Annotated in this window: 55 protein-coding genes, 2 tRNA genes, 3 pseudogenes and 1 riboswitch (2 of these 61 only partly in view); of the genes and pseudogenes, 36 read left to right on the forward strand and 24 right to left on the reverse strand. The window is 44.4% G+C overall.

The window, feature by feature from the left end; translation table 11 throughout:
- Positions 1-147 carry the 5' portion of a LysM peptidoglycan-binding domain-containing protein gene (locus MKY22_RS02785; protein WP_341086480.1) on the reverse strand. 849 nt of this gene lie to the left of the window's left edge, so the window shows 147 of its 996 coding nt (coding positions 1-147); its start codon is at positions 145-147; the stop codon falls past the left edge of the window.
- Between the two features lie 192 nt (positions 148-339).
- On the opposite strand from MKY22_RS02785, the gene MKY22_RS02790 reads away from it, so the two are divergent.
- Together MKY22_RS02790 and MKY22_RS02795 are read left to right on the forward strand one after the other, a co-directional pair.
- A complete protein-coding gene (locus MKY22_RS02790) occupies positions 340-1,467 on the forward strand; it encodes an ABC transporter ATP-binding protein (RefSeq protein ID WP_029340778.1) in 1,128 nt (375 codons plus the stop codon).
- Positions 1,464-3,047: an ABC transporter permease/substrate-binding protein gene (locus tag MKY22_RS02795; protein ID WP_195865862.1), complete on the forward strand. Its 1,584-nt coding sequence runs from the start codon at positions 1,464-1,466 to the stop codon at positions 3,045-3,047. Before MKY22_RS02790 ends, MKY22_RS02795 begins: the two co-directional genes overlap by 4 nt.
- 145 nt (positions 3,048-3,192) lie before the next feature.
- Here the strand turns inward: MKY22_RS02795 and MKY22_RS02800 are convergent, their stop codons facing one another.
- Positions 3,193-3,378 (reverse strand): hypothetical protein, encoded by a 186-nt coding sequence (locus MKY22_RS02800; RefSeq protein WP_050678068.1) that lies wholly within the window; start codon positions 3,376-3,378, stop codon positions 3,193-3,195.
- A 111-nt stretch (positions 3,379-3,489) separates the two neighbouring features.
- Positions 3,490-4,029 (reverse strand): gamma carbonic anhydrase family protein, encoded by a 540-nt coding sequence (locus MKY22_RS02805; RefSeq protein WP_195865863.1) that lies wholly within the window; start codon positions 4,027-4,029, stop codon positions 3,490-3,492.
- A 124-nt stretch (positions 4,030-4,153) separates the two neighbouring features.
- Between MKY22_RS02805 and ade the strand changes: the two genes are divergently transcribed.
- Positions 4,154-5,887: an adenine deaminase gene (gene ade, locus MKY22_RS02810; RefSeq protein ID WP_341086494.1), complete on the forward strand. Its 1,734-nt coding sequence runs from the start codon at positions 4,154-4,156 to the stop codon at positions 5,885-5,887.
- Positions 5,888-6,149: 262 nt separating this feature from the next.
- Positions 6,150-6,407, forward strand: a complete 258-nt coding sequence (locus MKY22_RS02815; protein ID WP_023467133.1) for a hypothetical protein — start codon at positions 6,150-6,152, stop codon at positions 6,405-6,407.
- Between the two features lie 116 nt (positions 6,408-6,523).
- Here the strand turns inward: MKY22_RS02815 and MKY22_RS02820 are convergent.
- Together MKY22_RS02820 and MKY22_RS02825 are read right to left on the reverse strand one after the other, a co-directional pair.
- Positions 6,524-8,159 (reverse strand): annotated as a pseudogene (locus MKY22_RS02820) (peptide ABC transporter substrate-binding protein).
- A gap of 109 nt (positions 8,160-8,268) precedes the next feature.
- On the reverse strand, positions 8,269-8,952 hold the full coding sequence (locus MKY22_RS02825; protein WP_149426816.1) for an MgtC/SapB family protein: 684 nt from the start codon (positions 8,950-8,952) through the stop codon (positions 8,269-8,271).
- 110 nt (positions 8,953-9,062) lie between these two features.
- On the opposite strand from MKY22_RS02825, the gene MKY22_RS02830 reads away from it, so the two are divergent.
- Positions 9,063-10,460 (forward strand): basic amino acid/polyamine antiporter, encoded by a 1,398-nt coding sequence (locus MKY22_RS02830; protein WP_290780435.1) that lies wholly within the window; start codon positions 9,063-9,065, stop codon positions 10,458-10,460.
- Positions 10,461-10,518: 58 nt separating this feature from the next.
- Here MKY22_RS02830 and MKY22_RS02835 read toward each other — a convergent pair whose 3' ends face one another.
- Entirely contained in the window at positions 10,519-12,546 is a 2,028-nt protein-coding gene (locus tag MKY22_RS02835; protein WP_341086501.1) for an EAL domain-containing protein, read from the reverse strand.
- A gap of 186 nt (positions 12,547-12,732) precedes the next feature.
- Between MKY22_RS02835 and MKY22_RS02840 the strand changes: the two genes are divergently transcribed.
- The 3 genes from MKY22_RS02840 to nagE all read left to right on the forward strand — a co-directional run bounded on the left by MKY22_RS02840 (position 12,733) and on the right by nagE (position 16,008).
- Positions 12,733-13,935, forward strand: a complete 1,203-nt coding sequence (locus MKY22_RS02840; protein ID WP_341086503.1) for an ornithine--oxo-acid transaminase — start codon at positions 12,733-12,735, stop codon at positions 13,933-13,935.
- Positions 13,936-14,089: 154 nt separating this feature from the next.
- Positions 14,090-14,287 (forward strand): CsbD family protein, encoded by a 198-nt coding sequence (locus MKY22_RS02845; RefSeq protein ID WP_149426819.1) that lies wholly within the window; start codon positions 14,090-14,092, stop codon positions 14,285-14,287.
- 212 nt (positions 14,288-14,499) lie between these two features.
- The gene (nagE, locus tag MKY22_RS02850; protein ID WP_341086505.1) at positions 14,500-16,008 is read left to right on the forward strand and encodes an N-acetylglucosamine-specific PTS transporter subunit IIBC; all 1,509 of its coding nucleotides are present in this window, start codon (positions 14,500-14,502) and stop codon (positions 16,006-16,008) included.
- Between the two features lie 21 nt (positions 16,009-16,029).
- Here the strand turns inward: nagE and MKY22_RS02855 are convergent, their stop codons facing one another.
- From MKY22_RS02855 to yhfH, 4 genes are all read right to left on the reverse strand, one after another.
- Positions 16,030-16,932: an EamA family transporter gene (locus MKY22_RS02855; protein WP_341086507.1), complete on the reverse strand. Its 903-nt coding sequence runs from the start codon at positions 16,930-16,932 to the stop codon at positions 16,030-16,032.
- A 100-nt stretch (positions 16,933-17,032) separates the two neighbouring features.
- Positions 17,033-17,674, reverse strand: a complete 642-nt coding sequence (locus tag MKY22_RS02860) for a YkyA family protein (RefSeq protein ID WP_341086508.1) — start codon at positions 17,672-17,674, stop codon at positions 17,033-17,035.
- 15 nt (positions 17,675-17,689) lie between these two features.
- On the reverse strand, positions 17,690-18,535 hold the full coding sequence (locus tag MKY22_RS02865; protein WP_341086509.1) for a polysaccharide deacetylase family protein: 846 nt from the start codon (positions 18,533-18,535) through the stop codon (positions 17,690-17,692).
- A 192-nt stretch (positions 18,536-18,727) separates the two neighbouring features.
- Positions 18,728-18,874: a protein YhfH gene (yhfH, locus tag MKY22_RS02870; RefSeq protein WP_064505459.1), complete on the reverse strand. Its 147-nt coding sequence runs from the start codon at positions 18,872-18,874 to the stop codon at positions 18,728-18,730.
- Positions 18,875-19,059: 185 nt separating this feature from the next.
- Here yhfH and MKY22_RS02875 point away from each other — a divergent pair, with 185 nt between their 5' ends.
- Both MKY22_RS02875 and MKY22_RS02880 read left to right on the forward strand, forming a co-directional pair.
- Positions 19,060-19,686, forward strand: a complete 627-nt coding sequence (locus tag MKY22_RS02875) for a nitroreductase family protein (protein WP_290780295.1) — start codon at positions 19,060-19,062, stop codon at positions 19,684-19,686.
- Positions 19,687-19,823: 137 nt separating this feature from the next.
- A tRNA-Val gene (locus MKY22_RS02880) sits at positions 19,824-19,896 on the forward strand.
- 47 nt (positions 19,897-19,943) lie between these two features.
- On the opposite strand, the gene MKY22_RS02885 is transcribed toward MKY22_RS02880, so the two are convergent.
- A complete protein-coding gene (locus MKY22_RS02885; RefSeq protein WP_290780298.1) occupies positions 19,944-20,498 on the reverse strand; it encodes a YdhK family protein in 555 nt (184 codons plus the stop codon).
- 146 nt (positions 20,499-20,644) lie between these two features.
- Between MKY22_RS02885 and MKY22_RS02890 the strand changes: the two genes are divergently transcribed.
- The 3 genes from MKY22_RS02890 to MKY22_RS02900 are packed head-to-tail and all read left to right on the forward strand — an operon-like array spanning position 20,645 to position 23,235.
- Entirely contained in the window at positions 20,645-21,994 is a 1,350-nt protein-coding gene (locus MKY22_RS02890) for a HAMP domain-containing sensor histidine kinase (RefSeq protein WP_290780301.1), read from the forward strand.
- 1 nt (position 21,995) lies between these two features.
- Positions 21,996-22,646, forward strand: a complete 651-nt coding sequence (locus MKY22_RS02895; protein WP_290754109.1) for a response regulator transcription factor — start codon at positions 21,996-21,998, stop codon at positions 22,644-22,646.
- 16 nt (positions 22,647-22,662) lie between these two features.
- Positions 22,663-23,235: a histidine phosphatase family protein gene (locus MKY22_RS02900; protein WP_341086518.1), complete on the forward strand. Its 573-nt coding sequence runs from the start codon at positions 22,663-22,665 to the stop codon at positions 23,233-23,235.
- Between the two features lie 58 nt (positions 23,236-23,293).
- Here the strand turns inward: MKY22_RS02900 and MKY22_RS02905 are convergent, their stop codons facing one another.
- Together MKY22_RS02905 and MKY22_RS02910 are read right to left on the reverse strand one after the other, a co-directional pair.
- Entirely contained in the window at positions 23,294-24,781 is a 1,488-nt protein-coding gene (locus MKY22_RS02905; protein ID WP_341086521.1) for a phytoene desaturase family protein, read from the reverse strand.
- Between the two features lie 16 nt (positions 24,782-24,797).
- The gene (locus MKY22_RS02910; protein WP_290780312.1) at positions 24,798-25,343 is read right to left on the reverse strand and encodes a methyltransferase family protein; all 546 of its coding nucleotides are present in this window, start codon (positions 25,341-25,343) and stop codon (positions 24,798-24,800) included.
- A gap of 217 nt (positions 25,344-25,560) precedes the next feature.
- On the opposite strand from MKY22_RS02910, the gene MKY22_RS02915 reads away from it, so the two are divergent.
- Positions 25,561-26,388, forward strand: a complete 828-nt coding sequence (locus MKY22_RS02915; protein ID WP_341086525.1) for a M15 family metallopeptidase — start codon at positions 25,561-25,563, stop codon at positions 26,386-26,388.
- A 95-nt stretch (positions 26,389-26,483) separates the two neighbouring features.
- Positions 26,484-26,930, forward strand: coding sequence for a hypothetical protein (locus MKY22_RS02920; protein ID WP_341086527.1), 447 nt, complete (start codon positions 26,484-26,486; stop codon positions 26,928-26,930).
- A 61-nt stretch (positions 26,931-26,991) separates the two neighbouring features.
- Here MKY22_RS02920 and MKY22_RS02925 read toward each other — a convergent pair whose 3' ends face one another.
- A complete protein-coding gene (locus MKY22_RS02925) occupies positions 26,992-30,132 on the reverse strand; it encodes an efflux RND transporter permease subunit (RefSeq protein ID WP_341086529.1) in 3,141 nt (1,046 codons plus the stop codon).
- A gap of 185 nt (positions 30,133-30,317) precedes the next feature.
- On the opposite strand from MKY22_RS02925, the gene MKY22_RS02930 reads away from it, so the two are divergent.
- Positions 30,318-30,390: transfer RNA gene (locus MKY22_RS02930), tRNA-Val, on the forward strand.
- A 150-nt stretch (positions 30,391-30,540) separates the two neighbouring features.
- On the forward strand, positions 30,541-31,479 hold the full coding sequence (locus MKY22_RS02935) for an IS30 family transposase (protein WP_341086530.1): 939 nt from the start codon (positions 30,541-30,543) through the stop codon (positions 31,477-31,479).
- Between the two features lie 67 nt (positions 31,480-31,546).
- On the opposite strand, the gene MKY22_RS02940 is transcribed toward MKY22_RS02935, so the two are convergent.
- The gene (locus MKY22_RS02940; RefSeq protein ID WP_029340800.1) at positions 31,547-32,569 is read right to left on the reverse strand and encodes a PTS transporter subunit IIC; all 1,023 of its coding nucleotides are present in this window, start codon (positions 32,567-32,569) and stop codon (positions 31,547-31,549) included.
- Positions 32,570-32,928: 359 nt separating this feature from the next.
- Here MKY22_RS02940 and MKY22_RS02945 point away from each other — a divergent pair, with 359 nt between their 5' ends.
- Positions 32,929-33,663, forward strand: coding sequence for a metallophosphoesterase family protein (locus tag MKY22_RS02945; RefSeq protein ID WP_290780323.1), 735 nt, complete (start codon positions 32,929-32,931; stop codon positions 33,661-33,663).
- A 35-nt stretch (positions 33,664-33,698) separates the two neighbouring features.
- On the opposite strand, the gene MKY22_RS02950 is transcribed toward MKY22_RS02945, so the two are convergent.
- Positions 33,699-33,977 carry a hypothetical protein gene (locus MKY22_RS02950; RefSeq protein WP_195865882.1) on the reverse strand — a complete coding sequence of 93 codons (279 nt, stop codon included), beginning with the start codon at positions 33,975-33,977 and terminating at the stop codon, positions 33,699-33,701.
- A 127-nt stretch (positions 33,978-34,104) separates the two neighbouring features.
- Here MKY22_RS02950 and MKY22_RS02955 point away from each other — a divergent pair.
- Both MKY22_RS02955 and MKY22_RS02960 read left to right on the forward strand, forming a co-directional pair.
- A pseudogene (locus MKY22_RS02955) lies at positions 34,105-34,745 on the forward strand (sterol desaturase family protein).
- A 78-nt stretch (positions 34,746-34,823) separates the two neighbouring features.
- Positions 34,824-35,986 (forward strand): IS3 family transposase gene (locus MKY22_RS02960; RefSeq protein WP_341085934.1). Its coding sequence is split into 2 segments (ribosomal slippage): positions 34,824-35,100 and positions 35,100-35,986, totalling 1,164 coding nucleotides; the frame shifts between segments, so codons are not numbered across the junction.
- 63 nt (positions 35,987-36,049) lie between these two features.
- Here the strand turns inward: MKY22_RS02960 and MKY22_RS02965 are convergent.
- From MKY22_RS02965 to MKY22_RS02975, 3 genes and pseudogenes are all read right to left on the reverse strand, one after another.
- On the reverse strand, positions 36,050-36,604 hold the full coding sequence (locus MKY22_RS02965) for a TetR/AcrR family transcriptional regulator (RefSeq protein ID WP_290780326.1): 555 nt from the start codon (positions 36,602-36,604) through the stop codon (positions 36,050-36,052).
- On the reverse strand, positions 36,591-38,909 hold the full coding sequence (locus MKY22_RS02970) for a YhgE/Pip domain-containing protein (protein WP_341086534.1): 2,319 nt from the start codon (positions 38,907-38,909) through the stop codon (positions 36,591-36,593). Before MKY22_RS02970 ends, MKY22_RS02965 begins: the two co-directional genes overlap by 14 nt.
- A 149-nt stretch (positions 38,910-39,058) precedes the next feature.
- Positions 39,059-40,023: pseudogene (locus tag MKY22_RS02975) on the reverse strand (quinone oxidoreductase family protein).
- Positions 40,024-40,127: 104 nt separating this feature from the next.
- Between MKY22_RS02975 and yidD the strand changes: the two are divergent.
- Positions 40,128-40,412: a membrane protein insertion efficiency factor YidD gene (gene yidD / locus MKY22_RS02980; protein ID WP_290780332.1), complete on the forward strand. Its 285-nt coding sequence runs from the start codon at positions 40,128-40,130 to the stop codon at positions 40,410-40,412.
- A 107-nt stretch (positions 40,413-40,519) separates the two neighbouring features.
- Here the strand turns inward: yidD and MKY22_RS02985 are convergent, their stop codons facing one another.
- Both MKY22_RS02985 and MKY22_RS02990 read right to left on the reverse strand, forming a co-directional pair.
- The gene (locus tag MKY22_RS02985; RefSeq protein ID WP_029340806.1) at positions 40,520-40,909 is read right to left on the reverse strand and encodes a tautomerase family protein; all 390 of its coding nucleotides are present in this window, start codon (positions 40,907-40,909) and stop codon (positions 40,520-40,522) included.
- Positions 40,910-40,965: 56 nt separating this feature from the next.
- Complete coding sequence (locus MKY22_RS02990) at positions 40,966-42,450, reverse strand: aldehyde dehydrogenase family protein (RefSeq protein WP_341086535.1); 1,485 nt, start codon at positions 42,448-42,450, stop codon at positions 40,966-40,968.
- Between the two features lie 181 nt (positions 42,451-42,631).
- Between MKY22_RS02990 and MKY22_RS02995 the strand changes: the two genes are divergently transcribed.
- The 6 genes from MKY22_RS02995 to MKY22_RS03020 all read left to right on the forward strand — a co-directional run bounded on the left by MKY22_RS02995 (position 42,632) and on the right by MKY22_RS03020 (position 47,267).
- Positions 42,632-43,861, forward strand: coding sequence for a DUF2254 domain-containing protein (locus tag MKY22_RS02995; protein WP_290780335.1), 1,230 nt, complete (start codon positions 42,632-42,634; stop codon positions 43,859-43,861).
- A 37-nt stretch (positions 43,862-43,898) separates the two neighbouring features.
- Positions 43,899-44,381 (forward strand): DUF456 domain-containing protein, encoded by a 483-nt coding sequence (locus MKY22_RS03000; protein ID WP_214806245.1) that lies wholly within the window; start codon positions 43,899-43,901, stop codon positions 44,379-44,381.
- 192 nt (positions 44,382-44,573) lie between these two features.
- The gene (locus tag MKY22_RS03005) at positions 44,574-45,911 is read left to right on the forward strand and encodes a hemolysin family protein (protein ID WP_023467176.1); all 1,338 of its coding nucleotides are present in this window, start codon (positions 44,574-44,576) and stop codon (positions 45,909-45,911) included.
- A gap of 176 nt (positions 45,912-46,087) precedes the next feature.
- On the forward strand, positions 46,088-46,522 hold the full coding sequence (locus tag MKY22_RS03010; RefSeq protein ID WP_035412467.1) for an organic hydroperoxide resistance protein: 435 nt from the start codon (positions 46,088-46,090) through the stop codon (positions 46,520-46,522).
- A gap of 32 nt (positions 46,523-46,554) precedes the next feature.
- Positions 46,555-46,728, forward strand: coding sequence for a hypothetical protein (locus MKY22_RS03015; RefSeq protein WP_341086539.1), 174 nt, complete (start codon positions 46,555-46,557; stop codon positions 46,726-46,728).
- 26 nt (positions 46,729-46,754) lie between these two features.
- Positions 46,755-47,267 carry a type 1 glutamine amidotransferase domain-containing protein gene (locus MKY22_RS03020; protein WP_087682126.1) on the forward strand — a complete coding sequence of 171 codons (513 nt, stop codon included), beginning with the start codon at positions 46,755-46,757 and terminating at the stop codon, positions 47,265-47,267.
- A 47-nt stretch (positions 47,268-47,314) separates the two neighbouring features.
- On the opposite strand, the gene MKY22_RS03025 is transcribed toward MKY22_RS03020, so the two are convergent.
- A complete protein-coding gene (locus tag MKY22_RS03025; protein ID WP_290780343.1) occupies positions 47,315-47,725 on the reverse strand; it encodes a VOC family protein in 411 nt (136 codons plus the stop codon).
- A gap of 263 nt (positions 47,726-47,988) precedes the next feature.
- Between MKY22_RS03025 and MKY22_RS03030 the strand changes: the two genes are divergently transcribed.
- The 7 genes from MKY22_RS03030 to MKY22_RS03060 all read left to right on the forward strand — a co-directional run bounded on the left by MKY22_RS03030 (position 47,989) and on the right by MKY22_RS03060 (position 54,263).
- Positions 47,989-49,434 (forward strand): murein hydrolase activator EnvC family protein, encoded by a 1,446-nt coding sequence (locus tag MKY22_RS03030; protein WP_341086542.1) that lies wholly within the window; start codon positions 47,989-47,991, stop codon positions 49,432-49,434.
- A gap of 202 nt (positions 49,435-49,636) precedes the next feature.
- The gene (locus MKY22_RS03035) at positions 49,637-50,914 is read left to right on the forward strand and encodes a murein hydrolase activator EnvC family protein (protein ID WP_341086544.1); all 1,278 of its coding nucleotides are present in this window, start codon (positions 49,637-49,639) and stop codon (positions 50,912-50,914) included.
- Between the two features lie 63 nt (positions 50,915-50,977).
- Positions 50,978-51,088, forward strand: a riboswitch (TPP riboswitch).
- Positions 51,089-51,204: 116 nt separating this feature from the next.
- Entirely contained in the window at positions 51,205-52,008 is an 804-nt protein-coding gene (gene thiD, locus MKY22_RS03040; protein ID WP_087682130.1) for a bifunctional hydroxymethylpyrimidine kinase/phosphomethylpyrimidine kinase, read from the forward strand.
- A complete protein-coding gene (gene thiM / locus MKY22_RS03045; protein WP_133208527.1) occupies positions 51,989-52,756 on the forward strand; it encodes a hydroxyethylthiazole kinase in 768 nt (255 codons plus the stop codon). The genes thiD and thiM overlap by 20 nt, the downstream gene beginning before the upstream one ends.
- On the forward strand, positions 52,746-53,384 hold the full coding sequence (gene thiE, locus MKY22_RS03050; protein ID WP_290780357.1) for a thiamine phosphate synthase: 639 nt from the start codon (positions 52,746-52,748) through the stop codon (positions 53,382-53,384). Before thiM ends, thiE begins: the two co-directional genes overlap by 11 nt.
- A gap of 11 nt (positions 53,385-53,395) precedes the next feature.
- A complete protein-coding gene (locus tag MKY22_RS03055) occupies positions 53,396-53,839 on the forward strand; it encodes a hypothetical protein (protein ID WP_235147619.1) in 444 nt (147 codons plus the stop codon).
- 55 nt (positions 53,840-53,894) lie between these two features.
- Positions 53,895-54,263: an ArsR/SmtB family transcription factor gene (locus MKY22_RS03060; RefSeq protein ID WP_050678101.1), complete on the forward strand. Its 369-nt coding sequence runs from the start codon at positions 53,895-53,897 to the stop codon at positions 54,261-54,263.
- Between the two features lie 45 nt (positions 54,264-54,308).
- On the opposite strand, the gene MKY22_RS03065 is transcribed toward MKY22_RS03060, so the two are convergent.
- Entirely contained in the window at positions 54,309-54,947 is a 639-nt protein-coding gene (locus MKY22_RS03065; protein WP_069940323.1) for a CHASE3 domain-containing protein, read from the reverse strand.
- A gap of 193 nt (positions 54,948-55,140) precedes the next feature.
- Positions 55,141-56,007 (reverse strand): YitT family protein, encoded by an 867-nt coding sequence (locus MKY22_RS03070; RefSeq protein ID WP_029340819.1) that lies wholly within the window; start codon positions 56,005-56,007, stop codon positions 55,141-55,143.
- 136 nt (positions 56,008-56,143) lie between these two features.
- Here MKY22_RS03070 and MKY22_RS03075 point away from each other — a divergent pair, with 136 nt between their 5' ends.
- Positions 56,144-56,746, forward strand: coding sequence for a hypothetical protein (locus MKY22_RS03075; RefSeq protein WP_290780369.1), 603 nt, complete (start codon positions 56,144-56,146; stop codon positions 56,744-56,746).
- 183 nt (positions 56,747-56,929) lie between these two features.
- On the forward strand, positions 56,930-57,671 hold the 5' portion of the coding sequence (locus MKY22_RS03080) for a formate/nitrite transporter family protein (RefSeq protein WP_023467197.1). The gene runs 95 nt beyond the window's last position; only the first 742 of its 837 coding nucleotides appear in the window; it begins with the start codon at positions 56,930-56,932; the stop codon falls past the right edge of the window.

Below are 57,671 nucleotides of genomic sequence, written 5' to 3' on the forward strand. Positions count from 1 at the left end.
GTCATCAAACGTCAATGCGACGACTTTTTGTGTCGTCGTTCCTTTCGTCACAAACGTAGAGCTCGCCGCATTAACCTGTGAAGGAATCGAAAGTGGACTAAGGAGAAGTAATCCGATCATCATGATGGTAGGTTTCTTGATGTTCATCGTCTAGTACCTCCTTCATCAAAAACATGCTTTACAAGTACTCTTTATTAAGGTATTCCCTTTATTTTAAAAAAAGAACTAAGAAATTCCCGTTTTGCAAAGAAATAAAACTAAATTACAGAAAATTTGTTTAAACCGTAATCTTTTTGGGAAACCATAATATATGGAAATAGTAAAAAGGAGTGAGAAGGAATGATCGAATTCAAAAACGTCGGTAAGCAGTTTAAGGACAATGTCGTCTTGAAAGGCTTATCGCTCGAGATTCAAAAGGGTGAACTCGTTGTTTTCATCGGACCAAGTGGCTGTGGGAAAACGACGTCACTTAAGATGATCAATCGACTGATCGAACCTTCTTCAGGCACGATTTTGGTCAACGGGAAGGACATCATGAAGACGGACACGATCGAATTAAGACGTCATATGGGATATGTCATTCAGCAAACCGGCTTGTTCCCTCACATGACGGTCCGGGAAAACATTCAATTGATTGCTGGGCTTGAGGGGAAGAACCACGATGAGATGGATCAACGGACAGAACAACTGTTGACGATGGTCGGGCTTGATCCAAAGCAATTCATCGATCGATATCCGAGCGAACTCAGTGGTGGGCAGCAACAGCGTGTTGGTTTCGCACGAGCTTTAATGAATGATCCTGATGTCATTTTGATGGATGAGCCGTTCAGTGCACTCGATCCCGTTACCCGTAACGATCTACAGGAAGAACTTTTTAACTTGCAGGAAGAAGTGAAAAAGACGATCGTTTTCGTCACCCATGATATGGATGAAGCGATCAAGTTAGCGGATCGGATATGTATCATGCGTGATGGGGAAATCGTCCAGTTCGATACTCCAGAAGAAATCTTGCGTCATCCAAAAGATGAATATGTCGAATCGTTCATCGGAAAAAATAAAATCTGGAGTAGTCCAGAATTCATCAAGGCAGAAGATATCATGATCGAGGACCCAGTTTCAATCAGTGGCAAACGGACGTTGCTGCAGGGAATTGAAATCATGCGTGGACGCAAAGTCGACAGCTTGTTGATTACCGATCGTGACCGCGTCTTACAAGGGCTGATTAAGTTGAAGAACATCCAGACGATTCCGGATAAGAGCCAACGGATCGAAGAAGTGATGGAGGGCGAAATCATCGCCGTTAATGAACATGATTCATTACTCGACGTTCTTGAAGTCATGAATCAGGAAGAGACTGGTTATCTACCAGTAACGGATGCAACAGGAAAACTCAGAGGGTTGATCACGCGTAGTAGCTTACTTTCCGTCTTGAGTGAGCAATTCATTCATGAGGAGGAAGTCCAATGAGCGGATTCTTTGATTATGTAAAAAATAATACCGATCAGATCGGTGATTTATTGCTAGAGCACTTACAGCTGACAGTCTTTGCCGTCGTCATCGCGGTCGTTCTCGGGATTCCGATCGGGATCCTGATTACCCGTTACCAAAAGTTTGCGAAGCCTGTCCTTGCGCTGACGAGCGTCGTGCAGGCCGTTCCGAGTCTTGCTTTACTCGGTTTCTTGATTCCGTTCATTGGTATCGGATCGACACCAGCGATCATCATGGTCGTGCTTTATTCACTCTTGCCAATCGTTAAAAATACGTACACGGGTCTGTCGAGCATTCCAGGGGACACGCTCGAAGCAGCTAAAGGGATCGGTTTAACGGATCGACAAATCCTTAGTAAGGTTCAGATTCCACTTGCCTTGCCGATCATGATGGCAGGGATTCGAATTTCAGCCGTTACAGCTGTTGGTTTGATGACAATCTCAGCATTCATCGGTGCCGGTGGTCTTGGTTATCTCGTCTTCTCGGGTATTCAAACGGTTGATAATAACCAGATTCTTGCCGGAGCAATTCCAGCCGGTATTTTAGCTCTTGTCATCGACTTCGTCGTCAGTCGGATTGAATACTCCGTGGCGCCAAATGGGATTCCACTTGCAGATGGTCGAATCAAGAATAAGGCACGGAAGCGTCGTAAGGCGATGCCAGCTGGACGTAAGATCGCGATCGCAAGTATCGTCTTCTTGTTAATTGGTGGAACGGTCGCGTACTCTTTCCTCAAGGAAGATAAGATTGTCATCGGATCGAAGAACTTTACGGAACAATTGATTCTCGGAAATATGTTAGCGGATTTAATCGAAGATAAAACGGATTTGGAAGTCGAACGTCAATTGAACCTCGGGGGGACGAAAGTCGCTTACGGTGCGCTTGAAAAAGGGGAAATTGACGCGTATGTCGAGTACACAGGTACTTTGTTGATCGACGTGCTCAAGCAAGACGTCGAGACGGATCCGGAAACGGTCTATGCAAAAGTCGGGAAGATGATTCCTGAGAAAAGTCAGGTCGACGTCCTGGACCCAATCGGTTTCAACAATACGTATGCCCTTGCCATGACGAAAGAAGATATCGAAAAATATGACTTGAAGACGGTGTCAGATATGTCAAAAGTCAGTGATCGTTTGATTCTCGGATCAACAATCGAATTTGCGAACCGGGAAGATGGTTATCTTGGGCTGAAGAAAAAGTACCCGGACATGAAATTCCAAGATGTACAACCCGTCGATGGAGGACTCCGTTATACAGCACTGACGAATGGTCGAACGAACGTCATCGATAGCTTCTCAACAGATGGTTTGTTACAAAAATTCGATTTAACAGTGCTAGAAGACGATAAAAAGTTCTTCCCACCATACTATGCGGTACCGCTTGTTCGTCAAGAAACACTTGAAGAACATCCGGAGCTGAAGAAAGTCCTCAACACGTTAAAAGATAAGATTACGGATGAGAAGATGCAAGAATTGAATTACAAAGCAGATGTCGAGAAACAGCGCCCTGAAAAAGTCGCACGTGATTTCTTGATCGAGGAAGGATTAATTTCAAAATAAACAGGTAGAGCCGAGGCGGGAATCCGCTTCGGCTCTTTTTGTATGCGCGCTGACGCGCTATATCGTTTTGGAAAATACGTAATCAAGTGATTAAATTATTTTTTGATGCGACTAGCGAGCCAAGCGCGAACAGTGCGTTGCTGAATCATACACGTTCTTCCTCTCGGTTTAATGTTCCAAGGCGGTGCTCGGCATCTTTAACGATACGTGCTTGGATCTCGACTGTCAACCAATCCGTTTCCGATTCGGGTAACGTCGGCAAACCGTAACTTGGGTTATTCGTAGATGAAAACAAATCAGACATGATGCGTTCTTCGTATACTGGAATCATATAAAATCCCCTCTCTGTGTCTTGATTCATCTCTTACACCTTTAGTGTACGAAAAAATTGTAAAGACGGAAGAGGGGAGGTGTTAAGAACCCGTGAACTTTGTAAACGTTCTCACAAACTTGTCAAATCCTCTGTAATGGCTTCACAACTGTCAGCATACTGCTGCCCTCGTTTCACGTATTTTCGGACTGTTCGTTCCATGATGAATCGATCATGGTCACTGATATCCCGGACGATTTTTGCAGGAACACCCATGACCATCGCGCCGGCAGGTACCTTCATTTTTGGCGGCACAAGACTTCCCGCAGCAACGAATGCCCCTTCTCCGATTTCGGCTTCATCGAGGATCGTCGCCGACATTCCGATTAACGCTCCTTTTCGAATGATTCCGCCGTGAATCATCGCCATATGACCAATCGTCACTTCATCTTCAATGATGGTCGGATACCCTTCATACTGATGAATCATTGAACCATCTTGGATGTTGACGCGTTCCCCGATGTGAATCGGACCTTCGTCTCCCCGGATGACCGTATTGAACCAGACAGATGAGTCTTTTCCGATCGTGACCTCTCCGATGACTTTAGATCCGTCCGCTAAATAAACGGATGGATCGATGTTTGGAACAAGTGAACCGACACGATATTTCATGCGTTTTTCCCCCTCAGGCATTAAATCGATACTCTTTCATCTTGACGTTACAAAAAATAAATTGCAACAGCTTCCAAACTAATTGTAAGATGGTAAAAATACGCTTACAACAGGAGGAGACAGGATGGAACAAACAGTGCGTAAACGATTGATCGCGATTGCTGCAAAAAAAGAGAAAGCAGTCGTCGTCTATCAGAATATTTCAGTCATTGATGTCATGACACGTGAGACATATACAGCAGATGTAGCGATTGATTCAGGTTATATTGCTGCTGTCGGAGAGGGGTATGAGGGAATCGAGAATCGTCCGGGAGAAGGACTTTTCATCGCACCAAGTTTCGTTGATGCCCACGTCCATATTGAATCATCGATGGTGCCGCCGAGTGAATATGAGCAAGCGATTCTACCGTTAGGTGTCACGACGATCATTGCCGATCCGCATGAGATCGCGAATGTCAAAGGAGCAGAAGGTTTATCCTTCATGCTAGACGATGCTGAAGGTCTCGCGCTTGATGTCCGGATGATGTTACCGAGCTGCGTACCGGCGACTTCGTTTGAACACGCGGGAGCATCACTTGATGCGGCGGCACTTGCACCGTTCGTCAATCATCCTAGTGTCCATGGTTTAGGAGAAGTCATGGATTATCCAGCGGTCGAACGAGCCGATCGCGATATGCTCCAAAAAATTAAACAGATCGAAGACGCAGGAAAACTGGTCGATGGTCATGCTGCGGGACTTGGACCACGCGAAATTAACATTTATGGTGTCGCCGGAATTCGAACGGATCATGAATCTGTCAGTAAGGAAGATGCGATCGCCCGAGCGCGTCGTGGTTTGTATGTCGAAGTGCGGGAAGGATCAGCTGCCCGAAACTTGAAGGATGTACTCGATGCTGTGACAGAGAGCAACGCGAGCCGTTTCCTCTTCTGTACGGACGATAAGCATTTGGATGACACGTTACGAGAGGGAACGATCGACTATAATATCCGCTATGCGATTCGTCATGGAATTAAACGCGAAACAGCGTATGCGATGGCATCGTTGCATGCGACGAACGCGTATCGTTTAGACGATCGGGGAGCCATCGTACCAGGACGCCGGGCGGACTTCGTCTTGTTATCCGATGCCGATAACGTCGTGATTGACGAGGTGTATATTCAAGGTGATTGTGTTGCGCGAGCTGGGAAAACGATTCGACCTATTCGACGTGCTCATGTGCCGGAGTCATTACGTGGAACCTTGAATACAAAACCGATTACACCAGAAGTATTTGCCCTTCCACTTGAATCAGCACGGGCGCATGTCATCGGAGTCATTCCAAAAAGCATCGTCACCGAGCACTTGATTCTCGACGTTCCACTTCAAGACGGGCATTTCGTGCCCGTGCCGGAGCAGGATCTCTTAAAGATCGCTGTCATTGAACGGCATCACGGCACATCCTTCTCGGCAGTCGGGATTGTCAAAGGTTTCAAGATGAAACGCGGAGCGATTGCAGCGACTGTTGCCCATGATTCGCACAACCTCGTCATCGTTGGCGCGTCGGATGAGGAAATGCAACTGGCTGCGGAACGTCTCGTCCAAGCGGGTGGAGGAGTCATTGCTGTCAATGGGCAAGAGGTACTTGCTGAGTTACCGCTTGAAATCGCTGGACTGATGACGAATCGTCCCTTCCAAGAAGTTGGAGATACACTCGAAGCATTGAATGATGCCCTCGATGTGTTAGAGGCGGATCGTTCCTTTAATCCCTATTTGACGATGTCATTCCTTTGCTTACCGGTCATTCCGGAGTTGAAGCTGACCGACAGTGGATTATTCGACGTAAAACACTTTCAGCATATTTCAGTACAAGCAGACTGATGTCCGTCGCGAGTCTGAGTCTCATTCCCGGACTCAGACCGTTTTTCTATCAATCGAGTTACGATAAAATCAAAAAAAGCCACTTTACAAAACGGCTAAAATTCCTTAATGAAACTTAATAGTTTGGATGTTGAATCATTTTGGAAAGCTTGTTATAGTAAGTTCTATATCGTTTGTGAGAAATCTCACTTTCTATGAAACTTTTATCTAAAAGGATCGTAGAAAACAGTAGGACAACAAGGTTAGAAAGGAGATCATCATTATGGATAAGACCTATTTCGAAGGACATGAAGCCTTGATTGCGGATGTCTACCGTTCATTCACGCGTCAATTTCATGCCCTACCGACACATCGACGAACGAAACGTCAGTTGCGAAATCTTGCATTCTCCGTCATTCGTCAAGCTCGACCGACATATGAGGAACGCACCGTTCTTTATGCATACTTCGCTGAATTCTTCCGAGCAGTTGAGGAAGGACAGGATGAAGAGATTGCTTTTTACAAACAAATTGCACAGTAAAGACCCCCGATGGCTCCGTCAGAAGGGGTCTTTGTTGTTTTTTGAGAATGTCGTCTGGAAATAAAAAAACAAGTAGGGAACGAGGTCCGCTACTTGTTCATCAATGTTTTAAAGGGTTATTTTACTTCCATCCATTTAAAGCTCATATCGGCACCGAATGGGTGACGGTACAATTTATCAATGTTTGTCCGTTGTAAGTAAGCTTCCCCTTTTTGGTAGATTGGTGCGATGGCGTAGTCTTCTGTCAACAGCATTTTTTCAGCTTCTTGCATGTCCGACCAACGTTTCGCTTCATCTGCTTGTTGTTTTGCTCCCTTAATGAGATCATCGAACTTTTTGTTCGAGTATTCCATCCGATTGAAGCTTCCATCCGTTAACCACATATCGAGGAACGTCATTGGATCCTGGTAGTCAGGTCCCCAACCAGCCGCAGAGATATCGTAATCTCCCTTCGATTCGAGTTCGAGGAAGTTTTTGAATGGTTGTTGTTTGATTTTGATCGTCAAACCAGGCAGGTGCTTCTCAAGATCTCCTTTTAAGTACTCAGAAACCTTCTTAAAGGCATCTTCATCTCGTGAGAGCATGCTGAGTTCAACTGTTTTCACACCAAGTTCCTTCAAGCCAGCATCCCAAGCTTTTTTCGCGGCGTCAGCATCGTAGCTTTGAAGATCTGGATATTTCGCGCGGAAGTCTTCCCCATCTGGTGTAAACGTGAAGTCTTTCGCGACGATGAAGTTTGCTGGTTTTGATCCATCGTTTAGGATGACATCTGTAATCCCTTGCTTCTCAAAACCAAGCGCGAGCGCTTTTCGGATGTTCTTATTTTTCAAAGCTTTATTCTTTTGGTTAAAGCGAAGGAAGTTGATCCGAGCATCTGGACGTGTCTTGTAATCATCTGATTTTTCATACTGCGAAACGAACTCAGACGTAATCGGTGCGAAGTCGACTTCTTTCGCTTCGAACAGGTTGACGCCAGTTGAGATTTCTTTGACGACCTTGACATCGATTTTATCCATCTTGACATTCGCTTTATCCCAGTAATCTGGATTTTTCTTGTATGTCCAGCCAGCATTTGCTTGCCACTTATCGAGGACGAAAGGTCCGTTGAAGACCATTGTATCAACACTTGTCGCGAACTTATCGCCTTTATCTTCGACGAATGATTGTTTTAATGGTAAGTAAGTTGGGAAACTTGTCAAACCAAGGAAGTAAGGTGCTGGAGCTTCAAGTTGGACTTCAAGTGTCTGCTCGTCGACTTTCTTGACACCGAGCTCATCAAGTTCAGCGTCGCCAGACATGATTTTGTTGGCGTTCTTTAAATCTTGTAAAATGTACGCGTATTCTGCTGCTGTCTTCGGATCAAGTGCGCGTTTCCAAGCATAGATGAAATCATCTGCTGTGACGGCTGATCCATCTGACCACTTCGCATCTTTACGCAGTTTGAATGTGTATGTTTTTTTTATCTTCCGACACTTCGACGCTTTCCGCGATTCCAGGTGTTGGTTTGTTATCTCCATCAAGACGATACAGCCCTTCAAAGACGTTGTTCGTGACGATGATGGAAGTCGAGTCCGTCGTTTTCGTCGGATCTAGCTGAGGTACATCCGTCGTCGAAACGAGTGTGACTTCCTTTTTTTTGTTTTTCGAATCTGATCCGCTTGTGTTTTCGTCATTTCCTTGCCCGCATGCAGCGACAGCAAGAAGCGCGATGCTGGAAAGTCCAGCAAAAGCGATTTTCGATGGTTTATTCATGGAACGATGACCCCCCGAGAGTTAGTGTTAAATATTTCAGAAAAATGTGAATATATTGTTAATTTAAGTGAAAGTGATTAAAAATGCAACATAAATTTTCAGATAATTCTCACTGATCAAGGTCTATATCCTCAATTCCAAGCGATTTCAAATAGTCATAAAGTAGGAATAAGGTCAGCTTATGCGGGGAATACATTCGTAACGTCAATCGAACGGGATTACCACGTAAACGCATATTCGTAATACGGACACCTTTACGCTCAAGAGCAAGAACGATGTCCGTCGGATCAAGTCCGGAAGGAAGTAAAAGATGCGCAACGAGGACATTTGCTTCGAACCGACTATTGTTGATACGTCCCATCATCCGAGTTAAACCTTCCAGTAAGAGGAAGAGAAAGAGAACGAGAAAAATCGACTCCCAGATGAAACCTGCACCGACAGCGATTCCAATCCCGCTTGCACTCCAAATAATAGCGGCAGTCGTTAATCCGCTGACGATATCATGCGGTCGACGTAAGATGACACCAGCGCCGATAAAACCGATTCCGGTAATGATTTGGGCGACGAGACGCATCGGATCCATCTGAACATTCGTCGCCATGTCATGGTAGAGTAAGACCGATTTGATGGAAACAATGGTTAACAAGCAACTGATCAGGGTAATTACGAGGCTAGTGCGTATACCAACCGGTTTATTTTTGATTTCACGCTCGAATCCGATGAAAATTCCAAGCGTAGCGGCTAACAGGAGTTTTAGAAGGTCTTCGAGCTGAAATACATGAATCCAGTTCATTTGTCTCAAATCCTTTCTTTACTTTAAAAGGTGATTTGTTATAATGACTTTTGTGTCTTTCGAATGAATATACGTAAGATGTAATAGATATACGAAAAAGGAAGTGTCTCATCATGAATCAACAAAAAATCGGATTCTTTGCGCTCGCTGCAATGGTCATCGGTTCCATGGTCGGTGGAGGAGCTTTTAACCTTCCTGGTGCAATGGCCCAAAGTGCAAGTGCAGGACCTATCCTCATCGGGTGGAGTATCACGGGGATTGGCATGATCATGCTCGCGCTAGTATTCCAACATCTCGCCAATAGTAAACCAGAGCTTGAAGGCGGTATCTATGCCTACGCGCGTGAAGGGTTCGGACGTTTCGTCGGTTTTAACAGCGCTTGGGGATACTGGGTATCGGCGTGGATCGGAACAGTTGCGAATATCACGCTCGTGTTCAATGCGATTAGTTATTTCTTCCCGATTTTCGCAGCGGAAAATCGAATATTCCTTCTTTTGATGAGTATAGTCGTCATCTGGGGATTGTTCTGGCTCGTCTCGAGCGGAATCAAGGAAGCGACGCTGGTCAATTTGATTACGACGATCGCAAAGCTCGTTCCAATCTTGATTTTCATTCTTCTAGTAGGAATTGCTTTTAATATCAAAACGTTTAATTTGGATATCTGGGAAGAGGGAACAGAACTCGGTTCGATTTTTGATCAAGTAAAAGGAACGATGCTCGTCACACTATGGGCTTTCGTCGGTATCGAAGGTGCTGTCGTCTTATCAAGCCGTGCCAAAAACCGAAGTGATGTCGGGAAGGCGACAGTAACAGGACTTGTTGGCGTGTTAGTCATCTATATCTTGATTTCCGTTTTATCACTCGGAGTGCTCAGTCAAGAACAACTAGCTGGATTAAAAGAACCGACGATGGCGTATGTATTAGAGGCAGCGATCGGACCGGTCGGTGCGACGATCATCATGATTGGTTTGATTATCTCACTATCCGGCGCACTTCTCGGATGGACGATTCTCGCATCGGAGATTTCGTATCTCGTTGCAAAAGACGGCGCATTTCCGAAAGCATTCGCAAAAACGAACCGGAAAGGTGCTCCAGTCGGTGCGCTGTTGATTACACAAATCGCGACACAGGTCGTCGCTGGAATCGCGCTCTTCTCAGCACAAACCTATCTTGTCCTGTCGAGTATCGCTGGGATTTGTGCGTTATTACCGTATTTGTTATCAGCGTTGTATAGCATTCGGACATCGCGAGAAGAGCGCAATCAGAAAATGTTACTTTTCTCTGTCATCGCATCAGCGTATTCGATTTGGCTCGTCTATGCGTCGGGTATCTGGTACATCGTCATCGCGGCATTAGTCTATGCGCCAGGTATTCTCGCGTACGCTTTAGCAGAGCGAGAACAGCAACGGACGGGCATGTCACGTTATGAGTGGATTGCCAGTATGGTTCTTGTTGTCTTGGCAGGAGTAGCTGTTTACGGAATGGTCGTAGGAGAGATTCAATTGTAAGAAACGCTATGCAAAAGAAGTCACGGTGATTTTCATCCACCGTGACTTCTTTTTTTGATTAAGGTGTTAAGAATCTTTTTTCGACATCCTGTACAGATAGAGGTTCAGAGAAAATGAACCCTTGCATATGTTGACACGATGTCGTTTTTAGATAATCTAGCGCGTGTTCTGTCTCAACACCTTCAGCGACAAGATTCAACTCTAGATTGCGACCGAGTTGAATGATGGAATCGAGCAAGGCGTGGTCATTTGTCGCCAGACCATCAATGAATACTTTATCGATTTTTAATTCGTCGATTGGAAAAGCACTGAGATACTGCAAAGAAGAATAACCGGTACCGAAATCATCGATCGATAAACGGAAGCCGAGCGACTTGATGAGGTGCATGCGTTCGACCGTCCGTTGCGTCTGGAGAATCGCGATGTTTTCCGTCATCTCCAAAGTAATCGAAGATGGAGATACCAGTCGTTCTGTTACGATGTGTTGTAATGTACGAATGAAGGAGTCGCTTTGGAACTGATGTGGTGAGATATTGATTGCCATCGTCAGTTCAGGATCAATCGTCTGTTGCCATTTTGCGAGCTGTTCACATGCTTCGATGATGACCCAGTTGTTGATTGGTGTGATCAGTGAAGCTTCTTCAGCGAGTGGAATGAATTCATCTGGTGGAATGCTCCCGAGTGCCGTGTGATTCCAGCGTAATAACGCTTCGAAGCCTTTGACGGCTTGTGTCTGAAGTTCAATGATTGGTTGATAAGCAAGATAAAGGGATTGATCTTCGAGTGCTGTGAAAAGGGAGCGCTCGAGTTGGATTTTCCGTGTGAACTGTGTATCCATCTCGTGTGTTAAATACTGGATCGTTCCAGTACCAATCGATTTTCCTGCGTATAGAGCTGTTTCCGACCGGCGATATAAATCTTCCAATGTTTTGGCTTCGGACGGATAGACCGTGATCCCGAACGTACAAGAAACGATCAATGAATGACCGTTGATATAATAAGGGCGCTGCAGTGCTTGTTGTAATTTTCGAGCATATTGGAAAAGCAGATTGCTCGGCGGTGCAGGTAACAAGACACCGAATAGATCACTCGTCGGATGAAAAGCGAGTATGCCTGTCGTGTGTTGCAAAAGGCGTGTTGCCATCGCTTGAAGTAGTTGATCACCGACGTGTGTTCCAAACGAATCATTGATTACTTTAAAACGGTCGATATCGAACAAGATTAGCGCGATCGGATCATGCGACGCGGCAGAACGGAATAATGCCTCGCCTTCGCGTAAAAATCCTCGTTTATTTAATAAGTGCGTCATCTCATGATGATGCACTAAAAAATCGAGTTCTTCTTCAAGCACCGCTGTTTCCGTGATGTCGTTGCCGATGAACAGGTGCTGAAAACGAACACCGTTTGCATCATAGATCGGAATGAGCGTCGCTTGGAGATGTTTTCGTTCGCCAGTTTGCGAAGTAAGGCTAAGGCGACCAGACCATGCTTTTCGTTCACGAAGTTGATCACGAATCCCCGAAACGACGGGACTGGATGGATCTAGGATGAGTGACCAAGGCTGGTTGAGAAGCATCTCAGAGCAATATCCTGTCACATCGATGAGTTGATCATTCACGTACTTGATCGTTCCTCGTGCGTCGAAGACGGCGACAGAAGCAATCTGATCGAATGCATGACGCAAATCCATCAATCCTTGGAAGAGTGGTTTCATATTCGTTTGTTGCTCAGCTGAAGGGATACAGCAAGCAAAAGCGGCAATGACAGTTCCTGTATCATCAAGTAAAGGAGACAAAAGGAGAGTTGACGTTACAGAAGTGCCCGTCTTATGCAACAAGGAGGCATTCGGTAATTGGACGGATTGACGGCGCTCCAAGAAGGCATGCCAAATCTGCTGGCTGAATGCCATGTCTTCCCGTTCAAGAAGTGGAACAGTCTGACCCACGACTTCTTGTTGTGTCCAGCCCCATTGCTGTGCGGCTAGCTCATTCCAAGAGCGGATGGTCAAGTCAGTATTCAATATGAAAGCGGGTAAAGGGAATTCTTGAATGACGACTTCACAGGAATCAATGGTCGAACGGTCCATTACGTGCGCACGCTCCTTTATATTGAAAAGAGATGACGGTTCACTTCTCTTGTCTTTTCCCAATATATTCAATTCTTACGCATTAGAATCCTTTCGCTCGGATACTTTTTAGATGAAGATTCTGTGAAAGAATCTGCTATAATAACATTGAAAACGTTTTCTAAAGAGTTATGAGGGGGAATTTCGATGAATCAAACAGAGAAAATCATTCAACAGACAGAACAGTTCGGAGCACATAACTACCATCCACTCCCAATCGTCATCTCAGAGGCTGAGGGTGTCTTCGTTACGGATCCTGAAGGACGTCGCTATATGGATATGCTGAGTGCCTATTCAGCCGTTAATCAAGGACATCGTCATCCAAAGATCATCGACGCCTTAAAACGTCAGGCAGACAAGATTACATTGACGTCACGTGCTTTCCACAATGATCAACTTGGCTTTTTCTATGAAAAAGTAGCACAATTGACGGATAAAGATATGGTGTTACCAATGAATACAGGTGCGGAAGCTGTCGAGACAGCAGTAAAAGCAGCACGACGCTGGGCATATGAAGTCAAACAAATTCCAGGTGATGCTGAAATCATCGTTTGTGAAGGAAACTTCCATGGTCGGACGATGACAGCCGTCTCGATGTCGACGGAAGCAGAATACCAACGGGGATTTGGACCGCTTCTTCCTGGAATCAAGACGATTCCATATGGCGATCTTGAGGCATTAAAACAGGCGATCACTGAAAATACAGCGGCATTCATCTTGGAACCGATTCAAGGCGAAGCGGGCATCTTAATTCCTTATGATGGTTTCTTAAAAGACGCACAAGAAGTTTGTCGTGCGCAGAATGTGTTGCTCGTATCGGATGAGATTCAGTCTGGACTCGGTCGTTCCGGTAAATGGTTTGCTTCTGATTGGGACGAGGTAACACCAGACATGTACATTCTTGGTAAAGCACTGGGTGGTGGTGTATTCCCAATCTCGTGTGTTGCCGCGAATAAAGATGTCCTTTCTGTCTTTAATCCAGGTTCACACGGCTCGACATTTGGTGGTAATCCACTTGCGTGTGCCGTCTCGATTGCTTCACTTGAAGTATTAGAAGACGAAAAGTTACCGGAACGTTCACTCGAACTCGGTACGTACTTCATGGAGAAACTAAAACAAATCAACAACCCGATGATCAAAGAAGTACGTGGTCGTGGATTATTCATTGGTGTTGAGTTGACAGAAGCAGCGCGACCATATTGTGAAGCGTTGAAAGAAAAAGGCTTGCTCTGTAAAGAAACACATGAGACAGTCATTCGATTTGCACCACCGCTCGTCATTACAAAAGAAGAGTTGGATTGGGCGTTCGAACGGATTGAACAAGTATTAGGCGTTTCCGTCGCCCAATAAAAAGAATAGCTTTAGATTAAACAACAGCGGACAAGATGTTCACTGTTGTTTTTGTTTAGGAAAGTGTCGATTTTGATTAAAGAAAAGTTTGAAAATCAGTGACAAGGGAACAGACAACTATCGCAAAAAAAACTTTTAAATGGGGGTAATGATTATGTCAAACAACAGTGGTCTCAATAAAAAAGCAGATGGTCTCGTCGATAAAGTAGCAGGTAAAGCGAAAGAAGCGCTCGGGAAAGCAACAGGCGATAAATCAACAGAACGTGAAGGTAAAAAAGATCAAGTAAAAGGCGAGGCGAAGAAAACAGTCGGTAACGTCCAACAAAATTTCGAAGATACAAATCGCCGCTAAGACCGTTGAAATTAAATAGAAAAACCGGACTGAGTAATCGCTCTAGTCCGGTTTTTAGTGTCTGCTATAATGAAATTTTATATCAACTAAAAAGATGAGAAATAATTTGTATAAAGGTCTAGTCATTTAGTTGTTTATGTGGAATAATAAACAACGTAAAAGCGTTTACATTGTTCTGTCATTATCGTTTTATTCAGGAAAGGGTGAAAGGTATGTTGCAGTTTCTACAACGAATTGGTAAAGCCTTGATGTTACCAATCGCAGTACTACCGGCTGCGGGAATCGTGCTCCGGTTAGGTTCGGCGGATATGCTTGATATTCCGTTGATGGTAGCAGCAGGAGGGGCTATTTTTGATAACCTGCCATTGATTTTTGCCATTGGTGTCGCGATTGGTCTATCGATCGATGCGAGTGGAGCAGCGGGTCTTGCTGGGGCCATCGGGTATCTTGTCTTAAAAAATGGCGTCGACTCGATGAACAAGGATTATTCCAGCGCACAGATTCAGGCGAAGTATGATGCGATCGCGGCGATCGTCAATGATTCCTCGACTAAGGTCGACGGAGCGACACTTGGTTCGATCGCGAATCAGGCGACACTCGGTTCGACCGTTAATATGGCGGTATTCGGTGGAATCATCGCGGGTATCGTCGCAGGACTTCTATACAATCGGTTCTATAACATTAAGTTACCGGATTGGTTGGCATTCTTCGGTGGCCGTCGTTTCGTTCCAATCATTACATCAGCGGTCATGCTCGTACTTGCTTTCGTCTTTGGTTATGTCTGGCCGTTCATCGAGCAAGGCATCAATGGTGCTGGTGAATGGATGGTTGGTCTCGGTGCAGGAGGCGCTGCTCTGTTTGGATTCTTTAACCGCCTCTTGATTCCTGTCGGCTTACACCACGTCTTAAATAATATTTTCTGGTTCGTCTTCGGTTCATATGAAAAAGCAGATGGTACGGTCGCGAACGGTGACATCGCGCGCTTCTTCGCTGGAGATCCGACAGCTGGGATTTATCAAGCAGGCTTCTTCCCAATCATGATGTTCGCCTTACCGGCTGCAGCTTTTGCGATCGTCATGGCTGCGCGTAAGGAAAATCGAAAAGCAGTTGCTGGAGCGATGATTGGTCTTGGATTGACGTCCTTCTTGACAGGTATCACGGAACCAATCGAGTTCTCGTTTATGTTCTTATCACCTGTTTTATATGTCATTCATGCGGTTTTAACAGGTCTATCGATGGCCATCGTTAACTTACTCGGTATTTTACATGGCTTCTCCTTCTCGGCTGGTTTTATTGATTATGCCTTGAACTTCGGGATTGCCACAAAACCATTACTTCTCATCCCGGTTGGTCTCGCGTTCGCGGTCGTCTACTACTTCCTGTTCTACTTCATGATCACAAAATTTGATCTGAAGACACCAGGTCGCGAAGATGAATCGCTCGTCACAGACACGGGAGTCGTTTTGACAGATTCAGACGATAAATATGAGCAACAAGCAGCTCAAATTTTTGCTGGATTGAAAGGAACAGAAAATGTCACGTCGATTGACAATTGTGCGACACGTTTACGTCTTCAAGTCAAAGATCCAAACATCATTGACGAAGCAGCGATTAAAGCGGCTGGAGCAAAAGGTGTCATGAAGATGGGGGCGACTAGCGTGCAAATCATCATCGGCACGGACGTCGAGTTCGTTGCGGATGCGATGAAACGACAGAAGTAAAGAAAACGACCTTTCCTGAGCTCAGGAAAGGTCGTTTTGCTGTACGTTCGCAACAGGCGCTGTTTTGCTTGAGCGATAGATTGGATAAAAGATTCCGATCAAGATAATGACGATCCCAATCCATTGAGAACTCATCAGATGTTCATCCAAAATTAAAACGGAACAGATGACAGCTGTCGGTAGTTCAGCCGCTCCAAGCAGAGAGACACTTGCTGGAGAAAGATGAGGCGCACCCGCAGCAAATAAGAGTGGTGGCAAAATCAACGCGAATAGACCGAGCGGAATCGCGTATAACAGAAGTCCATTTTCGAAGTTCGCAGACGACAAGAACGTTGTCGGTGGATACATGATCATGACAAAAGCAAGACCACCTGTCATCATATAGAAGCTTTTCTTGATGACAGGTAGATGATTGGCAACGCGTCCACTAGCGAGTAGGAAAATCGAGAAACTAACAGCAGCTCCAAGACCGAATAATGTTCCACGCAGGTCGAGTGGGCTCGAGTAAGCCGCACTCGCAAGAATGGCTCCGCCAATCAGTAGAATCGCGGACAGGAAATGCGCGCGAGTAGGTAAGCGTCTGAATGCGAGAGCATCAATGATGACACCAATCCAAGTGAATTGGAATAAGAGAATGATCGCAACGGATGCCGATACGGTCTGAAGACTTTGGTAATAGAGATAACCGGTTGTACCGCTTGAAATACCAATCAGCATGAGAAGACCAGCTGTTTTGAGATCGAGACGAAGGTTTTTCGTAAATAAGGCAAGTCCGAAAATCATGAGCCAGCCGAAGAAAAATTGACTACCTGAAACGGCTGCTGAGTTGAATCCGGCGGCATAAGCGAGTTTGACGATCGTTGAGAGGACACCATAACTGATAGCGCCGATGAGAACGAATAAAGTGGCTTTTGAGCGATGCATGAATAATTTCCCTCCATTTTTAGTAAAAACCACACAAAAAAGGTTGCAACGGGGCCTTGTCCAGGTTTTTTGGACAGGGTTTGGTTGCAACCTGTGTGATTTATTGAGTTGATGTGTCGAGCAAACGATACAGCCGGGTTTTCGTTTGATTATACTGAACGGTCAGTGCATTCCACTTCTTTAATGACGCGGTAGCTTTCCGTGTTAAACGATTTAAATCCGCTGTTGACTCATCAATCTTAACGAAATCCGGTTTTTTCGTCAAGCGTGAAAGCACTTTCTTTTCGGCGTCCATCGCTTGTCGATACGTTTTCGAGAACGTTTGAAACGTCTGCTGGCGTTCCTTGATGATTGCTACTAAGGCAGTTCCTTCTGTTTTTGCTTTACCATCAAGTTGGTTGACAGCATCCTGCAATTCTTCAAGATCAAGTGCAGCGTATGTTTCTTTACGTAACGTTTCTTCTTGTTTCAATAAAGCAAGCCGTTCGTCATTTAAGGCTTCTAATTCCTCTCGTTCATTTTGAGAGCGTTTGATTTCTTCAGCACCTGCATCAAGAACGGCTTGGTACGTATTAACTGAAATTTCGTCCTTACGAGCACGTTGATCAGCTAGCGTGAATGCTTTCTCTTCATCTTTGACTTGTTGCTCTAGCTGTTCATGAAGAGAGGTTGGTGAATCGTTGGAACAGGCAGCGAGTCCGAAGCTCGACAGGAACAGTATTGCTACGAATGTTTTTTTCATCTGGATAGTAACTCCTTATAAATTCGAGTGTTGCGCGAAGTTGTACGGAATATGGAAATCTTCATCATAAATCGCGAATTGATAGCCTTTTTTCTGAAGTCCGGCAACAATGGCTGGAAGTGCCTTGATGGCTTGTGGTTGTTCATGTAAGAGTATGATTTCAAACGGACGCTCTGCTCGCCGAATAACCGTATTCGCTACTTCTTTTGCACTATCTTTGTAATACCAGTCCATTGAATCGATTGACCAGTCCCACACACGGAAGTCTGCTGAATGAATGGCAGATGCCATTTTTTTCGTGATGCCGGGATCAGAGCCATAAGGTGGTCGTGTCAAATGTGGTGTTAGCTTCGTCAACTCATGGATTTTCTTCTGAACACTTTGCATCTCTGAGACATACTTTCCTTTTTCGTATAATGTATCGTAATCGTGTGTTTCCCCGTGTAATCCGATATAGTGTCCAGCTTTAGCAGTAGCTTTGACTTCTTGCGGAAAAGCATCTACTTGTGAGCCGAGATAAAAGAAAGTGGCACGAGTCTGAAGTTGATCCAATGTTCGAAGTAAGTCCGGTGTTAATGCGGATGGACCATCCTCGAATGTTAAATAAGCGACTTTTTTCGTCACACCATTCCATTTTTCCACGCGTGCTTTTTCCATATTGACGACAGGTACTTCAGTAATGGATTTACCTGTCGTAATGGATTGCTGTTCAGGAGTAAATACGTATCGATAAGCGACATATCCCCCAACTCCGAGAAAAACAAGTGTGAGAAGTAAGAAAAATCGAGGGAAAAACATTCTTTTTTTTGTACGCGGTCGTGGACCGAGTTCGCTAGCGTGGCTTGAGGTAAATGGATCCATCGTTGTCTGTCGCTCCTTTTGTCAAAAAATATCATATACAGATAATGTAACATTCTGACTGTTTCTTTTGTAACAAACAGATGACAAAAAGATGACGGAAAATCGATTTTTCTAAAAAATATCGATTTATTTAGAAAGAGTTTAAAAGAAATAAAAAAACAACCACTAAGTAAGTGATTGTTTCATGTGTTATTAGTGTTCTGTTACAGCACACTCATCGCATTCCGTTTGATAGGATTCACATTGTTCATCCATCTCTTTTCCGCAATGGGCACACGTCTTGACGGGAAGCTCACGATAGAATGCAGCAGATGCTTCTTGATAAAGGGGTTGTTCCATGTGTTTTTCCTCCTTCAAAGTAAACGCAATGATCTTTTTTCTTGATTTTATTGTATTAGTACAGAAGTTTAATGTCAACTATTGTTTTATAACAGTTAATTCATTTGAAGTACTGATAGAGGACAATGAAAAAGAGACATGCTACGATATCTAAGTAATCTGATAATGATAAGGGGGATTTACACATGACACAGGCAACACTTGATACAATCCGTGTCTTAACAGAAAGACGTTCCGTTCGTCATTACGACGAAACGTTCAAGCTTTCAAAACAGGAAGTAGAAGAACTATTAGAATGGACGACAGCCGCGCCGAGTGCTTGGAATTTGCAACACTGGCATTTCACGGTCTTTCATTCGGAAGAAGCGAAGCAGCAGCTTGCACCGATCGCATACAATCAGCCGGCTATCACTTCGGCTTCAGCAGTCATTGCGATCTTAGGTGATGTTCAAGCTAATCGAAACTACAATTCGGTGTACGGTCCAGCAGTAGAAGCAGGTGGCATGACAGAGGATCTGTTTGATTCGATCAAGGCACAGGTAGAAGGCGCTTATCAAAGTGAGGCGTATGGTCGCGACGCGGCTATGTCGAATGCGAGCCTTGCTGCGATGCAATTGATGCTTGCGGCAGAAGCGCGTGGATTATCAACACTCGCAATGGGGGGATTTGATCATCAACGTTTTGCAGAAACGTTCATCACCGAGTCACGGTATGTACCGGTCATGTTAATTGCTGTCGGAAAAGCGGTTGAAGATGCGAAAAAACGTCCGGCACTACGTTTACCGATTGATCGAGTATCAACCTTCCTGTAAGTCATTCAAAATGGGGGAAGCGGGGTTGATTTCCCCATTTAAATTTTTTTATTTTTTTCGGAAAAAGACTTGTCAACCTTTTAGTTTCTTGATATATTAATACATGTCCTAGCAAGTACATAACGTACTGCAAACATGATTCTGTAGCTCAGCTGGGAGAGCGCTACCTTGACAGGGTAGAGGTCGCTGGTTCGAGCCCAGTCAGAATCATACCGAAAGCCCGCTTCTCCTTTAAAGGAAAAGCGGGCTTTTTTTTATTATTTCTTTATCTCATCCTCTGTGACCCATTTATGATTTTTCACCATCTCTCCACTGTCCGTTGGTTCATAGTTCACCATATAAACAGTCGTTTCTTTTACTTCGTCAATCGTCGCTTTAGCTCCATCCATACCCTTCATATGATCCGCTTTGACAGTCGTTTCATCACCAACTTGTAGTGGCTTAGTTGGAACGGGATCGAGTTCTTCCTGAATGACCCATTTATGATTTTTCACCATTTTTCCACCATTGGTCGGTTTGTAACTAATCGCATAGACGACGGTATCATAAGCTCCCGCAATCGTTGCTTTAGCTCCGTTCATTCCATCCATATGATTCGTCGTCAACGTGACGTTGCTTCCTTTCGGATAAGTCGGATCACTGGCTTCCTTTAGACCAGACGGTATCTTTCCATCACTCGAATGCATCATATCTCCATGAGACATGTCGTGTGAGTCGCTATTGCTTCCTTCGTCATTTGAAGCGGATCCGCATGCACCGAGCCAAAGCGTAGAACTAAGAGCCAGTGCGGTTAACGTCAATGATTTTTTCATAATAAAACCCTCCTGAATTCACTAGTCTTTTTTATTATACCCAGCGTATGTGCAAATCGTGTGCAGATGAGGTGACAGTTTCGTTTGTCAGCGTCGATCGTGTTTTTTTCGCTATACTAATAGTGAAGAGAAAGGGAGGAAATGTCATGCGTCGTATTTCATACTCGGTCGGAGGAATCGTGCTTGCGGCATTTTTAATTTGTGGCAGTGTGTTGTTTGGGACGTTGTATTATCAGTTGTCTCAAACACGAACGCAGGAAGTAGTGGACGGTTTACTGAACCGAGGAAATACCCATCGTGATGTCCTTGTCGATTCCTATGACCAAACGACGATGCGCCATGTCAGCATGATGGAAGCAGATTCATCGTTTACTGTGGTGATCACTGATGCAGATGGAAAACGACTCGAAGCGTCACGACCTTTGTCGAATGAGATGAAAAGTGTGCTAGAGCATACGGATTTCGATTACCGTCAACAAGGAAAAATCGTGACGATGCGTGACTTTTTAATGACGGACAGTCCCATTACCATCGACGGGAAACATCGGGGTCATGTCTTCATGTTCGCTTCTAAAGCAATCGTGGATCACGTACTTGATCCGTTGAAACAGCAGTTTTTCCAAGTGGGTCTGCTCGCACTTTTATTAGCAGGTGCGGCAAGCATTTGGACGACCCGGCTCATCTCTCGTCCGCTGGTTCAAATGGAAAAAGCGACGGCACGTCTATTAGATGGGGAAGATGGAGCGTTGCCGATTGATCGACAAGACGAACTGGGACAATTGGCGCGTTCGATTCAGCAATTAAAACAAGATCTCGATTTTTTGAATCGGGAACGATCCGAATTTTTAGCAAGCGTATCTCATGAACTACGAACACCATTGACATATATAAAGGGATACGCGGACATTCTCGAACGTCAAACGTTGACGCCGGATGAGCAACAACGCTACATTACGATCATTCGAGAAGAAAGTCAGCAAATGAATGAATGGATTGAGCAATTATTTTGGTTAGCACGCATTGATGCCAATGCTTTTATGATGGAACGAAAACCTGTCGATGTCGAAGACTTGATTCATCAAGTGATACGATTGATGCGCCTGGACATCGAACAAGAAAATGTTTCGTTCGAGATAGAAGGTGAGCGAATAGAAGTGATGGGTGACGCTCAGCAGCTCCGTCAGATGATCGTGAATATCATTGAAAATGCACGGCGACATACGACGTCGGGAAAAATCACCGTTCGTTATGGTGTCAACGCAGTAGGAGTTTTCATTCAAATCGAAGATACAGGAGAAGGGATCGCTGCAGAATCTTTACCTCATGTAACGAAACGGCTCTACCGAACGGAAGCATCTCGTTCTCGAAAACATGGAGGAACTGGAATCGGACTCTCCATCGTTGAAGCAATTGCTCAGACACATGGAGCAGAATTGAACATCAAGAGTCAACTTGGACATGGAACACAAGTGACACTGCAGTGGAAGGAGAAATAAAATGCCGCATGTATTGATCGTAGATGATGAACCAAGAATGCTTGAACTGCTCAAACTGTATATTCAGCCGTATGGGTACACGTGTCAGCTTGTGGATTCTGCGCAACAAGCTCTTGATCTCTGCCGTCAGCGCGTATTCGACCTGATTTTACTAGATGTCATGATGCCGGATATGGATGGCTGGACATGTTGTCGTCTCATTCGAGAACACTCTAACATCCCGATCTTAATGGTTACGGCGCGGAATCAACGGGAAGACATCATTCGGACACGAGAAGTAGGAGCGAATGATTACATATCAAAACCGATTCAAGAAGGGGAACTGATCGGACGAATGGAAGTTTTATTACAGCAACAGTACGATGGTCTATCCTATGACCGGGAAAGCTATCGTTGTAGTTACCTCCAACAAAAGATTTCGTTAACGAAGACGGAGTTTGAGTTGTTAGGTGTATTTTTAGATTCTCCACGACGTGTTTGGACGCGCGATCAACTAACGACGATGTTATGGGGAGCGGAAGCGGCTGTAGACGAGCGGACGATCGACTCGCATATCAGACATTTAAGAGAAAAACTACGTGTTTGCGGTTTTCCGATTGAACAGCATCTGGAAACAGTTCGCGGAATCGGATACCGCTGGACACACCAATAAAGGGGAAATTCAAAACATGACGACACTCTATTTCGTACGGCACGCACATTCGACATACTCAACAGATGAGAGAGCACGTCCACTTTCCGATACAGGACAGGCAGATGCGATACGTTTACTTGAAACCTTTCAAGAAATTCCAATCGACAGATTCTACAGCAGCCCGTATCGACGGGAAATCGAGACGATTGCACCGCTCGCGGAGGCACGTCAACAACCAATCATTGAGGTAGAGGAACTACGAGAGCGATTGTTGGCACCGGGAGAGCTTGACGATTTTCAAGGAGCGGTCACATATGTATGGCAACATCCGAATGAAAATCCGTATGGAGGCGAAACGAACAACGAAGCGTCGCAACGCATTCGAATTCGACCATTCATCGACGAACTAGTGGAGAAGCATCCTGACGAAACAGTCGTTCTTGGAACACATGGAAATATCATGGTGCTACTCTTAGAAACATTTGATCCGACATTCGATTACGCATTTTGGAAGTCCTTATCGATGCCAGCCGTATGTCGAATGGATGTGAAATCAGGAGAAAAGGCGGACATTCACGTCGTACCACTTTTGACGAATACAAATTAAAAAAGAGACGGAACTGATGCGTGAATCAGTTTCCGTCTCTTTTGTAATTGGAGAAATCTTAAGGTGTAGGAACAGCACCTTCATGTTTTCGGATCAAGTCAGCCGTCAGTTGACCGGACAATGTGACCATCGGTACACCGCCGCCTGGGTGTGTCGAACCACCGACGAAATAAAGTCCTTCGTACAAGTCACTCTTCGATGGAATCTTGAATCCACCATTTTTCTTCCGATCGGCTGCGACACCATAAATCGATCCACCGTTTGGACCGTATAATTCCTTCAAATCTTCTGGGGTAAAGCGATATTCAAACTCGATCGATTCTCGAAGTCCATGAAGTCCCATCCGCTCCAGTTTATCGAGAACGACTTCACGGTACGCATCCCAGTTGACCTCACCTTTTTGAAGTGTTAGCGGTGGAACGTGTGTCAAGACGAATAAGTTATCCTTCCCTTCAGGAGCTTGGGAGGCGTCGGATTTTGACGAGACTCCGACGTAAATCGTCGGATCCTCAGGAGGGGTACCTTCTTTGAACATTTGGGCGAATTCACGCTCTGGATTTTCCGAGAAAAAGAAATTATGATGCGCTAGCCTGCGATACTCACGATTTACACCGAGCAGTAGGACAAGACCTGAAACGGAAGGGGCAAACGACGCTTGTAATTTTTTTGCCTGTTTCCGGGCTTTTTTCTCCGGTACGATCCGTTCGTAAGTCGGGATGACCTCAAGGTTTGAAACGACGATGTCGGCTGCATGAAACGTTCCGTTTGATAAGACGCCCACCGCTTTTTTATTTTCAAGGACGATTTGTTCAACGGGTGAGTTGAGATGAACCGTGACACGGAGCTCATCAAGCAACCGTTTCATGGCACGCGCGATTTGGTACATACCACCTTTGACATAATAGATGCCGAGTCCCATTTGAACGTAAATCATCTGATTGAAGACAGCAGGTGCCTGATACGGGTTGGAACCAACATACATGACCATATAGTTGAACAGCTGTTCGAGATACGGATCATTGAGATGTTTCTTTGTTCCGGTCGCGACCGTATTCATCGGGTCCATCTTTAATAAATCAGACATCGTATGGTATTTTTTTAAGTCCTTTAAATCTTCGAGACTGTATTTATAAAAACTGTCGAGGCACAAGTCGTACATTTGTTTGGAATACCGGAACAATTCAACGAAATCAGCCCGTGACGAGACGTGTTCGACTTCTTCAAGCATTCCAGGTAAGTCACCTTTGACATCGATTTTTGTTCCATCCTCAAAGAATGTACGCCATTGTGGTTCAATGCGCTCAATTTCTAAGTAATCATCCAAGTTACGATGAACGCTTGAGAAGAGTTGTTCGAGTACCCAAGGCATCGTTAAGATGGAAGGACCGGTATCGAAAGTAAATCCCTTTCCACTACGTTGATTCAGTTTCCCTCCGACGTTTGCATTCTTTTCAAGCATTGTGACTGCATAACCATCTCCAGCTAAACGAATGGCGGCAGACATACCAGCTAGACCTGCTCCAATGACAATTGCGCGTTTCTTCAAATGAATCACTTCTCCTTTAGTAGATGAATGGAATCAATCGTTTGCGTTTTGCAGCCCATACTGTATAGGCAGGTCCAAAACCTTTCGTTAACATCGCTTCCTCGATTCGAATCCGGTAGAGCAAGAAAATGAACATCAGAAGTCCAGAGAGAATGAAAAGTCCGAACTGACCGGTGAACAGGGGGAAGCTCATCGTAATCAACAACAATCCACTATATAACGGGTGACGTAAAAAGCGATAGGGACCGCTACTGACGAGCTGATCACCCGACGCCACGACGACATGACGAGTGAACTGTTGCTTTAAGTGGAGAATTCCCCATAGACGTAAGGAAACACCACACCATAATAAAATGCATGAAAAGATGCGCATGATAGAAGAAACGGTTTCATTCGCAAAGAGGAAAGCGCAGACGATCGTTCCGCTTAGGACAAGGAAAATCAAATAAAAACTCACTTGTTCTGCTGCCCCTGACTTAGACTCGGAGCGATTCCGAAAACGAACCATCTCACCAATCCAGCAGATGCTACCAATACTGAAAATCCATTCCCAAAGTGACACGTACGCTACTCCTTTCTACATCAGAATCATGTTTCGAAAACGCATACATCGTTATTTACCCATTGTAATTCGTCCTTAAGCTACATTTAGAAAACTTCAGAATTACTTCATTTTCATGACAAGCATTCCGAAAGAACCCTGTTTGAAAAAAAGAATGGTATTCTAATCTAAAATATGGATGCAGATTAGAACATGTATTAAAGGAGATATACGATTCATGAAATACATCACGACACTCATCACGACGTTGACATTAACAGCGGCCTGTACATCAGTGTATATACCAACAGTCGAAGCATCGACTTCTACTTATCGGCAAGCAAAGACATCTCTTCATTTGCGTAAAGGAGCATCGATTGATCAACCGAGTCTTGCGGTTATTCCGACGGGGATCTATGTGACGGAACTGTCGAAAGTCGGTACATGGTCAAAAGTACAATATGGTACGAAGATTGGTTATGCGAGTACGAAGTATCTACTGACGGATGAACAAATCGGTGGGAAACGGATCGGTAAGACCCTCATCGCGAATAAGAACTTAGCGCTCCGCGCGACGTACGCTCCTGGTGAGAATCAACAAGCAAGAGCAGCGTTTGAGAAAATGCGTATAGCGGCTAAAAAAGAGGGAATTACGCTCGTTGCGTTTAGTACATATCGCTCCTATGCCTATCAAAAAACGTTATTTGATAAATATGTTGCGCGTGATGGATATGAGAAGGCGAGTACGTATAGTGCAGAACCTGGGAAAAGTGAACACCAAACAGGTCTTGCGTTTGATATCGGAGGCGCTGATTCAACAAAATACGCCACGTTTAGCTTTTCCAAAACAAAAGAGGCAAAATGGTTGTTTGCGAATGCTCACCGCTACGGTTTCCATCTCCGCTATCCATCTGGTAAAGAATCTTGGACGGGGTATACGTATGAGAGCTGGCACTATCGGTATGTCGGAGCAACGCTTGCCGCTCGTCTAAAAGTCAGTGGATTAACAATGGAGGAGTATTTCCACCTCGCACCATGGAAACCAGTAAAGGTTTCGACTCCTTAAAAACATGGTAAATAGAGGATGTTGGCTTAGTCGGTTATTCGTCTCAGGTGAAAGAGGTGGAACGAATAGCAAAAAAAGATGCGAAACATCACATTATGACGTTTACGTTCAAAGAAGAAGCGACATCCTATCAAGTGTTCAGTGAATTGAAGAAATATCATGCGCGAGGTCAAGTCGATTTCGAACAGATTGCCGTTATCAAGCGAAATGAGAATGGTGCTTTTTCGTTTGAAGATGCTGTAGACCTAAGTGGATCGAATCGCGCCGTCAAAGGGTCGTTAATTGGAATGGCGGTAGGTATTCTAGGAGGCTCATTCGGCATCTTACTTGGTTCGATGACGGGTATGCTGATTGGTGGATCGAAAGACATGAAGGAAAATCAAGAAATTCAAGAAACATTCAAACGAACACTCGGTGTCATTCCGCCTGGACAAACAGGAATCATTGCGATCGGTGAAGAGTTTGAACCATCCGTCCTCGACGGATTAGTGGCGCAACATGATGGTACGTTGGAACGAACGGATGAACAGTTAGAGTCGTAAGGTCTTATAGAATGAAAGGAGCCTATCACTTGGATCGCGATAGGCTCCTTTTCATGTGCATTTACTTAGTCGTACGTTCTTTTTTTGCTTTTTTGAAGAAGAACAATTCATAGACGACAGGAACGATGATAAGTGTTAACAACGTAGAGGTCGTTAATCCACCGATGACCGTCAAGGCAAGACCTTTTGAGATCAATGTTCCTGAAGAAGTGGTTAATGCGAGTGGTACCAATGCCATGATTGTTGCAAATGCGGTCATCAGGATTGGGCGTAATCGCGTTTTACCAGCTTCAATCAATGATTCGCGAATCGGCATACCACGTCCGACGTTTTGACCGATGCGGTCTACGAGAACGATTGCGTTCGTGGTGACGATTCCGATCAACATCAAGAAGCCGATCATGACACTGACAGACAATGGTTCATTCGCAAGGAAGAGCGTGACGAGTGAACCGATCGGAACAAAGATCAGAGAGGACAAGATGATGAATGGAATCCGAGCTTTTCCGAACGTAATCAACATTGTCAGGTAAACAAGTCCGATTGCAACGACGATCGCAATTCCGAGTGATTGGAAGATTTCAACCGTATCGTCATTTCCGCCACCACTTGTCAGTGAGACACCGTCTGGTAAATCGATTTTTTCGACGTCAGCTTTTACGGCATTTGATACGTTTTGAACGTCGTCTCCTTTGACTTGTCCAGATACGCGAGCATATACTTTTCCGTCGAGTTTCTGAATCGATGTGAAGGTCTCGACTTCATTGACGTTCGCGACATCTTTCAAAGCGACAGGACCGTTTGCTGAGAAGAGTTGGACGTCTTCGAGATCTTCTTTCGAGACGAGTCCTTCTTCATAAGATAATTGTACGTCTTGATCCTTATTGTCGAGATTGAGCGTTCCGACCGTGACTGGCTTCGTTTGATCGTTAACGGTACCGAGAATCTGGAAACCAGATAGTCCGCGATCACTTGCTTTCTCAGGATCGATTTCTACGAGATACTGCTTTTGTTTTTCGCTGAAGTTGTTCGTGATATATTTCAAATCATTATTTTGCGACATGTTATCCTCGACGAGTTTTGCCGCTTCTTGAAGGGCTTCGAGGTCGTTCGAGAACAAGTCGACATCGACGTTGTTATTCGATGGAGGACCACCTGTCGATAGTTCAGCCACACTGATTTTGACATCGACGTTTTCGTCTTGAGCGATGTCTTCCATCTGTGTCTCAAGTGATTTGATCGTTTTCTCGACGTTTACGCCGTCTTTTAGATTCAAGAAGTAACTTGCTTTATTATCGAGACGTAAGCCTGTCGTAAAGTCACGCGCTCCGACAGAAGTCGTCACGTCAGCAATGGCTTGTTCTTTGTCGAACATTTTTTCCATCTCAAATGAGACGTCACTTGTTTTTTCAAGTGATGTAGCAGCAGGAAGTTCAAGCGATGCCGTCAAGGTCTTCGATGCTTCGTTCGGAATGAACGTAAAGCCGAGACGCGGTACGATCGCCAGGGAACCACCGAGAAGGACGAACGATACGACCAAGATGATCGCCTTGTGCGAGAGTGATTTTTCAATCAGCTTGCCGTACCACCGTTGAAGAACTCCTTCTTTTTCTTCCGCTGGTACCTTTTTGAATGCAAACTTCGCGAGAATCGGTACGATCGTGATTGCCACAAGTAGTGAAGCAAGTAATGAGAAAATAATCGTCAAAGCGAACGGTAAGAAGAACTTACCAGTAATACCACCGACAAATCCAATCGGCAGGAAGACGACCACGGTCGTCAGCGTCGATGACGTGATTGCTTTTAGAATCTCTTTTGTCGATTGTTCGATGATCTCATCCGTCATACCGGATTCGGATTTTCGGACGCGCCGGAAGATGTTTTCGATGACAACGATACTATCATCGACGACACGACCGACTGCAACAGCCATCCCACCAAGTGTCATGATGTTCAGGGAGATATCTTGCCAGTTCAAGAAGATAGCAGCGATGAGTAATGATAATGGAATTGAGACGATGGCGATGATCGTCGCGCGGAGGTTCCGTAAGAACAAGAGTACAGCGAGTGATGCGAAGAGTGCACCAAGTAATCCTTCTTTGACGAGTGTCGCAACGGACTCCTCGATATCCTTCGCTGAATCGATCCCAATCGTATAGTCGACTTGATCGTCATATTTATTGAGGATCTTTGTGACTTCATCTGCGATTTCGACTGTATTGGCATCTTGTTTTTTCGTGATTGCCATCGATAAGGAATCTTTTAAATCGTAACGCGTTTTTTCACTTTGTTGCGAGACTGCTTCGATTTTTGCGATATCCTCTAGGCGAATCGGTTCTGCAGGTTCAGGCGCCTGATCTGCAGCTGTTCCACCTGTTGTACTTGGTGGTCCTTGCGTTGCACCTTGTGGTGGACCGCCAGCAGATGAACCACCTGTTTGACCGTTATTTGATGAACTAGCCGCACCTGCAGCAGGTGTCAATTGTAGATCTTTTAGTTTATCTAGATTTTCTAGTTTTTCCTCAACGCGAATCGGAATTTTCGAATCGTTTTCTGATAGCTGACCAGATGGGAACGAGACATACTTTCCATTGATTTGTTCCTTGATGCTTGAGAGCGAGAGACCCGCTTCCGTCGCTTTCTCCTTATCGACAGTGATTTGAACGAGATCATCCTTATAGCCACCAACCGACACGCTGTTGATGCCTGGAATCTTATTAAGTTCAGGTTCGATATCTTCCTTTAGAATTTTTTCGATGTCTTTGCCATCTTTGCTAAAGAAGGAGATATTATAGATCGGGAACGATCCAAAGGACAGACGATTTAATTTCGTCGTTGCTTCCTCCGGTATATTCGCATCTTGGATGGCAGCATCGATTTGTTGTTCGACCTTATCCATATCGGTATCGAACGGGAATTCGATGTTTAAGATACCGATACTTTCATAAGAAGAACTTGTTAGCTTGGTAGCCCCTTCAATTCCTTTAAGGGAAGTTTCAAGCTTTGAGACGACTTGTTTATCGACATCGTCAGGTGATGCACCAGGGTAAACCGCTTCGATTGAAATCTGAGGAAACTCGATTTCCGGGAACTGATCAACTTTTAATTGTGAGAAGGAATACACGCCTCCTAAAATCAATAGGATTGCAATGATGAAGACAGCAACCGAGTTCTTCAAACTAAATCGGGTTAAAAAGTTCATATGAACGCTCCTTTCTTTTATATGTGCTTATTTACATAGTAGAGGACACTCATAGAACCCGCAACTTTAAAACTGTTTTTATTTGAAAAGATCTTTTTGAAAAAAGATAAATTTTTTTGTTAAAAAGGCTTTACACTTTTCGATATGCTGCTATAATAAAAACATACCCAGTAACAACACAGCATGATTCTGTAGCTCAGCTGGGAGAGCGCTACCTTGACAGGGTAGAGGTCGCTGGTTCGAGCCCAGTCAGAATCATACCGAAATCGTTCCTTTTCGAAGGAGCGATTTTTTTTTGCGTGACGAATTGTAATATTAAGTGCAACACCTAGCTGAAAACACAAAAAAAACCCATAACGACCTCGTGTAGAATAGAGTTACCACACCAAATTCAACGGAGGATTCGTTATGAGCTATGTTCATCTTACCACATCAGAAAGAGTCAAAATAGAAACTTATCTAGAGCTTGGATTTTCAATGCGAAAGATCGCTCAGCATCTCGGACGACAGCCGTCCACGATTTCACGTGAGCTCAAACGGAATCCTTCCTACAATGCGATCAACGCCGGACTGCGTTATGAGATGCAAAAAAAGAATTGTGGAGCACGCACGCTGTTCAGCACTTCGCTTGGCTCATGTATCCTTTCGAAACTGCGAGAGACATGGTCTCCCGAACAGATCGCCGGACGGCTCTTTCACGAACAGGGACCATCGTACAGTACAATCTATCGATGGATATATAAAGGATTCATCAAGAGCGATTTAGGCGTTTTACGACAAAAAGGAAAGCGCCAAAAGCCACGTGAGACAAGAGGTCGCTTCAACATCGGGCTTCCGATCAGTAAACGTCCGTCGGACGTCCGGGGTCGAGAAACGTTCGGGCATTGGGAGTTGGATACTGTCGTATCAGGACGAGGGCAGACAAAGGCGTGTGTTGCGACATTCATCGAACGTAAAAGTCGGTTCTATATCGTACTACCGATGGTCGACCGTTCTTCTCACTCGATGGAACATGCCATCCAAACACTTTACTCTTCTTTCCCATCGGGAACGTTTCAAACCATGACGACGGATCGCGGTAAGGAGTTCAGCTGTCACGAACGGATACAGGACTCTCTTGGTATCCCAATGTACTTTGCGGATCCCTATTCTTCATGGCAACGTGGCAGCAATGAGAATGCAAATGGTCTTCTCCGTGAGTTCTTCCCAAAGGGAACCAACTTCGGAATGATCAACAAGACAGAATTAGATTACGCACTTTCTAGAATCAACAATCGACCAAGGAAGTGTTTGGATTGGAAAACTGCATACGAGGTCTTTTCCGAAGAAGTGTTGCGCTTAATTTGACAAACCGTCGCGTTAAAAAACTATTCCCGAAATCAATCAGGAATAGTTGGAAGGGAGGTAAATTGTTTTATTGAATTTCGAGGTGAAGATCGCCACGCTTCGTCCACCCTGCGACGGTCGTCAATCGATAGAAGACGAGCGTCAAGACGCCAGGTAGAACGACACCAGTCAAGAAGAAGACGAGGAACGCCTGAGGACCTTGGTTGACGAAAATATTGAGTGGGGCAATCATCGAATTTAATCCAAGTCCTGCGAGTTCGTACGGTACTTTCAAAGAGAGAAGAAGCGTCGCGACAGGAGCTGAAATCATCGCTGCGAGAAACGGTGCAACGACAAGACGTGGATTTTTAACGATGTTCGGGAATTGTACTTTAGGTGTTACAAAGAATGAAGCAATCAAACCACCTGGATCCGTCTGACGGTATGCCATCAACGTGAAGCCGACGAATTGAGCGGAACAGCCAATCAGTGCAGCGGCACTTGCTACAGGATCAAGTTGCAAAGCGATAGCGAGTGCAGCGGACGAAGCAGGAGACATCAATAAGACACTAAAGATGAGTGCAATGACAAGAGAAGTTGCGATTGGAGATGATTCAACGGATGCTGTGATCATGGCACTGAATTTTGTAAGGAGTGGTGTCGTGACGGCAGCAGCACCGATTCCAGTCACGCCGCCAGCAAGGACAGCGCTCATCGGGATGACCATCATGTCAAATTTCGTTTTTCCAGTCATGCGTTTTCCGACGTATACAGCGACGGCAGCTGCGAGTAACGCACTGATCGGCTGACCGGGTACAAGAACGAGTCCAGAAGCAGTTGATTGAAGAGCGGCACCACCGATCGTTGCTGCGATCATCGCGCTGAACAGGACAAGTGTGTTTCCTCCGAGCTGAAAGGCAATACCGGCACCAAGTGCAGGGGCGAGTAGTACTTTTGCGACACCACCAATCGTCAGTAGCATTTGGATATGTAGAAGATTTCCGAGCGTCTCAATCAGGAGTCCGACACCAAGTGTTACAAGAACGGCATTTGCCATTCCAGCTGATACTTTTACCATTCGATCCATCGCATATTCTTTCAACGTTGTCATCCTCTCTATCTATCTCTATTTTTTGCCATGAAAAAAGCCTATCCGTTTTTGGGATAGGCGCCACTCATTCTGTGCGGGCGCCTCATTCGATGCATCGAAAGAAGGGCCCAAAAATCATTTCCGTTTCATCATCGGAAAAGTTTTCAGTCCCTCATGCATAGAATAATCAGTCGGCCGGCTTGGTTAAATGGCTGTTGCGTCGGAATCATTCGATCGTGCCCCTCTCTGTGAATTTTTCTAAGCCTAACACGCTCTTGATTTATAATCAATATTTTCTGACAATTTATTTTTCCTGAAATCTGACAGGAATTCACGGTATCACCGGGAAATCCTAATGTACCAACAATGGAGGCGTTTACATGAAAGTGATGCTTTTTACAGATATTCATGGCAATGCATCAGCATTACGTGCAGTATTGTCCTATCTTGATCAACAACCAGATATCGATGCCGTCTATTGTCTCGGTGATCTTGTCGGCATTGGACCAGAGCATAATGAAGTCATTGATCTATTGAAGCAACGTCCTGATATTCAAACGATTTCTGGGAATCATGATGAATGTGTCCTTGCTTTAATTCATGGGGAGACCTATCCCGATAGTTACCGCCATGCGAAAGAGCACCATCAATGGATTGCGGATACGTTGACGCAAGAAAATCAAAAGTATTTGGAACGTTTACCGCGTGTCTTAAATATCATGCATCAGGAACAAACGATGCACCTGACGCACTATGCTTATGCCGATAAGACGAAGAAGATTGGTGAAGAGCCGTTAAAGCAAGCGGTGGATGGAACGAAAGAAAACTTATCCGTCCTGTTTGCTGGAAGTGAGGCGCGGATCATTGGTTTCGGTCACCATCATCCAGCGCAACAAGTCGAGACAGGACAAACACTCTTTATTAATCCAGGTGCACTTGGATGTCAGGAGACAGCCATCGCCCCAGTAGCAATCATTGATTGGGAGAAGGATCAAGTCCGTTCAGAAATCCTGAAGCTTTCATATGATGATCGACCATTTTTAGACGTCCTCAATACGACGGAGATGCCGGAACGTGAGTTGATGCGCCGTCTCTTCTTCGGTAGTAGGACATGAAAAAACCTTCATGAGTAGTTCATGAAGGAAGTCGATTAAGCAGATAGCTTCGTCATAATTGAGATGAGGCACACGACAATCAGTAACACGATACCGATGTTTCGTTTCAATGGATGGCGTGACCAGTAAAAGAATAGCGCAAGGACAGGGGCCACAAAAAAGGCAACGATGAGACTGATCAATGTTGCAAGAAATAATACAAACATCCAAAGCTTGCTAGTTGTCCGATATACCTGCCACATGTCGTAGAGCGACATGAGTGTATAGGCGAGTAACACGAAGATGATTCCGGTCGATAAACTCAAAGCGATCATCACTCCATTCCCTATTTAGTATAAGGGAAAGAGTGAGAATGATTACACGACTTGAAGTAAAAAAACATGACGAATCAATGAACGTATGATTAGACGCTGTAACGAAAAAAGAAAGGAGAGGGCATCTATGTCAGACATCTATCGCCGTTTTTTTCTATTTCCGGATATTTTGATCATGCTCGTAATACTGATTGCGGTCAGTAGTTATGTCCTTGCTCAGCCGTTTCATTGGTCGATTTTACTGTTCTTTTGTCTTGGACTGATCGTCTTTAGTTTCAGTGAATACCTGACGCATCGTTTTTTGTTCCATTTACCACCACCTAAAAATGCGCTTGGACGAAAATTGTTGAAACGACTTCATTACGATCATCATGCGCATCCGAATGAACTGCATCTGTTGTTTTTACCTGTCTGGTATTCCTTGCCGAACCTTGGTTTCTTTGCGGCTCTGACCTATCTTCTGACACAATCTGTCGTCTCGACAGCTGCAGCGCGAGTGGATTGATCGTCATGTTACTTGTTTACGAGTGGAAGCATTATGTGGCGCATGTTCCGCTAAAGCCGAGAACACGCTTTGGGAAATGGATGAAAAAGACGCATCTGTTACATCACTTCAAAAATGAACATTATTGATTCGGTGTATCCAATCCGGTAGGAGATTGGTTATTTGGAACGCTGAAGGATGAAAAAACAGTCTTATCTAGCCAAACGGCACGTGATTTAGAAAAAGAATTGGATAATAAAAAACCGCCGATCCATTTGGGCTAACCTAAAATTTTGAGACAATATAAAACACCTTCGGAGTGGTACACTTTTAAAAAGTACTAACATCGGAGGTGTTTTTGCATGGGCAAAAACGTATATTCAAGTGAAGTGAAATGGGCAGTAGTCAAAGATAAGCTGAGTGGTAAGTTAACGACGAGAGAAATCATGGAGAAGTACGGAATCAAAAATGAATCTCAAATCAAAACATGGATGAGATGGTATCGCTCTAACGAACATTATCGATTTGATCAGCCAATCGGTAAACAATATACCTATGGACATGGTCCAGATTCTGCGAGTGAGGATGACAAGAGAGAACGACAAATGTCACATCTGAAGATGGAAAATGAAATCTTAAAAAAGTACATGGAAATCGAAAGAGAGTTGAGAAAGAAGTAGTCTTAAAAATTGTAGAGTTTCTTCGGAGAAAGTATACAATCACCGCCATTCTTAGCGCTTTGAATGTACCAAGAGCAAGCTATTACCGTTGGATTAAGGAATCTGTGAAAGCACCTTCGGTGCTCGAAAAAACCGTCATTGAACTAAGTAAACAGACGAAGTATCGGAATGGACATCGAAAAATAAAGGCATTATTACAGCAAATCTATCAGTTAAAAGCCAATCGGAATACCGTACAGAAAATCATGCAAAAACACCATCTCCAATGTCGGATCAAGCCGAAGCGAAGATGGAAGTCTCAAGGTGAGCGCATCATAACGGTACCGGATCTCATCAAGCGCGATTTCACAGCAAGTAAACCGAATCAAAAGTGGGTGACGGATATCACCTATATCCAATACGGCAGCACGACGAAATATCTTTCCACCATCATGGATCTTTTTAATAACGAAATCGTCGCATACAAGTTATACGAGCATCAACAAACGTCTCTTGTGATTGATACGTTGAAGATAGCGCTTGAGAATCGAAACTATCCCGAAGGGGTCATCCTTCATTCGGACCAAGGAAGTGTCTATACGTCATACGCCTTTCAAGAATTCGTTAAAAGGAATCACCTAACAAGCAGCATGTCTCGTAGAGGAAACTGTTGGGACAACGCAGTTATCGAATCGTTCCACTCTAATTTAAAGTCCGAGGAATTCCAGTACGTCAAATTTAATTCACTAAGAGACCATGAGGTCTCTGAACGCGTTACTAATTACTTAAATTACTATAACGAAGAACGAATCCAAGAAAAATTAGGCTACCTGACACCGAAAAAATACGGTGTACAGGCAGCCTAATCAAGGTGTTTTATATGTGTCTCATATTGCTAGGTCAGTCTAAATTGATCAGCGGTTTTTTATTCACAGAACGCGCAACATGGCACGTCGAATCGTATCGAGTTCAAGTGGACGCGCAATCGATGGCCATTCGGCAATCAACGCGATATACGTTCGAAAGATCAAGAAGGCCGTGACATCGACCGGTATGTCGCGATCGTCTTGAGCAAGACGAGTCTCAAGTAATGTCTTGATATATTCGACGACATGTCGTTCAATCCGCATCCGTAATTCCTGCATCTCTTGTAATTTTAAGTTGCGTGTTTCTTCGATGATTTGAAGAATGAATAAGTGTTGTTGCTGATGATAGGCGATGGCGTCGATCATTGCTTGTTTATTTTCTTCTACGGTCGCCTGTTCGACGTAAGCGCGTTCTGCTTCTTCTTTCATCTCTTGCAACACACGTGTTACGAGTGATTCAAACAGATTGAGTTTACTTTCGAACAATTGATAGACGGTTGGTTTTCCGACATGAGCGCGTCGGGCGACACGCTCGATCGTCGTTCCTTTATAACCGAGTTCTGAAAAGCAAGCCATTGCTGAGTCGAGTATCAAAGTTTCTTTATCAGACTGTGTCATGTTGTTTTCGTCTCGCTTTCGTTGAGAGTAGAATCCGTTTGGCTCCGAGCCCTCCAACGAAGCTGATGATTAATGCGACGACTAATATGGTCGCAAGGACTTGACTATTGGATACGAGGGCATCCGTCACACCGAGTCCAAGCGCTTCGCGGAATCCACCGACCGAATATGTCATCGGTAAGAAAGCGTGAATCGCTTGGAAGAACCCTGGCGTCATTTCGACAGGGAACGTTCCACCACTACCACCGATTTGAAGAAGGAGTAGTAAGAAGGCAAGGAACTGTCCGACGCGACCGAGTAGCATCGCGAGCGTGAACAGAATGGTAATGAACGTCATACCTGTCAAGGCAGCGAATCCATAGAGCGCAGGGACACTCGCGACATCAGCATCCAGCACATAGACGATTGCTGTGGCCGCTGCGACACCTTGTAATGCGCCAATCGGTAAGATAAGTGATAATTTACCGACGAGGAAGCGCCATGTCAGACTCTCGCCATGTTCGGGACGAATCTGATAGACCGAAGAGAACATCAAGGCACCTGCGAACAAGGCAATACTAAGGATATAAGCTGATAAACCGGAACCGTAATTATTGACCGTCGAATAGTCATGTTCTTTTAAGACGACGGGTTCTGCTAGCATATTATCCCGCTCTTTTGTCGGTTTGACCGTCGCGTCTTTAGCTCCTTTGCTGAGCTCATCCTTCAGTGTTTTAGCTCCATCTTCAAGTTTCGTGTTGGCATCCGCGATTTTTGAAGCACCCTCTGTCGTTTTGCCGATACCATCTGTAATCGTAGAAGAACCAGATGCCAATTGTCCTAATCCGTTATTCAACGCGCTAGCCCCAGCTTGAAGTTGATGTGTACCATCGGACAGTTGGTTCGCGCCGTCAGCTAGTTGGGCACCGCCTGTTGCGGCTTTATGCACACCCGCAGTATACTGACCGAGTTTTTCATTGAACGTCTGTTGTCCACTAGCTAATTGTTGTGCGCCAGACTCGACTTGTTTCGCACCATCGACGAGCTTCAATTGTCCAGCGTTTAGTTGCGATACAGCAGACTGGACTTGCTGACCACCTGCGGCGAGTTGACCGATTTTCTTCGTTGCTTCTGTTGCTTGAGCAAGACTCTGATCAATTGCACCTTCTTGGGCAGCAAGACTTTGAATATTTTTTTCTAATGAACCAATAGAACCGAGTAATGTTTGTTTTTCTTCATCTGATAACTGTTCAGAAGCAGAAATAACTTCTTTTAGTTGAGCGACGTTTGCCTCAAGTGCTTCGCGACGAGCCCGTAAGTCCTGTTTCGCCTGTTCAGCATCTTGATTGAGTTGTGTTAAAAAGGCATTCGCAGCTTGTGCTTTTTCATCCAGTTGATTTAATCCGTCCGTCAACTGAGGAATTTTTTCATTAAGCTGAGCAGTACCCGCAGCCAGTTGTTCTGCCCCTTGGCGTACCTGTGTTGAGCCACCGCTGAGTTTTGTTGCGCCTTCTTGAAGTTGCGCGGCACCTGCCTGTAACTTGCCACCGTTTTCATCGAGTGTGTTCAATCCAGAAGATAGCTCACCCGTTTTTTGAGCGAAGAGGGTGGTCTTTTCGTCGAGTGTCGTGACACCATCACTCAGTTTTTTCGAACCTTGATTCGCTTCCCCGAGTTTTTCGGACAGTGTCAGACTGCCATCTGCGAGTTTTCCAAGATTTGTTGCTAGTGTTCTAGCGCCATCCGCTGTTTTATGGTTACCGTCCTCGAGTTTAGAGGAACCGTCCGACGCTTTTTCCATTCCGTTTGCGATTTTCTTTAACGCACCGAATATAGCACTACTATATTGTTTCGTAACGGATTTTCGGATTTTTTCGTTTAACTGTTTTGCGGCAGTACTCGAAATTTGTGTTCCCGAGTAGTTTTTCGCTGGATTCAAGTAATATTCTAACTCAATCTTCTTCGGGTGATCATCGAGTAGTGTCGTTGCATTTTTAGAAAAATTCTTTGGAATGACGACTGTCATGTAGACCTTTCCGTCACGCAATTCTTTCTGTGCCTTATCCTGAGACAAGAACTGCCAATCAAAATCATCATTTTTTTTGAGTTTATCGACGAATTGATCCCCGATGTCGACTTTCTCTCCTTTAAACTTTGTCGCCTGATCTTCGTTGACGATAGCTACCTTAATATCTTCTGTACGACCGTACGGGTCCCAGAATGCAGATAAGAAGATGGAGTTGTAAAGAAACGGTACGAGAATGAGGGCGAGAATAACGACGATCATCATCGGACTCTTCAATTTCTTCCATTCTGAGCGAAACATAAATACAAATCCCCTTTCTAAAACTCAAAACTAATTTGAGTTTTAGGTTTTGATGAGATTTACTTTACTCTCTTCATTATAAAAAATCAATCGATAATTCCAATTTCACACAAAAAAACGACTCACGGAGAGTCGTCTCTAGAAAATGATTAAGGAATTAACAGTAACTTTCCTGTACTACGTCGGCTTTCTAAAAAGTCATGCGCTGCTTTTCCATCAGATAAAGCAAAAATTGTCGGAGAGGACAGGTTAAGGTGACTAGATAAAATCCAATCAAACAGCTCACCCGATCTGCGGATGCGTTCCTCAGAAGACGTTAACACATTCCAAAGGTCGCCACCTGTTAATGTTTTGGACGTATCCATTAAAAAACGTGGATCGACAGGTGCGGGATCACCGCCTGCCATACCATAGAAGACAACCGTTCCATGGACTTTTGTCACATGGAAACTATCCATTAAGGTAGAACCAATGGATTCGTAGACCACATCAACCCCTTTACCCGAAATTTGCGCGAGCACGTGCTCGACCCAGTTCTCGGAATATAAATAGACAGATTCACAGCCCGCAGTTTTAGCAATCTGTGCTTTCTCAGGAGAAGACGTCAATCCAATCGGAGTTGCCCCAAGCAAACGAATGAGCTGTGTCAACAACTGACCAACGCCACCGGCGGCTGCATGCACTAAGACGACATCTCTCGGTTGGACATGGTAGCTATCACGAGTTAAGTAATGCGCTGTTAACCCTTGTAATAAGATAGAAGCTGCTGTTTCGTATGAGATACCATCAGGAAGCGGAATCAATTTATCGACGGGTGCTGCGACGTACTCAGCGTTCGCAAGCGGAACGTCCGCAAAAGCAACTCGTTGACCTACGTGGAACGTTGAAACAGCTAAACCAACCGCTGTGATGATGCCTGAACCTTCGTAACCTAAAATATAGGGGGCTGTCCTTCCAAATGGTAGTTTCCTTTTCGGCGATAGATGTCTGCAAAATTCAGACCGATCGCTTTCATTTCAATCAGAACTTCCTGTTCAGTAATTGTTGGCGTTGGCACGTCTTCGAAGCGTAATACATCAGAACTCCCGAATTCGTGGAATGTTAATGCCTTCATCTCAACACATCCTTCTTTTAAATCTGCTTTTAGTATAAGGCAGAACATCTGAAAATGATGGACAGATGCGTTACACTAGAAAAAAAGATGAAAGAAGGGACAGTATGAAGCGTGTCTTAATGGGAGGAATTCGTTTTTATCAAAAAGTCATCTCTCCCATGAAACCAGCTACATGTCGATTCTATCCAACGTGCTCCCATTACGGGATGAAGGCGATTGAACGTCATGGTGCGGTAAAAGGTAGTTATTTGACGACGCGTCGATTGTTACGTTGCCAACCGTTCCATCCAGGGGGCCTTGACTTCGTTCCAGAACCCGATCAATTTAGTTGGAAAGCACCGTTGCAACGGGAAAATCCACGGGAGAAGGCGGAAGAAACGAAGGAGTAAGTCATGTGAAGGTTCTCTCTTGTTTAATGAAGTAAGAACAAAAAAGGGAAGTATGTTACCGGAAATTACCGATAACATACTTCCCTTTTTGTTCTACTGACAGACGATCATAGTTTACCCGTTAAAAACTGTGCTTCGCCAAGACCGAAGCTCCAGTCGGCTGCATCATTTTCAACGATCGAAACCATCAAATCAGTCGGTGCGAGTCCACAGTTTGCTTGTAAGCGTTCGGCGAGTAATTGGTAGAGACGTTGTTTTTTCTCTTCCGTCCGCGTTTTACTCGTCACACTGATGAGGACGATATCTTTACTCCGTTCAAACCCAAGTCCTGTATCTTGAATGACCATCTCATGCGCTTTATGCGTGTGCACGATTTGATAACGATCGCGCTCCGGCACATCAAATGCTTCGACCATCGCATCGTGTGCGGTGTCGAGTAACGTTTTTAACTCTTCTTCTGAACGTCCTTCAATGACGTCGAATCGTAATAACGGCATGTGAAATCACTCCTTAACAAAATTATGTAGAGTAGGGGGAAAACCCTACTCATATATTACTCGAAGAATGGTTTGTATTGACGACGATCGTGCATGACAGACAACCATTGGACAGTCGAGAATTCTTCAAGTACCCACTCACCGTTGAAGCGACCGAGTCCTGAATCTTTTTCACCACCAAATGGCATATGTGGCTCATCGTTGACCGATTGATCGTTGATGTGAATCATACCTGTCTCGACTTCAAGCGCAAAGGCAGTCGCGCGTTCAATAGAAGAACCATGGACAGCGCCACTCAATCCGTATGGAAGTGAGTTCGCGATTTCGAGTGCCTCTTCATCCGTATCGAACGGGATGATGACAGCAACCGGTCCGAAGATTTCATTTTTAGCGAGTGGCATATCATTCGTAACACCAGTGACGACAGTAGGTGCGATGACGTTATTTTTTGCTTCGCCGCCGACACGAACGGTTGCACCCGCAGCTTTTGTTTTCTCGAGATCTTCAAGAATTCGTTCAACTTGTGATTGGTTGATGAGCGGTCCGACTTGTGTCCGATCATGTGATGGATCACCGTATTGTAGCTCTTTTACACGAGCGACGTATTTTTCGACGAATTCATCATGAATCGAAGAAGCGACGAGAATTCGGTTCGTCGACATACAAATTTGACCTTGGTGATAGAACTTGCTGTAGACAGCAGATTCGACCGCACGATCGAGATCAGCATCATCAAGTACGACGAAGACGTTGTTTCCGCCAAGTTCAAGCGCTGTTTTCTTCAGGTGTTTACCAGCAAGTTCACCGATATGACGACCAACTTCAGTGGATCCTGTGAATGAAATCAAGCGTGGTACAGGATGTTCGACGATAGCATCACCGATTTCTGAACCGCGACCGACGATGACATTCAAGACACCTTTTGGCAATCCAGCTTTTTCAAATAGACTAGCAAAAATCAATCCACCTGAAACAGGTGTGTCCGTAGCCGGTTTAACAACGACTGCGTTCCCGATGGCAATGGCAGTAGCGATCGACCGTACAGCTAAGTGGAACGGGAAGTTCCATGGACTGATGACACCGATGACACCAAGTGCTTTACGGTAAATCCGGTTTTCTTTGCCTGGTACGACCGATGGACGAATTTCACCGTGCATCCGAAGTGGGAATGTCGCAGCTTCCTTGACGATCAAGACAGAAGCAAGGAATTCACCTTCCGCTTTGATGCGTGTACTTCCGGACTCTTTGATCAACCATTCGATGATCGTTTCTTTCTCTTCGTACAAGACTTTCAAGAAGTTTTCGATGAGACCTTGACGTTTTAAGGCAGGAACTTTCGCCCAGTCTTTTTGAGCGACTTGAGCCGCTTCATAAGCGTCATCTAAATCTTGCTGATTCGCTGCAGAGATCGTGAAGAGCTCTTCACCCGTGAAAGGATTCGTGTTCGTCATGTTGCTGTCACTTGCGCCTGTGCGCCACTGACCATCAATGTAAATCTTCGTGAAATCTGTATGCAATGTTGCTTCGTTTTGTTGAGCCATATCATTTCATCTCCCATTCGTTTTCATAACAATTAAGTTATTCACGTTATGAAAAGAAGTAAAACACATCCGTGCACTTCGACCAAACATATTGCTCAAAGTCAGTCAGTCAGATGGGTTTTAAAGCGCTTTAAATCAGGAATTCAATCAATATAGTGCTATAAAAAGGAGGAATTTTATTTTGAAGAAGCTGAAAGTCCTGTCTCGAGAAATCAATTGGTGGTGGCCATTGTTATATGGTCTCATTGGGATTGGTTTGACGGGAATCGTGACGTGGTTAGATGTGTATATATCAAACTGGTTTCCAAAAGACTGGCAAACGACGCTTGGCTTAGCGCAGACAATCCATAGTTCGGTCTTTACCGGACTGCTCGCCATGATGACGTTCACATTCTCAACCATTCTTGTCGTATTGACGACCTATTCATCACAATTCTCACCACGGACATTGCCTAACTTCATCGAGAATCGGCAAGTGCAACACATTTTCGGCATATTCATTGGAGCGGTCAGTTACTCGATGACGATGCTCTTTTTTCTTCGTCCGGCGTTGAAGACGAGCGTCGTCGCTTCGACAGTAGCCGTTCTCGTCGTATTGATATCGATCGTGGCATTCGTCGCATTCATTCATATCGTCAGTCAGTCGATTCGCGTGACGACTTTACTCGATCGATTACACGAAGAAGGGAACGAATTATTGAAACGACAAGTCGAACACCTAGAATCAGGAGAACAAAAGATTACTGAAAGAAAGATGACGACAAATTATCCACATCTTATTCAGGCAACTCGAACCGGATATATTCAAGCAGTCGATTATGATGTTTTTGATCAGAAAGACCGCGTGTATATTCATCGAACCGTCGGCTCATTCGTAACAGAGGGAGAAGCCATCGGACGGGCAACTTGCCGGGATATCGATGAAAGTATCTTGATTGGACCGACGAAATCTTCAGAACAGGATTTTGCATTTGTTCTTGAAAAATTAAGTGAAGTTGCTTTACGTGCGATTTCTCCAGGAATCAATGATCCGAATACAGCGAGACATGCGGTTCGGATTATTGGTGACTTAATGCGACAGTATGCCGTAATACCAGATGGTGTGCTAGTTGTTGGAAAGGACCAGCAACACATTGTCGTCAGGGAAACTTACCAACAATTGTTATACACGACGTTTTATCAACTACGACATTACGGAGCAGAAGATATTTCAGTTCTCGCGACGATGCTTGAGTCGCTTGGAACGATGAAGCGGCAAGCCTTACCTGCTCACTATGAAACCATTCAACGATTTATTCCATACATTTGTTCGGAAGTACGTTTTGAAACAATGAACGACTGGGATCGTGATTTTTTACAAAATCAAATCCATCGGGCGTTGAATGAAACTTTTGTCTCCCCTTCATCGTAATAAGGGCAAGAGGATCAAAAGAAGGGAGGGATAGAAAGTGACAATCTTGTTATGGAGTCTGATCGTCGTCTGTTTTCTAGTCGCTTTTGCAGGTCTCGTGTATCCGATCATCCCAAGTGCGCCGATTTTAGTAGTTGGTTTTTTGATTTATGGATTCGGATTCGGGTTCTCTGAACTATCGATTAGTTTTTGGGTGATTCAAGCGATTTTCATCATTCTCTTATTTACACTCGATTATCTCGTTAGCGCCTACACCGTCGATCGACGGGGAGGCTCACAAGCGGCTAAGATTGCAACGACAGTCGGATTGATTGCGGGACCATTTATTTTGCCGGGTATCGGATTATTAATTTTCCCGTTCGTCTTTGCCATCTTGACGGAAAAAATCATTAGTAAAAAGACATGGCAAATCTCGGTTTCAGTCGGGATCGGAACAGTCCTTGGTATCTTATCAAGTGCCTTGTTAAAAGGAATCGCGATGTTACTCATGATCGTAATTTTTATTCTCTATGTCGTCTGACGGTCTGAAATGATGTCTTCAAGTACACATTTTATGAAAGTTCCGTTATAGTATGAATATGAAAAAGTAGGGAAGCTTTGAAAGTCTGAAGCTTCTTTTTGCTGTAAACCACCAGATGCCTCGGCATCTGGCTTTATATTAATGGAGGTGAATCCCCTTTCTTCGGGGAAACGATTGGACAGTACACACTCAATGGAGACATTCGACACGACGACGATCATCATTCGACTACTCGTCATTGCACTACTCATCGTCTTAACAGCTTTTTTTGTAGCTGCCGAATTTTCGGTCGTCAAAATGCGAATGTCTCGAATCGATCAGTTGATTACAGAAGGAAGCAAGACTGCGAAAGTGGCGAAGAGGCTACTTGAGAATTTGGATTATTATTTATCGGCCTGTCAACTTGGAATTACCGTGACAGCGCTTGGTCTCGGATGGTTAGGAGAATCAACGGTAGGTGCGATTCTCGGTATGTTGTTCGAAGAAATTGATATTCCGAACTCCGTCTCGACGATCATTTCGTTCGTTCTTGCATTCTCGATTGTAACGTTTCTTCATGTCGTACTTGGAGAGCTTGCTCCAAAATCTTTGGCGATTCAAAAAACGGAAGCCATCACGATGCTACTCGCGCCACCACTTTATTGGTTCGGTAAAATCATGAAACCTTTCATCTGGACATTGAACGGTTCAGCACGAATCATCCTTCGGTTATTTGGTGTCGAGCCAGCGGGACACGAAGAAGTCCATTCTGAAGAAGAGATTAAAATCATCATGACACAGAGTTATAAGAGTGGAGAAATCAACCAGACTGAGCTTTCCTACATGCAGAACATCTTCTCGTTCGATGAGCGGATCGCGAAAGATATCATGTTACCGCGGACGGACTTAATCACGATCTCGAACGATGCATCGATGGAGGACATCATTCGTCTCGTTGAAGAGTATCAGTTCACACGTTACCCAGTAGCGGAAGAAGGAGATAAGGATAAAATCCTTGGCTTCATCAATGCAAAACAATTATTTACGGATCATATGGCGAACAAAGGAAAAGCATTAAGCTATTACATCCACAACTTGCCGATTGTATCCGAATATTCGCCGCTTCAAGATGCCATGCTGAAAATGCAGGTGGAACGAACACCGATGGCACTCGTCATCGATGAATACGGTGGTACGGCTGGTGTCATCACGATGGAAGACATCTTGGAAGAAATCGTCGGAGAAATCCGAGATGAATTCGATAAGGATGAGAAAGCAGATATCGAACAAATTCATGAGCGATTATACCGCATCTCAGGACGTGTCTTGATTGATGACCTAAATGAACGCTTTAACCTAGGAATCGAAGAAGAAGACATCGATACGATTGGTGGCTGGGTCATGGCACAGGATACGGAAGTGTCGAGTGGTCAAGAATTCCGCTATCAGGAATACACGATCAAAGTCATGGAAGTCGATAATCATCAAGTGAAATCGATTTATCTTCAATTGCCTGATCAAGAAGAAACTGCAACAGAAGAGATTGGATAAGAAATAGAATGTGCAAGACGATGGACTTCGAGTTCATCGTCTTTTTTTGTCTACTTAAAAAATGATTATCTAAGGTGATAGACACCTCTTGTGTTTATCTCCCTCAGTGACGGGTATTACTGTCTATGTGGCAAAAAATGCATTTTTTAATTCAACAGGAAAAGGGGTTTTCTATCATGTCAAACGTCATTCTTACTTCACGTGCATCTGCAGTCGGTGGTCGCGACGGGAAAGTCGCTTCAGACGATAACGTCATTAATCTCGATTTAGTCATGCCAGGAACAAAAGGCAAAGAAGACATTCCGACATCAAACCCGGAACAGTTATTCGCAGCAGGATATGCCGCTTGTTTTGATGGTGCCTATAATTTAATGGCGCGCCAAGCAAAAAAACGAGTCGAGACGCGGACGAATTCAGAAGTCAGCCTCTTACAGGATGAAGCGGATAACGGTGTGAAAATTGCAGCGAAACTCGTCGTCGAAGTCGTTGGCGTATCACAAGAGGAAGCAGAAGAGTTGCTTGAGAAAACACACAACTTTTGCCCGTACTCGAAAGCAACACGCGGAAATATCGATGTAGATCTTTCTGTTAAAGTCGTCGATTCATTATAAGTATAAGCGACGGATCATAAGGAGGGTTTTCCATGGCACCGAAAGAAACCGATCGTCCAAATGAAGAGTTTGAAGATGAACGGGATCGTCTGTCGGATAAAGAACGGAAACTGACAGAGGAGCAGCAAAAGGAAATCCTAAAAGGAAAAGACGAAATGCCAGATGATACGGGTTCTCCACGAGATCGCGGAGAAGATCCAATCTAAATCAAACAACTTGGGGGATGAATCACATGTCTAAAAAAGTAGCCGTTGTACTCGCCGATCATTTTGAGGATGTAGAATTCACAGGACCGGTTGATGCATTAAAAGAAGCAGGGCACGAGATCACGGTCATTGGTGCCAAAAAAGGTGCAGAACTCGTTGGGAAGCAGGAAGAGGCAAAAGTAACCGTTGATCTCTCGATTGATGAGACTTCAGCAGCAGACTACGATGCTCTCCTGATTCCAGGCGGATTTTCACCAGATTTACTTCGAGAAGATGAGCGTTTCGTCTCATTCGTCGAAGAATTCGATATGTCGAAAAAACCGATTTTCTCGATCTGCCATGGACCACAATTGATGATTAATGCAAAAATCGTCAAAGGAAGAAAAATGACAGGTTATAAATCAATTCGAATTGATTTAGAAAATGCTGGTGTGGACTTTGCAGATGAAGAAGTCGTCGTCGACGATAATTTCGTCTCAAGTCGTCAACCAGATGACATTCCTGCGTTCAATCGGGAAATCGTAGCTAAACTCGGCTAATACCATGAAACGAAAAATCAGCACTGCGCTATCGCAGTGCTGATTTTTTATAGATTTTCTGGATAATCACAGAGTTCTGTAATGACGCCGTGTGAATGCCGGGGATTCATATAAATCAGTCGTCGCCCGAACGGCGTCGTTCGATACGTATCTTCTAAAAATGTTAAGCCTTGTTGTTTTGCTTCTTCAATCGCTTGATCTAAATCCTCTACACGATAAGCAATGTGATGGACACCTTTCCCGCGTTGTTTTAAAAAACGTGCGATCGGACTACCCGGACTTGTTGGCGTTAACAACTCGATGTGCGCATCATCGAACTCGATGACCGCAATATTGGAAGCGACACCAGGCGCAGGATTCGAGTACTCTTTTGTTAAAGTTCCTCCAAGTACGTTTGTATAAAATGAAATGGCTTCCTGCATGTCGCGAACAGCAATTCCAGTGTGGTCTAATTTCATATGATATCCTCCTTCTATTCGCTTCAGTTTCCCAAAAACACTTCAAAGTTGCAACGATGAGTTACCTTCCAAATGTTTCTATTACATAGAAGAGGAAAGATTTATTTAAAATGAAATATCACTGAAATATTATGGAAGAGGAATGAATGCTATAATCAAAAACGTTCTTATAAAAAAGAAAAACTATTACAGAATTTAAATTTAACTTAAATACTCTACGATAAATCATAAAACATACACTACAGAAAAAGAGGGAATACTACATGAAAAAAACGTTCGCGTCGCTCATCGTTTCCGCACTGGTTCTTTCATCAGCACCTCATTTTGCAGCAGCTGACGATTTAAGTGAACAGAAAGCCAAAAACGAACAACAGCAACAAGACAATGCTAAAAAGCAAAAAAACTTAGAGTCTTCTGTTAATCAAGAAGGTCAAAAAATCTCTAAAACACAACAAGAAGTCAATCGACTAGACGAAGCGTTGAACGAAAAAATCTTTGCTGTCGAAACAAAGGATCGTCAAATCAAAGCAACAGAACGTGAAATCGTTGAACTTGGAAAAGAAATTGAGAAATATAAAGCGAAACTAAAACGCCAAGAAAAACTACTCGGTGATCGTCTTCGTGTCATGCAAGAGAATGATGGAAACTCAATTAAATGGGAAGAAGTCATCTTTGGTGCTAAAAACGTTGGTGATCTCGTAAGCCGTGTCATGGCAGGGAAATCCATTTCAAAACAAGATGATAAAATGATCACGGATTACCAGAATACGCAAAAGCAATTAGCGGATGCGCAGCAAGAAGTAAAAGAAAAGAAAGCGCAGTTGGTCGTTGAGAAAAAAGAATTAAAACGTCAACAAGCGGATCTTGAATCACAATTAAAAGAGCGGAACAAACGCTTAAAAGAACTACGTAAGAAAAAAGAAAAGTTCGAAACACAATTGATGGATGCAAAAGAAGTCCAGCAAATTTTGATTGCTCAAGAAAAAGCGATTGCAGCTGAAAAAGCAGCGCGTGAACGTGAAGCGCGAATCGAAAAAGAACGTCAAGCTCAAGCTGCACGTGAAGCAAAAGCACGAGCAGAAGCTGAAGCAGCGCAAGCAGCAGCTCAAAAAGAAGCAGAAGAGCAAGCCGCTAAAGAAGCAGCAACTCAGCAAGCAGCACAAGAGAAGGCAGCGCAGTCAGCAAAACCTTCTGGTTCGACAAAACAATCGGCACCAAAACCATCTACACCAGCACCAACTGCGCCAGCTCCAGCGCCGTCAGCTCCAGCGACACCTAAACCGTCACCATCATCAGGCGGACTCTTCATTCATCCAACTGCTGGTGCTGTGACACAAGGGTATGGTTCTGCAGGCGGAGAAAATGGTTATACGTTCCATAACGGGATTGACTTCGGTGGTCCAGTTGGCACGCCAATCGTGGCAGCTGCAACTGGTACAGTCATTACAGCATCAGGTGGCGGACCTTACGGAAATCACATCATGATCGCTCACCAATTGAACGGGAAGACATATACGACAGTCTATGCACATATGAGTTCATTGAACGCTAGTGCAGGTCAACGTGTCAGCCAAGGTCAACAAATCGGTACACGTGGTAGCACAGGAAACTCAACAGGTCCACACTTACACTTCGAAATTCACGTTGGTGGATACAGCTACAGTGCAACAGGTCCAGCTAACTCAGTCAATCCAATGTCGATGTTTTAATCGTAAAGAATCGTTGCATATGCAACGGTTCTTTTTTTGTCATTTTCAAAAAACAAATCATATATTACAAAAAATCGTTTTCATTTGAAATGTAAATGAAATTTTTTTGAAACGATTACGGTGCTATAATCTATTTCAGATATGAGAGAAACTTGAATACTATAATAAAATATGAAAAAAACATAAGTGAGGAAAACGATATATGCTAAAAAAACTAATTTCTACCATTGTTTTAGGAGCATTACTTATAACAGGAACGCAACCGATCGCAGCAGCGACCATTAAAGAAAAAAAGGCTGAAAATGCCGCTGAACAACGTAAACTTGAAAAAGCGATCAAAAAACAAGAAGCTAAAATCTCAAAAGAGCAACGTCAAATCAATCAAATTGACGCAGCAATCAACGAAAAGATTTTCCAAGTCTCTGAAAAAAATAAACAAATCGAACAGTTGAACGTTCGAATCGATGAGTTAAAGGTAGACATCGTCCGTTACGAAGAAATGTTACAGAAACAGGAAGAACTACTCGGTGATCGTTTGCGTGTTTTCCAAGAGAACGATGGAAACTCGATTAAATGGGAAGAAGTCATTTTTGGATCGAAGGATTTAGGTGATTTATTCAGCCGTGTCATGGCGGGGAAAAAAATCGCTGAGCAAGACGATAAAATGATTTCGGATTACATCGCAACGCAACAAAAATTAGCAGAAGCAAAACAAGCGCTCGTTGAGAAAAAAGCGGAGCAAATGCAAGAAAAGAAAGTATTGCTTGAACAAAAGAAAGCGTTAAAGCTTCAAATGAAAGAACGTAGTGCCACGCTGAAGAAATTACGAAAAGGGAAGACGAAGTTCACGACAGAACTGTTAGACGCAAAAGAACTTCAAGCGACTCTCGAAGCGCAAGAACGTGCAATTGCGGCAGCGAAGGCAGCTGCTAAAGCAGCGGCTGAAAAAGCAGCAGCGGAGAAAGCGGCAGCCGAAAAAGCCGCTAAAGCGAATGCTCAAGCAGCAAAACAAGCAGGTAAGAGTTCGGAATCAACTGATTCTGTTGTCCCGCCGGTTGTTTCGAGTGGAGGGAAATTCGTTCGACCATCTTCTGGTGGAGTGTCACAAGGATTCGGACCAGCAAGCGGCGCGAACGGTTATACGTTCCACAACGGTGTTGATTTCAGTGGTTCGGTCGGATCTCCAATCGTCGCTGCAGCAGCTGGAACGGTCATTACAGCATCAGGTGGTGGACCTTACGGCAATCATGTCATGATTTCTCACTTCCTCGATGGACAAGTGTACACGACTGTCTACGCACATATGAGTTCATTATCGGTTCGTGCAGGACAAACGGTCTCTCAAGGTCAGCAAGTCGGGACACTTGGTAGTACAGGGAATTCAACAGGACCACACTTACATTTCGAACTACATGTCGGAGGCTATCAATACAGTGCCTCTTCTCCTCTAAATGCAGTCAATCCATTAGCATATCTGTAATCAAAACGGGCTTCGGCTCGTTTTTTTTTCTTCTCTATGCTACAGTTAAGGCGAAACGAATACTTGAGCAACTAGGGGAGCTGGAGGAATCCGGCTGAGAGGAAAACCAATCTGTTTTCGACCCTATTACCTGAACTGGATAATACCAGCGTAGGAAAGTTGAGCCGAACGGATACCGGAATGCGTGTATAACGCTTTCGTATAGCGTCGACTGCTTTTTTACAGCGGTCGACGCTTTTTTTTGTCGGTCACGACTCCCTTACATTGCTCGATGGGAAGGTGAAAAGAACATGAAACATGTACTGACGATTGCAGGATCCGACTCCGGTGGTGGAGCTGGGATTCAAGCAGATTTAAAAACCTTTTCGGCTTTAGGGGTTTATGGAATGAGCGTCCTGACAGCCGTCACGGCGCAAAATACGTTGGGTGTTCAAGCGGTGGAAGAGTTGTCCCCAGAAATCGTAGATGCCCAGTTAACGTCGATTTTTTCAGACATTCGTGTCGATGCGATCAAAATCGGGATGGTCTCGAATGCGCAGACGATTCGTGTCATTGCTACACATCTCCGCAAACAGACAGTTCCTATCATATTAGATCCCGTCATGGTCGCTAAAGGTGGTCATGCCCTATTGCGGACGGAAGCTGAACAAGCATTGATTTCAGAACTTCTGCCGCTTGCGACACTCGTCACACCGAATTTACCGGAAGCGGAGCGGTTAACAGGACGATCAGTGACCAATCTAGAGGAAATGCGACTGGCGATGCATCAATTGGCTACACAGACAGGGGCAGTATTACTAAAAGGTGGACATCTCTCAGGAGCTGCGACGGATTTGTTGTTTGATGGGGAAGTGGAACACCGCTTCACATCGGAACGGTTAGACAATCAACATACTCATGGAACTGGTTGTACCTTATCTGCGGCGATTGCGGCGCGGATGGCGCTTGGAGAAGATTTAACAGATAGTGTAAGACAGGCAAAGAGCTATGTCACGGAGGCAATTCGTCATGGATTTGCCCTCGGACAAGGTATTGGACCGACACATCATTTTCACTCACTTTGGAGGGATACACATGTTTACGACCATTCTTGAACACAAACCACTCATTCACCATCTGACGAACACGGTGACGATCAACGACTGCGCAAACGTCACACTCGCTGTTGGAGCATCACCCGTCATGGCGGAAGACATTCGTGAAGTAGAAGAGATGGTTAGACTCGCACAAGCTCTTGTCTTAAACATTGGTACGATTGATGCAGACATGCAAGCAGCTCAACGACTCGCAGCACGTGAAGCGGGACGTTTGAATGTCCCAATCGTTCTTGATCCAGTTGGAGCAGGGGCAACGACATTACGTACTGCCTTTTCTAAAGAACTCATTGATCTCGGGTGTACGGTCATTAAAGGAAATGCTTCTGAAATCAAGACGTTACTTGGGGAAGATGGGCGAACTAAGGGAGTCGATGCTGCGGGAGATGCAATGATGGATCGAGAAAGCATTCGTGCATTCGCTCGCAAACACCAATCTGTCCTCGTCGTGACAGGTCCGAACGACTACATCACGGATGGAACGCGTGAAATGGAATTACATGTAGGAACACCACGTTTGGGAGACATCACGGGTACGGGCTGCATGACGGCCTCCTTGATTGCGAGCTTCCTCGGTGCAGGATATACGGCATTTGAGGCGGCTGTCCACGGGACATTCGTCATGGGAAAAGCAGGAGAACAAGCAGCCTCCGCGCAAGGTCTTGGTGATTTTAAACGAGAGTTGTTCAATGCCATCAGCCTCATGACGGTGCAAGATCTGGTGGAGGTGACAGAACGTGTCAATTGATTACTCCATCTATGCAGTGACGGATCGTCGGTACCATCCTGGAGTCGCGATCGAGACGGTCGTTGAGGAAGCTGTTTTAGGTGGTGCGACGATCGTGCAATTACGGGAAAAAACAGCACAAGGAAAGGAATTCTACGATCAGGCAGTTCGGTTGAAAACACTCACGGATCGCTACGACGTTCCTTTGATCATCAATGACCGGATCGATATCGCATTACTCGTCGGAGCTGGTTTGCATATCGGACAAGAAGACATTCCTTTAATCGCAGCACGTCGCCTTTTACCAGATGCCGTGATCGGTGTGTCAGTAGCAACCGTTGCACAAGCGATTGAAGCAGAACGGGACGGAGCATCTTATTTAGGCGTGGGGTCTCTATTTGCGACGTCATCCAAAGCGGACGCTGATTCCATGTCGCACACGATGCTTCAGGCAATTCGAGAAGCCGTACGATTACCTCTAATCGGTATTGGTGGAATCACAGCAACGAATGTCTCTTCTCTGCCTATCCCGCTAGAAGGGTATGCCGTCATCTCAGAAATTTTCGCTAAAGAAGATCGGCAACTCGCTGCGCAGCAAATGACAGATGCTGTGCGAGAATGGCATCAATCACTTCAGAACAGGGTATAATCCGTTCAGAGGTGATTGTATTGAAATGGCAGACGATCCGTTTTCGCGGCTATTGGATTCGATATCGGTTAGAACCACAAATCATTCGAGTCGATAATCAGGGAATCTACCATCTAGGAAAAGTCTTATTTCCGCGTCCTAATCGTATATCTTATGAGATGGCTCTTTTATTGAAAGAAAAGTATGAAAGACGCTACAAACGTCCGTTGTATATTAAAACGAGCTCGATTGCGACGGAAATTTGGGGACATACTCATTTAGATATCTATTACCGGGCACTTCTTCATCTACCGATTCCGACGCGACTTCGTCAACGTTATACGAATCGATTAGAAAGCACGAAAGTCATTGACATCGGCGTACGCGCTGTCGATCAAAATCGAATTGTCTGGGATATCGGAGATTACGTAGGAGGATGGTTCGTGTTTTGGCTCATTCGCAGACGAATGCGCTGAACTTGCAATGTCCCGTTTCTCATGGTGCAATATAGGTAGAAACGAGGTGACGGACATGGACATTCCCCGTTGTGAAACGATTGCGATTGATGAACAACGCGCGTCTGAAATCGGACATATCGTTGACACGATTCCGACGCTAGAAATCGGAAAGCTATTTAAGATTCTTTCGGATGCGACACGACTGCGAATCGTTTATGCGCTGACGATCGAAGAAGAACTATGCGTTTGTGATGTCTCGGCTTCTGTCGACTGTTCGATTGCGACAGCGTCGCATCATCTTCGATCTTTGTTGAAACAAGGACTCGTCAAGTTTCGAAAAGACGGTAAAGTCGTCTATTATTCCTTGGATGACCATCATGTGTCATCGCTTGTACATATGGCGATGGAACATGTACAAGAGGGAAAAGCAATGCCTGAATGAGTCTTTAGAATAAACGAAAAGCGCAGCTATAGCTGCGCTTTTCGTTTATTCTAAAGACGATTGTTCTGATCCTTTTGGAGCGAAGCGGTGGAAGAAAAAGACCGTGGCACTAATCAATAAAAAGGACAGGATGGAGAGAGCGAGACACATCCATTTATATGTAGCGATTAAAGAATCTGATTGTTGTAATTTGGCTTGAAGCGTTTTATACAAATCATCTTTCACACGGGATAAGTCTTCGAGAATCGTTTGGGTCGTCTGAGTCGACTGTCTAGCAAGACGTTTTGCGGCTGTTGGACTTTGACGTTCATAGACAACAAACACGCGTTCAATTTCGGACTCCCAGACATTGTTGCGGCGAAGAAGATCTTTAATCGTCCCTGGAGTAGTCGACGATTGGTTCAGACTATTACGCAAATCATGGATTTTAGACGTTGAAAAGTAATATTGTTCGATATAACGATTATCTTCATACAATAAGAGACCACGAACCGCATTGGCACGATCTCGATTGTGTTCGACCAACTGATCTACCTGATTGATTAACGGGATATCATGATCCTTCATTTGCTCGGTCATCGTTGCAATCGTCCGATAACCGGATAACGCATAGATGATCGGGATAGAGGCGAATAAGCTGACCAAGAAAATCAGCAGAATACGCTGACGCCAAAGAGAGTGCATGCAATCATTCCTTTAAATAAAAGACATGTCATAAGCTTAACTACTATCGTAAAAAAAGTGAAGCCTGTCTAATTTTTGAATAGGGATAATGATCGAAAAAGTGAATAATACTCATAAAAAAGCAGGAAAGATGATGAAATACGAGAAGCTGTTTTAAGAAGATGAAAAAAGCACAGCTAAGCTGCGCTTGGTGTTAAAACGAATACGAATGTTCCTTGTAATTGCCGAAGACAGTGTGGATTTCCGAGAATGTAACGAATGCATTCGGTTCGACAGAAGAGACGATTTCTTGCAAACGGACGATTTCATTATTTTGAACGACGACATAGACCATTTTTTTCGTTCGGTTGGAATATCCTCCACGTGCATCGAGAATCGTGACACCACGACCGAGTTCTTTTGTAATGACTTCATTGATTTCATCTGCTTTCTCACAAATGATGATACATTGCTTAGAAGCAGAATAGAAACTGTAAACCGTCTGAAGGGCTTTGGCACGAACAAAGCTCATGATGAGAGCATACATAACGTGTTTAAGATCAAATACCCACCATACAAGGATGTAGATGACAAGATCTTGCATCAGAAATATACGAGGAAGTGGCCAGTTATGAAAACGAGCAAAGAAAAACTTTCCAAGAATATCAAGCCCTCCAGTTGAAGCACCACCGAAGAAGATCAATGCCATTGCAAGACCAGAGACTAGACCAGCAAAGATGGAAGCGACGAGTGGATCATTTAGAGATTCCGGAACGATTTGAGTCGGAATCCAGTCAATTAAAAAGGAAGAAGCAATGACGATAATTCCAGATAAGAACATGAATCGTTTGCGTAGGAAACGGAAACCTAAAAGGAAGAGGGGAATGTTTAAGAGCAATTGCGTTAATCCGATTGGCGTGTGGAAAAGCTCTTGAATAATGAGTGTGATCCCCATGATACCGCCTGATCCGATATCATTTGGAGATAGTAGTAAGCTGATGTAAAGGGAATACAGCAACGTACCAATGATTAAGAAACTGATTTTTTCAACTCTCTTTTTCTGTGGGTGTGTTGTAGTCATGGCAATATGATGAGTGACCTCATGCTCCTCCTTCTGTGAGTATCTGCCTGCAAGAGTACGCTCATATGCATAAAATTTCAACCCTTCTTATGAAAAAAGATGAAAAAGGGTACGTTTTTTTAGGAAGGTGATGAAAATGAAGAAAATGTTATGGATTCTTGGTTGTATCTGTTTAGGAGTACTGGTTGGAATTCGTATTTTCGAACAACCCAATGAAAAAAATCAATCATCCATTTGGCATGATGGTGATCTTGTAGCGAGACAAGTAGGTGCCTCGATGATGAATACGGTAGCGGTTCGTCAATTAGCCGAACAACTTCCGTTCTCATCAGAATTAAAACAGGTAGATGTCGAAGGAGAATCGTTACGTCTTGCCTATGAAGTGACAGGAAAAGAGCGACAAGCTTGGATTGGTACCGATACTGGGACACTACAAGTGAATCAGGATTTTTTGAAAGCTCGGTTATCTAAAGTGCTGATGCATCATACGCTTGTTTTATTTTCAACGATTCCTGATTTGACCGATCTTGAAATTCACTATACGGATCCGTATTCAGGTGCAGATTTTACGATGGACCGGAAAACATTCGACGCCTACACTCCGACCGATATCGAACGAGCTACTTCCTCTTCTAGACGCTTTAATCGGGTCGTCATTGATGGTTATGTGCTCGATGCATCAAGGCGAAATACTTTCTTTGAACGCTTCGCATCACGACTACAGATCCAAACTAATTAATTGTATAAAGCAAGAAAAGGCATTTTTCACAATCTCGACAAAATGATATCGTTTACATCTCGTTCTTTTATAAAAACGATAAAACAGGTCTATTCAATACTTGAACATCTTTTAAGATGGAAGTATGATAATAAATGAACAAACATTGTGAAGTGTTGAACAAAAGAAAGAGAGGTTTCTACGATGAACGAGGTAGAAGCATTAGAAGGATTACGGAATAAAGCAATCAAGTCGACGCGCATGCTACAAATGCGTCCTCTCGAGTACTTAGTTCGTGCCATGTTAGCGGGAATTTTCATTGGATTTGCAATCATTTTTACTTTAAAAGCAATTAACGGTCTATATATGGCGGAGTCACCTGTTGCGACACTTGTCGGTGGACTGACCTTCGGAGTGGCACTCGTCCTGATCGTTTATGGTGGGGCAGAGCTATTCACAGGGAATACGATGTATTTCACGACGGCGACGATGCGCGGCTATACGACGAAGATGGATACGATGAAGGTCTGGTTGATCTGTCTGATCGGAAATGGACTTGGCGGATTGGCGTTTGCGCTACTCTTTTCTCAAACAGGAATCATCCAAGAGCTTGGTATGAACAACTGGTTATTTTCTGTCTCAGAAACGAAGATCCACCATACGACGTGGGAAATCTTCACACGTGCTATCTTCTGTAACTGGATGGTCTGTTTAGCGATTTTCATTCCAAAGAACATGAAGAATGAGTTGGCGCAGATCATGATGATGATGGTACTCGTCGCAGTATTCTTTGCTTCTGGATTTGATCACGTCATCGCCAATATGGCACTGTTCTCCATTGCGTTAGTCGTACCACATCCGGATACGATCACATTTGCCGGAGCGATGCATAACCTGTTGCCAGCTTTAGCCGGTAACATCATTGGTGGAGCAGTCTTCATGGGAA

This window comes from Exiguobacterium sp. FSL W8-0210, assembly GCF_038006045.1.
Lineage (GTDB): Bacteria > Bacillota > Bacilli > Exiguobacteriales > Exiguobacteriaceae > Exiguobacterium_A.

Bases quoted from the DNA above. Each gene is read 5' to 3' on its own strand.
- MKY22_RS02790 (WP_029340778.1), top strand. From the start codon at position 340: ATGATCGAATTCAAAAACGTCGGTAAGCAGTTTAAGGACAATGTCGTC.
- MKY22_RS02795 (WP_195865862.1), top strand. From the start codon at position 1,464: ATGAGCGGATTCTTTGATTATGTAAAAAATAATACCGATCAGATCGGT.
- MKY22_RS02800 (WP_050678068.1), bottom strand. From the start codon at position 3,378: ATGATTCCAGTATACGAAGAACGCATCATGTCTGATTTGTTTTCATCT.
- MKY22_RS02805 (WP_195865863.1), bottom strand. From the start codon at position 4,029: ATGAAATATCGTGTCGGTTCACTTGTTCCAAACATCGATCCATCCGTT.
- ade (WP_341086494.1), top strand. From the start codon at position 4,154: ATGGAACAAACAGTGCGTAAACGATTGATCGCGATTGCTGCAAAAAAA.
- MKY22_RS02815 (WP_023467133.1), top strand. From the start codon at position 6,150: ATGGATAAGACCTATTTCGAAGGACATGAAGCCTTGATTGCGGATGTC.
- MKY22_RS02825 (WP_149426816.1), bottom strand. From the start codon at position 8,952: ATGAACTGGATTCATGTATTTCAGCTCGAAGACCTTCTAAAACTCCTG.
- MKY22_RS02835 (WP_341086501.1), bottom strand. From the start codon at position 12,546: ATGGACCGTTCGACCATTGATTCCTGTGAAGTCGTCATTCAAGAATTC.
- MKY22_RS02840 (WP_341086503.1), top strand. From the start codon at position 12,733: ATGAATCAAACAGAGAAAATCATTCAACAGACAGAACAGTTCGGAGCA.
- MKY22_RS02845 (WP_149426819.1), top strand. From the start codon at position 14,090: ATGTCAAACAACAGTGGTCTCAATAAAAAAGCAGATGGTCTCGTCGAT.
- nagE (WP_341086505.1), top strand. From the start codon at position 14,500: ATGTTGCAGTTTCTACAACGAATTGGTAAAGCCTTGATGTTACCAATC.
- MKY22_RS02855 (WP_341086507.1), bottom strand. From the start codon at position 16,932: ATGCATCGCTCAAAAGCCACTTTATTCGTTCTCATCGGCGCTATCAGT.
- MKY22_RS02860 (WP_341086508.1), bottom strand. From the start codon at position 17,674: ATGAAAAAAACATTCGTAGCAATACTGTTCCTGTCGAGCTTCGGACTC.
- MKY22_RS02865 (WP_341086509.1), bottom strand. From the start codon at position 18,535: ATGGATCCATTTACCTCAAGCCACGCTAGCGAACTCGGTCCACGACCG.
- yhfH (WP_064505459.1), bottom strand. From the start codon at position 18,874: ATGGAACAACCCCTTTATCAAGAAGCATCTGCTGCATTCTATCGTGAG.
- MKY22_RS02875 (WP_290780295.1), top strand. From the start codon at position 19,060: ATGACACAGGCAACACTTGATACAATCCGTGTCTTAACAGAAAGACGT.
- MKY22_RS02885 (WP_290780298.1), bottom strand. From the start codon at position 20,498: ATGAAAAAATCATTGACGTTAACCGCACTGGCTCTTAGTTCTACGCTT.
- MKY22_RS02890 (WP_290780301.1), top strand. From the start codon at position 20,645: ATGCGTCGTATTTCATACTCGGTCGGAGGAATCGTGCTTGCGGCATTT.
- MKY22_RS02895 (WP_290754109.1), top strand. From the start codon at position 21,996: ATGCCGCATGTATTGATCGTAGATGATGAACCAAGAATGCTTGAACTG.
- MKY22_RS02900 (WP_341086518.1), top strand. From the start codon at position 22,663: ATGACGACACTCTATTTCGTACGGCACGCACATTCGACATACTCAACA.
- MKY22_RS02915 (WP_341086525.1), top strand. From the start codon at position 25,561: ATGAAATACATCACGACACTCATCACGACGTTGACATTAACAGCGGCC.
- MKY22_RS02920 (WP_341086527.1), top strand. From the start codon at position 26,484: ATGACGTTTACGTTCAAAGAAGAAGCGACATCCTATCAAGTGTTCAGT.
- MKY22_RS02925 (WP_341086529.1), bottom strand. From the start codon at position 30,132: ATGAACTTTTTAACCCGATTTAGTTTGAAGAACTCGGTTGCTGTCTTC.
- MKY22_RS02935 (WP_341086530.1), top strand. From the start codon at position 30,541: ATGAGCTATGTTCATCTTACCACATCAGAAAGAGTCAAAATAGAAACT.
- MKY22_RS02940 (WP_029340800.1), bottom strand. From the start codon at position 32,569: ATGACAACGTTGAAAGAATATGCGATGGATCGAATGGTAAAAGTATCA.
- MKY22_RS02945 (WP_290780323.1), top strand. From the start codon at position 32,929: ATGAAAGTGATGCTTTTTACAGATATTCATGGCAATGCATCAGCATTA.
- MKY22_RS02950 (WP_195865882.1), bottom strand. From the start codon at position 33,977: ATGATCGCTTTGAGTTTATCGACCGGAATCATCTTCGTGTTACTCGCC.
- MKY22_RS02965 (WP_290780326.1), bottom strand. From the start codon at position 36,604: ATGACACAGTCTGATAAAGAAACTTTGATACTCGACTCAGCAATGGCT.
- MKY22_RS02970 (WP_341086534.1), bottom strand. From the start codon at position 38,909: ATGTTTCGCTCAGAATGGAAGAAATTGAAGAGTCCGATGATGATCGTC.
- yidD (WP_290780332.1), top strand. From the start codon at position 40,128: ATGAAGCGTGTCTTAATGGGAGGAATTCGTTTTTATCAAAAAGTCATC.
- MKY22_RS02985 (WP_029340806.1), bottom strand. From the start codon at position 40,909: ATGCCGTTATTACGATTCGACGTCATTGAAGGACGTTCAGAAGAAGAG.
- MKY22_RS02990 (WP_341086535.1), bottom strand. From the start codon at position 42,450: ATGGCTCAACAAAACGAAGCAACATTGCATACAGATTTCACGAAGATT.
- MKY22_RS03005 (WP_023467176.1), top strand. From the start codon at position 44,574: ATGGAGACATTCGACACGACGACGATCATCATTCGACTACTCGTCATT.
- MKY22_RS03010 (WP_035412467.1), top strand. From the start codon at position 46,088: ATGTCAAACGTCATTCTTACTTCACGTGCATCTGCAGTCGGTGGTCGC.
- MKY22_RS03015 (WP_341086539.1), top strand. From the start codon at position 46,555: ATGGCACCGAAAGAAACCGATCGTCCAAATGAAGAGTTTGAAGATGAA.
- MKY22_RS03020 (WP_087682126.1), top strand. From the start codon at position 46,755: ATGTCTAAAAAAGTAGCCGTTGTACTCGCCGATCATTTTGAGGATGTA.
- MKY22_RS03025 (WP_290780343.1), bottom strand. From the start codon at position 47,725: ATGAAATTAGACCACACTGGAATTGCTGTTCGCGACATGCAGGAAGCC.
- MKY22_RS03030 (WP_341086542.1), top strand. From the start codon at position 47,989: ATGAAAAAAACGTTCGCGTCGCTCATCGTTTCCGCACTGGTTCTTTCA.
- MKY22_RS03035 (WP_341086544.1), top strand. From the start codon at position 49,637: ATGCTAAAAAAACTAATTTCTACCATTGTTTTAGGAGCATTACTTATA.
- thiD (WP_087682130.1), top strand. From the start codon at position 51,205: ATGAAACATGTACTGACGATTGCAGGATCCGACTCCGGTGGTGGAGCT.
- thiM (WP_133208527.1), top strand. From the start codon at position 51,989: ATGTTTACGACCATTCTTGAACACAAACCACTCATTCACCATCTGACG.
- MKY22_RS03060 (WP_050678101.1), top strand. From the start codon at position 53,895: ATGGACATTCCCCGTTGTGAAACGATTGCGATTGATGAACAACGCGCG.
- MKY22_RS03065 (WP_069940323.1), bottom strand. From the start codon at position 54,947: ATGCACTCTCTTTGGCGTCAGCGTATTCTGCTGATTTTCTTGGTCAGC.
- MKY22_RS03070 (WP_029340819.1), bottom strand. From the start codon at position 56,007: ATGACTACAACACACCCACAGAAAAAGAGAGTTGAAAAAATCAGTTTC.
- MKY22_RS03075 (WP_290780369.1), top strand. From the start codon at position 56,144: ATGAAGAAAATGTTATGGATTCTTGGTTGTATCTGTTTAGGAGTACTG.